Origin of the sequence: Methylomonas fluvii, assembly GCF_014850975.1 — a bacterium.
GTDB classification, from domain to species: Bacteria; Pseudomonadota; Gammaproteobacteria; order Methylococcales; family Methylomonadaceae; genus Methylomonas; species Methylomonas fluvii.
The window spans coordinates 115344-173014 of record NZ_JACXST010000003.1 but is presented as its reverse complement, the minus strand read 5'-3'; the positions used below and the strand labels follow the sequence as shown (position 1 = coordinate 173014).

The following is a 57671-nucleotide window of genomic DNA, read 5'->3' as shown; positions in this document are numbered from 1 at the left end:
CATCGGCACACCTGCTTTGTCAAACCTGACCGCCGCGATGTCGTCGCCGACGAAGGAGCCGCCACTCCTACACAGTGCTGCCGCCAAGGTAGATTTACCGGTCCCGGTCGGGCCGCACAAGCCGATGGCGCGCCCCTTCCAAGCGACTGTGGCGGCGTGCAAGGCCAGAACGCCGCGCTGGTGCAGGATGGCGGCAAAGCCGGTTGACAGGACGAAGGGGACAACATCGGATTCCTTAACGCCCGGCGCCGGCTGCACCGATATTTCGCGTCCATCGGCCACTAACATCCTGGCTATTCCTGGGAGATTCAGTAAAAAACGTTGTCCGGCAACCGTCCAGGTCGGACCGACATAATCGGCTCCGTCAAGAGACTCCGGCACAGTGGCGCGGCATATCTTAACGTCGGGCGAGGAAGTAACGGGAATAAAGCGCAACATTCCGGGCAACGGCAGAGCCGTCCCCACGGATAAGCCGCAGACTAAATAACCCGGTAATTCCTGTGTCATCGGCAGGAAGCTTTGGCGGCAGTTCACACCACTCAGGACCCTGTGCTTGCAGAAGCCTCGGTAGGCCAACTAACAGGCTTTCCTTCCGTCAGACTCCTAATGCTCTGGTCGCGGATTTCCGGCGTAGTCCAGGCTTTGCGGATTTCCGGCGTAGTCCAGGCTTTCTTGGTGGTGACGATTTCGGCAACGTGCTCTAGGCTATTGTTGGTGGTGTCCATGGATTTTTCCCGGTAATTGACAGGCCCAGCACGCACTGGTCCGCGGATTCTAACATCGCCTCCCTGGGCTTACAATAATCAGCCCAAGCGCCCCTCCCGAGCAGTTGCCAATTCAACTTCAAGCCCGCGACTTACGCGAATTACATCGCCCGGTCTTTCATCCCCGCCTACCGCCTTGAAAGCCTGGCTAAAGTGCGTAGTACAATTAATAGTGGCTAAGCTAAGACGGAAAACATCAGCACCTGATCGCCGAAACGATCAGGTGCTGATGTGTTTATGGAGATTGAGTGCTGCCAGTCAGATGCAGGTCACGGAGGTGATACCGAAAGTAGCTCTCAAGGAGAATATATGTGACCGAGATTTTTTAAAAACGGGATGGCAAGAATGTAGCTGCGTTCGCCTTGGCTAACAACAAGAAAGCTCGCTTTGTTTGGGCCTTGCTGGCGAAAGACAGAATTACCCGGCTTGATTACTCCTCAGCAGCCGAGCTTGCCAAAGTATAACAATCCATTGGATAAACCCGGTTAAGGAGTTGTTCTATCGATTGAATGGACAATCATAAAATGATGGCGAAACTGGCCAGTCCGTGATTGAGTAAACCTGACCCGGCTATGCAATTTTGAGTGCGCGGCGTTGCTGAGGACTCGACAGCGGATTCCATCAGGAGCAGAAGCTTTCGCTTCATAGCTAAAGCCCAGAATACGGCTGCAATCTTTACCTTCTCAATGTCATTGATTGAAAGCTTTGCAAAAAGTGGGCATCCATTTGTGGCGGGGGTGATTTAACTCCCAACAAGGATAAGCGAACTTTGGAAATCACCAGCTACATCAACCAGAACCATAATTCAAAACTTAACCGAAAGTATGATTCAACCGCTTTTTGTGTTTTTAGATACTGCTTACGTTAGGGTTGGTTACGTTGTAAAAACGTATCCCGGAATGTATCCAGAAACAGCATTTGTAAGACTAACCTTTAGGGGATAATTTATAACTCATTGATTTATTTGGTCGGGACGGCGGGATTCGAACCCACGACCCCTTGTCCCCCAGTCAAATAGAGCTTTTTATCAACCAATAAAATCAACAACTTGCAGACCTCGCAATTTAATAACCTACTACAGTAGCATCAATATCAGCGTCATTTCTATCTTGCAATACTACAATTTTACTACACCACTACTACACCGAGACATGTGGCGAATCTGGCTCCACGAACAACTGATGATAACGCTCCGGTATTAAAATAAATTATTCCGCATAGTTAACTTAATGCTTTTGTTGCCATACTGAAAACTCCAGAGGACGCAACCCAAAACGAATAGCATTTCCCGCATGTAACGTCTTGAGTTCGCTTCGTACCAAGTTAAGGAATTTCTGTTTGTCTTCTTGAGACACAGAATCCGGAATGCCAGCCAAGATTGATGTGTCATCTGCTGCCTGTCCGTCCCGGACAATGGCTCGTATTGCTTCGGCCAGCTCGTTTCGATATCGTAATCGAAAGATGTCCGGCGGCACGAGTTGCTGTTGTACGGCAACGTATTGCTGGCATGAACGTTCGTAAGCCCAGATGTAGACATCTTTCAAAAATTCAATTCGATTCAGCTCATAGATTCCGAGGACCGCATCCACGTAAGCCTGCTGTGGCACATCGATGAAGGACAATGGACAAAGATTGTGTTGAATCAGCGGAATATTAGCCGCCAAGCGCGAAACTCGTTTGTTGACGTCTTCGAAGGGTTGCAAGTAAGGCAAATGCACCATCAGGAAAAACGATTGTTCAAACGGATCGTTGATTTCCGCCGCCATGCTCATGATAATCCCGAACAACTCATCAATCCGTTGCGGCATCGCAATCGGCAAATAAACGCTGCCGCCGATATCGACCGCACGGTTGCGTAGACGACCACAACTCATCGGGTCTGCCAACAAACCATCCGATAAAAAAGCATGTAAGGCAACAATGGTTTCGGCCGTTACGCCAGTATGCTCGATATCGCGGACCAAATATTCGATCGCCGACTTGTGATTGAGTATCATCTGGGTTTCCATGACATCCTTCCCCTCAGCCACCTGTCCGAATTCGATCAAACGTTCGGTATCCAGTCGGCTATAGGTGTTGCCTTCCAAGCGGGAAGAAGCCCACGAAAGATCAATGAGCAGCCGATTCAGAATGTCACGGGCAAAGGTGCCTGCCGGTCTTTGCTCAGCCGGCGACCTACCCAAGGTATGGAATTGTTCCCGTAAACAGGCAGGTAAGTAATAGGTGTTGTTGGGATAGTACTGCCCCAAGAAATCAGGCTGATAGCTGACGGGGGGACGTTGAGTCCGAGGTTGAGTAATAAAGGACCTGATCTCTTCGCCTTTTGGCGAAATGGGAATATAGACTTCGTCAAGGTTTTGCCGATTTTCATCATCGACCGGACAGATGACTCCCCTACCCTGAATGGTTCGTGCAATTTTGTACTTCAGTGCACGCCCCTCGCCTTCGCTGATAATGCGGCGCTCAGCGATCAATGTGGCCAAACGGCGTTGTAAAGTGCGCCCTTTCATATCGAAATCTAGCCGTTGGGCAATGTCTTTCGCGCCGATACCTTCAGGATATTGGGCAATCAGCTTCACAATTCGATCCAGTTCTTCCGGAGGGACTATTTTTGGCATGATTTATTTTTGTGTCGCTATTAACTTAATTGCGTCACTTAATATGTCATCAAACAATAAATCGCGCCATAAAATATTTTGAGTGACAGAACTCCCCCCTCTGGTTGCTGAGTTCCAATCGGTTATACTCAATCGAAAGACGTGGCCGATTAAATAGGGTTGCTACTGCTTAATGCAAACAACCCAGTGATCAGGCGCTGAACAGCTTCGCCAGCTTGTGCCGGACTTAACATGCCATAGGATATTCGCAGATAACAAACGTCCTGCATACCAAAGGCACAACCAGGAATGGCGGCGACTTTGAATTGTTTGATCAGACGTTCGTCGAGTTCAAGATCACTTAATAAAGTTTTGATTTTTTGGGCTTTGTTGCATAAATTGAGGCAAGGATAAACTGCCCCTTTTCCCCAAATCGCCAGACGGATTTAGGGCATGCCCACGGTGATCGGCGTTCCCAACTGGGTAAACCGATTCAATAGCGCCGCTCGAATTTGTAACTCAGCGACTTGGCTGGTAAAGGTTCGCGCCCTGACCCGTTCGCCCAGCAGCTTGAAGCAACGCATTTTGGTTTCCACCAGGCTACGGCGATGATAACCGCTCCATTTTTTCCAGATGGCTCTGCCTAACCGTTGCATGGCGCGCAGTGTTTCGTTTCGGGCTTGGGCACCTGGCGTATTTTCTTTCCAAGGCTTGCCATTTTTGCGCACGGGAATAATGGCCGCTGCGTCCCGTTCGGCAATCCTTATTCAATCCAGATCAACTCGACCCGGCGATTTTCCGATTTGCCAGCTTCCGTCGCGTTATCGGCGATGGGTTGGGTTTCGCCATAACCTTTTGCGGACAATTTGTTGGAGACGCCTTTCAATTTCAGATATTCAACTACCGAATTTGCCCGGCGTTGCGAGAGCTTCATATTATAGGAGTCACTACCTTCGCTGCTGGCGTGACCTTGCACCTGAATTTCATTTTTCTGCGGGAACGGGATCAAGTCCTTGGCGACGCCATCCAATAGTTCCTTGGCATTTAGACCCAATTCTGCGGAATCGTATCTAAAATGCTCTCCCTTTAGTATTAATCTGACGGCGCAACCTTTAAGATCAACGGTGGCGCCTTTGATGGTACCAGGGCATTTATCCAAGCAATCGTTGACGCCGTCGGCATCCGCATCCAGTGCACTGCAATCAGGTTTGGATGCCGCCACAATCGGCGGTGGTGCGGTGCGTGTATCGGATTTTGCGGCATATTTGGGTTTGTCACCAAATGGAATCACCACACCAATATTGACCGTCATATCGTGGAATTCGTCGGTGCCCGGTTGAACATGAGCATTTAGATTATTGTTGTAGCGATAACGCACATCGCTGCGAATCAATAAGTTGTCATTCACCTCGTAAGTGGCGCCGACGCCGGCTTCGCCGATAAAACCGATACCGCAATTAGCTGACGCGCAGGTGTTCATGCCGCCCAAGCCTACTACTACATATGGCGAGAATTTATCGCGGAATAAATAATATTGCGCATCGGCACTACCGCCGGCCAAATCCCAAGGACCGTTATCGCCGCCAAAACCTTGATAAAAGCCTTTTAACTCGACGTTAAAATGTTGATCGATGATTTTACCCACGCCGACACCGCCGCCCCAACCGTCTCTGGCATGCCTATCACCGCCGCTGTTAATAAAGGTTGCGAACGGAGCAACATACCAACGATTGTCTTGGCTTTGATCGGCGGCCTGGGCCTGGGTCATCATAGCCAGACCGGTTAAGGCGGCTATCGGCAGTATCTTTTTAGTAAACATAGTGATTCCTTTGGCGTGAAAATCGGGATTGGTAATTAACGCCGATTTAACTAAAGCGTCCTAAATCGATCGGCGTTGTTGTAAATAAGCTGTTAAGTAGCTTATTCGCAACAGCAACACCCTGTCGGTGCGGTAGCGCACATATATACTCCCGCTTTCCAGGTATGCCTGAGGTACCTGCCACCACCGACGCTTCAAAAGCTTTATGTTCGCTAACGTACCGACTATGACTGGCTTTGCAATTACAGTGTATTCAAGGTTTCACCAACCCTACTCGCAAATTTATGACAATGCGTTAGTTCAACCGGTTAACTAAGACGTCTTCGCCTTAGGGTGACCGAGCATTTGTTACATAGCGTTATTTTTAGCCCGGGAGAATTAACCATGAAAAACCTCAGTCGATTTTTATCCGCATTTATTGTGGCCTTTACATTACTTAGTGCCGCCGGTTGCGCATCGACACATAAACACGAAGGCACCGGGGAATATGTCGACGACAGCGTCATCACTACTAAGGTGAAGGCAATGTTGTTTGACGAGCCTAACTTGAGATCAGGACAGATCAATGTCGAAACCTTCAAAGGCATCGTGCAATTGAGCGGTTTCGTCGGCACCCAGGCCGATATTAATAAAGCCGTGGAAATTGCGCGCGGCGTCAAAGGCGTTCAATCCGTCAAAAACGATATGCGTCTTAAATAACCCAGGAAACCAATATGGAAACCATCGATAAAGCATCCAATTACGCCCACGAAGCGGTAGATAAAATCGCCAACGCCTCCCATCAAGCTGCGGAAACACTAGACGAAAAAAGCGAGCAACTAAAAACAGCCGAGCAGCGTATCGTGAAAAACTGTCAGGTCTATATCCGCGACAATCCGGTAACGGCATTGGGCATTGCGGTAGCCAGCGGCTTTCTGCTCAGCCGTCTGCTGAGCAGCCGCTAACTCCCAGTTGTCCATTGACCCGAATGCGTCCATAAGGACCAAGGAAAACCGGCAGTCTGCCATGCATGCCGCGCCATCCAACGACGTCGGCATGCTGGAGGACATTCAATTGCTCTGGGAAGATTTACAGGGTTTAAGCCACGATCGCTTTAGGCTTGCCGCTTTGGAAACGCGGCGGGCCGGCCAAAGTCTAATTACAATGGTCGCGGCAGCGGTGATGCTTGGTTTGTTGCTGAGTGCCGCCTGGCTGGGCTTACAGGCCGCCGGGGTACAGTGGCTGATCGAGCATGATCTTCGGACCAGCAGCGCCATACTGTTCGCGGTAGCCTTCAATCTACTGCTGGCATTAAGCCTGCTCGGGCTGATCCGCCGCCGGAGCCGCTATTTACAATTCCCGGCCACACAGCATAGCCTTAAGCCCGTGTCTAAAGACTTTGCCAATAAGGACATCCGATGATGCCAGCTTGGATTCAACATAGAAAGGCCGTCGGTTCTTTAAACGCGCAAATCAGAAATGCGGAAAGACAAGTTTTGAAGCGTCGTCAGTCGCTCGGAAATCGCACCACTTCACTGCTGGAAAATATCCATAAACAAATGACCGCACCTGCCACACTGCTGCTGGCAAGCGGCATAGGATTCATAGCGGGCGAACTCAGTAAATGCCCTCCGCCTAGGCCTGCCCCACTACCGGAACCTACAGAAAATACCAACGTCTCAGCAAGCATGCATTTACGTCATGTGCTAAGTTTTCTGCTGTCGGCTCATACGCTGTACAACGCCTTACCGATAGCTTGGATGACGAAAAGCTTTCAACAGTCACGAACCAAACCAAGCAATGCAAGGCGATACAATCGCGCGACAAGTGCTGCCGCTAAAACTGAAGACAATGGACTGACAACCAGCTGAATTTCGCAAACTAACTTTTTCCTACTTGCCGCAAACAATAACGCGCTCCCCGCCACCAAGGTCTCTACTCCGGCCCAAACAACCGGTACATTGACAGTCTGAGTATCTTTTAACGATAGTTAGAATGGGGGCCTCATGCGGCCTGCTGCGTTTCCTTGGTATAGCTGAAACCGCCGTAGATCAGTTCCAATGCCCCGGCAATAATCAACAGCATGACCATGATTTTGGTCAAACCCGGCATGACCAGCCGCATCCAAATTCCACGACTTGCCATTGCAAAATTAGATCCGGCAAAGCTCCAAACCAAGCTATCGATAGAAGCAAACGCTTGGTTTTGCAATACTTATAAAGCCCTTCGACCTTGAATTACGCGAAGTACAATCGCTATAAGCGCGATTACCAGTAATAGATGAATGAACCCGCCAAGCGTGTACGCAGACACCAAACCCAGCGCCCAAAGGATGATAAATAGTACGGCTACAGTTTCAAGCATGATCTTTCTCCGCTAACTGCCGTCGAGTGACAGCGAAATAAACCCCGAATGACGTTTAGAATTTAGCGGGTTATAGGTCGTCCTTGATGTCTTGTTTCAGATCACCAAAACCGGACTGAACCTTGCCCAGATTCTTCTCGACATTGCCTTTTAACTCCAACTCTTTGTCGTCCAGAATCACGCCAGCAGCTTCTTTGACTTTACCTTTAACTTCTTCAACGCGGCCTTTTACTTGATCTTTATTCATGATGATCTCCAACTGAATTAGCCATGAGCAAAATGCCATGGCCCAGCGCGGAAGTTTCTTCCGCTGCCTGGTTAAAACAATATCAGCAAACCCAAGCAAAGTCGGTGCGGCAACGAACATAGATTAGAAGCTAGACAGACAGCTTTACGGACCTCGAATGCCAGGCATTTTTCCAATGTTGGATAGCGTACCGACACCGACGGCGGTTTTACTTAAACTCCAACTATAAATTCACTCAACCAGAACCCTAAAGCCGGACCGAGTCCAAAACTTACAGAGACCGACAGCTATTCCATTCAACTCGCTACACGAAGAACAAATTCGTCATCGCCCCAGCGTTGCACCATTCCAACCAAACCTATTGTGCAGGTCACTTCGGCCACACGATGCTTATCAAACTTAGCTCCACGACTTTTTAACTACCGCCTGACTAGTCGGCAGATAGCCATTGCCTTGGCAGTTAGTTGGCTACGCAAGCAATACAGACCGTCCGGAAGCAGACTGCTCCGAAGCTAACGGTTGCATTAACTCTGTAAAACCCGGTTTTGCCTGGCAAGACCGGCTTCGGGGTAAGAGCCATTGGATGGCTATTTGTTAACTTAAAATCTATCGAGAAATACCTATGGAAAAGATCCCTTATATAAAGACCTCGCTCGCCGTTTGCCTATTGGCGGTTTCTAGTGCTAGTTCCGCTAGCGTTTGGGCGCCAAACGACGGCGATGTTAATTTTCTGTCGTTTAGCTCTTCATCGTTCCCGTTTCCTTCGCTTTCCGATACCTTCGGCATTTTCGAAGATACGGCCGTTATCGGTGCTGCCGAACCTGTCGTCGCGTTTACCGGTGTCGGCGCGGTGTCGTTTGTTGCTAACGGAGCTAATTACAATATCGGCACCGGTAGCACATCCGGCACTTTGCTGGGCTCCAATAATTTCCAAATTGGTATGCTGTCCGGCGGGGTTTGGAGTGCTGCATTCGGCAATACCGATTTAGGCTCTGACGCTAACTTACTGGCATTCGCAGATTCTTCCGAGTTTAACAATCTGCACTTTTTGTACGCGTTTGACATCAGTCCTTCGCAAGCAAGCAGCGATGCACCTGCCGCAGTGCCTTTACCGGCGTCAATATGGATGATGACCAGCGCTTTATTGGGCGTCTTGTATGCAGGACGCCGTAAATCCACTGTTTATGCCTAAATCCTAAGTAATAGCCGGCGCGTGCGATATGGCAGGCGCCGGCTATTTTTTTGCCTATTCATTGCAAAAATACGGACCAAAAAAACGGCGGGTGAATTCACTCGCCGTTTTTGGTGTTCTGAAAAACTGCTTCGCCCTTACTGCGCCGCGTTCAAATGCAGAACAGCTTCTTCCGAGGATTTTTTCGCTAAATCGGTGTGACCTTGTTTCGCATGCTCGATAGCCGCATTCAGACTTATGACACCTGCTTTTAAATGCTCGTCGATCACCTTGATATGCCCCTTCGCTGCATCCGCATGGTTCGAGATGGTTTTTGTGTCACCAGACTTAGCGGCTGTTTGCGCATGCTCCAGCGCCAACGCGATATGACTTTCTGCTGCATAAACATTGATAGTGCTAACGCTCAACAGCATGCCGGCGCATATTATGGTCAGTTTTTTTTGGTTAATATTCATGGTTGTTTCCTTGGCGAAGTATTTAGAATGCTGCGTTCAATAGCGGTCGCTCTTATCGCCTTTCTTGGCATTGCGGCGGATAACGACAAAACCGACTCGATCTTTACCGGCAGTCATTTGCAGGTCGTCTTCGTATTCCGTAGCGATATCACTGCGACTATTTCCTTGAATGTCTAAAAGCGGCTCATTGTGTGCTTCCACGAGGTTTTTGTTGGGTGGGTTATTGATGCTGATCTCCAAAATTGTTGACCACAACTGAATTAGCCATGACCTAAGCGCAGACTAAGTTCTACAACGCTCATTCCACACCATAACCTTAACGCCAAATGCAGTCGGTACGGCAACGAACAGATACTGCTTACAAAATCCTAACCGCCTAGTACCACCGTCACTTCATGCGGTTTTCCGTCGTCCAGCAAATGAATACCTTCGCCAGGTACTTGCGCTATGCCGTCCAGTTCCAGGCTGACAATTCCTCGGCTCACACCGTTCGGGTTATTAATGCTAACGTGGTACACACTGGCACCATGCCGATAAACTAGGTTGTAACTCTGCCAGGCTCTGGGTATGCACGGTTCGAACAGCAAACGGTCGCCACGCATTTGTAAACCCAGAATGGATTCCAGCCCGGCCCGGTAAAACCAACCGGAGGCGCCGGTGTACCAAGTCCAGCCACCTCGGCGGGCGTGCGGTGCTTCGGAATAAATATCCGCCGCCAATACATAGGGCTCTACCTTGTAGGCATAAACCCCGGTGCGGCTGGTAGTGCGCTTGATCGGATTCAGCATGCGCAGCAATTCGCTAGCCTGATCGCCTTCGCCGAGCATGGCATAGGCAATAACCGACCAGATCGCCGCATGGGTGTACTGCCCGCCGTTCTCGCGGATGCCGGGCGGATAACTTTTGATATAGCCGGGATCGCGTTCGGTTTTGTCGAAGGGCGGCGTGAACAACAACAGCAAATCATCGCCGTAACGCACCAGATACTCGCGCACCGATTCCATCGCCCGCCGCGCCCGTTCCGGTTCGGCAGAGCCAGAAATGACGGCCCAGCTTTGCGCGATGGAATCGATGCGACATTCGGCATTGGTCGCCGAGCCCAGCGGCGAGCCGTCGTCGAAATAGGCGCGCCGATACCAAGCCCCATCCCAGCCTTCTGCTTCGACGGCGCTCCGCAGTTGTCCGGCGTGCTCAAGCCAACGTTTTGCTCGCTCGTTGTCGCCGCGCGTTTCGGCAATGTCGGCAAAATCCGACAGGGTTTTGATCAGAAACCAGGCCAGCCAGATGCTCTCGCCCTGCCCGCGATTCCCGACCCGATTCATACCGTCGTTCCAGTCGCCGCTACCGATCAACGGCAAACCATGCGCACCGGTAGCGAGACTCAAATCCAAGGTCCGCGCGCAATGCTCAAACAGGCTGGCTTCTCGCGAAGTTTCGGTAGGATGAAAATAGGCATCGTCCTGATCAACTGCCAACTCCGGCCCTTCCAGAAACGGTAACAATTCCTCCAGTACCGCGTTATCGCCGCTAACATTCAGGTAATGCGCGACCACAAACGGCAGCCAGACCCGGTCGTCGGAAAACCGGGTACGCACGCCGCGACCGGTGGGCGGATGCCACCAATGTTGCACGTCCCCCGGTTCGAACTGGCGCGCGGCGGCGCGTAGAATATGCGAACGGGTCAAATCGGGCCTGGTCACCGCCAAAGCCATGCTGTCCTGTAATTGATCGCGAAAACCAAAGGCGCCGCCCACCTGATAGAACGCTGCCCTCGCCCACATTCGGCAACTCAAGGTTTGGTACAACAGCCAACTATTTAAAAGCACATCCAGCTCCCGATCCGGGGTTTTGACTTGCACCTTGCCCAGTATCGCTTGCCAAGACTGCGTGACCTCAGCAAATAACGTGGCAACGTCGATCGTGCGATGCTTGCGAATCAATTCGACAGCGTGTGATTTGTCCTGGCCCTGCCCCAGAAAAAATACGATCTCGATTTTTTCGTCCGTGGCCAACTCGATGCTGGTTTGCAAAGCCGCGCAGGGATCCATGCCGGCACCGACACGATTTTTAAGCGGTTTTGGATAAATCAAGCCGGCCGGCGCGTCCAGACTGCCGTTACGACCGAGAAACTCCGTGCGATTAGCCGTCCAGCCTGTCTGCCGCCCGGCCAAATCGGCAAAAGCAACGCGTGTACCAAATTCCTGATCCCACGGGTTATAAGCCAGCATGGCGCCGGTTTCCGCATCCAGTTCCGTGACGATATGCGGAACGGTGACGCTACGCGACGCACCGAGCACCCATTCCAGATAGGCCGTTATGCTCAAACGCCGGCGGCGACCGGATTCATTGGTCAAGGTCAATGAGGAGATTTTGACCGGATCCTCCTTGCTGACGAACTGTAACAATTCGCTATGAATGCCATGCGAATGATGTTCGAAGCGGCTATAGCCCTGGCCGTGCCGAATCAAATAGCTAGCATTGTCTACCCGAATCGGCAGCGCGGTCGGCGTCCAAAGTTCGTTGCTGTCCTCGTCGCGAATATAAAACACCTCGCCCGGCGCATTGCCGACCGGATCGTTCGACCAGGGGGTTAATTGGTTTTCCCGGCTATTGCCGCACCAGGTGCAACCGCTACCCAACTCGGAGACCGTAAAACCAAACTCAGGATTGGCGATGACGTTAATCCACGGCGCCGGCGTGCTCTGGCCTTTATCCAAAACGATTACATATTCGCGGCCATCGTGGGCAAAACCGCCCAGACCGTTAAAAAACTCCAGCGGCGGCACGACCAAAGCCGGCGCTTCGATAGCCGGCAGCAATGGCTGTTTGGCAATGAAAGGCATGGCCGGCCGCGGATGCCGTAATAATTGTTCGGCCAAGGTGCCGCGATTACCGACCAACATTGCCCTTGCCGCTGTTTGCAGCAAACGCCGCTCTTCCAGGGATAACAATCTGCCTTGCAATACAAAAATAGCGCCCTGCTGATTGTGCTCTGAGGAGGTCGAACGGGCCTGGTTTTCGCACACCAGAGTTTCTAATAAATTTTGTAAATCCTCGACGTAAGAGACCTCCTTTTCATTCAAAATCAATAGGTCAACAGCAAGGCCTTTAATGCGCCAGTACTCATGCGCACGCAGCAATTGCTCGACAATCGCGCGATCTTCCGGCTCGCCGACCCGCAACAATAAAATGGGTTTATCGCCGGAAATGCCGAACCGCCACAAACTGGCGACATTCAGGGTATTCGTTTGCAACAATTTACCGGCTGGCCTTAAAGACGGATCGGTATAGAGCAAGCGATTGGCCAGCATCTGAAACAACTGCGCCTCATCGGGTTTGGTATGTAAATGATGCAATTGCACATGGGCATGGGTCCAGGCCAAGGCCGACACCCGTTCCCAGGCCATCAGATTATGATATTTGTCAGACAAATCTGCCGCCGCCTGTCTTGACGCAGCCACTAGCGTGGTGAAGGTCAAGTGCTCAGTCGCCCCCGCTGCGATTTTAATACGGGTGCGCAAACTGAATATCGGATCCAGTACCGAACCTACCGTATTGCTCAAAGGCCGGCCGTCCATCACTGCCAACGGTGCGCGCAAGGTTTGGCCGCGGCCGATAAAACGGGCGCGGTCGGTTTCGTATTGCAATCCGTCGCCGGTTTGCCGGTCGGCCAGCACATGCGCGGCCCACAATTGCGGGTCTTCGGCGGAGCGTTGCCGACGGTGCGCGAGCAAGGCGCGGGTTTGGGGCAGGTATTCGGTCTGTACAAACAAATTGGAAAACGCCGGATGGGCAATATCGGCCTGCAAGGTCGTCAGTACAATTTCCGCATAAGACGTCACTTCGATTTCCCGCTCATGCATGCTGTTATTGGTTAAGCTCAACCGCCTGATTTCGGCATCGTCTTCCGGCGATACCACGATTTCCAGCGTGGTAACTATCGCACCGTCGGTGCGGGTGATGCGGGCCCGATCTTCGACAAACACCACTTCATAGTGCTCGGGGGTGGCAGTGGTCGGTTGGTAGCCTGCCGACCAAACTTGACCACTATCGACATCGCGCAGATACAAATAGCTGCCCCAGGCATCGCGAGTGGTGTCTTCACGCCAGCGGGTCACCGCCAGGTTCCGCCATTGGCTGTAACCGGAGCCGGCAGCGGTGATCATCAGCGAGTAACGGCCGTTGGACAGCAGCAGTGTGGACGGCACCGACGACATCGGCGACGGCACACGGCGCACCGGCGGCTGCACGGTTTCCTTCACATCGGACAGTTCCTGCAACAACGGCAGTACGCTGGTGTCGGCGCCGTGCGGGATGCGTTCCTGCAATAATAAATCCGCCGCCTGAATCAGCGCGGTGCGATGAAAACGATGCCGCATCGCCCCGTCATGAACCACATTCGCAAACGCCACCAGCGACATACCTTGATGATGCGCCATATAGCAACGCACCATGGCTACACGCTGGCCTTCCGCCAGGCGGACCGGCGTGAAATCCAGCGCTTCGTAGAAACCATATCGCCCCAGCGCCCCTTCCCGTTCCAGACGCGCGAAGTTTTCCACGGCGGCATGCGGCAAATACATAGCCGCCAAGGCCGTGGCATAAGGCGCTATCACCAATTCTTCACCCAAGCCGCGCTTCATACCCAGACCGGGCACGCCAAACGCGGAATATTGATAGGTCAAATACAAATCCCGGCCATTGAAAGCCGACTCCGACACCCCCCAGGGCACACCGCGTTCCTTGCCGTAGGCAATCTGCCGCTTCACCACTAAGCGGCAAGTCTGATCGAGCAGACTGTAGCGTGGGGTAAAGGTCACCAGCGACGGCATCAAGTATTCGAACATCGACCCGGACCAGGACAGCAATACCGTGCCATGCGCAACCCGCGTCACCCGCCGACCCAGGTGGAACCAGTGCGTACTAGGGACGTCGCGTTTGGCAATGGCGATAATACTGGACAGCCTGGCCTCGGAAGCCAGCAAGTCGTAATAACTGGGATCGATAGTCCCTTCCGCGACCCGGTAACCGATGGCAAACATGTGTCGATTGGCATCGTACAAAAACCGAAAATCCATGTCCCGGAACAAGCCTTCCAGGTGCTCAGCCATAAATTCAACGCGTTTATGCAAAGCCTTGGCTTGATCGCCGGCCCGGCGTAATAGCACAATTAGGGCTTTCTGAGCCGATGTAGCTGCTTGCGGCTGCGAATATTCTGCGTGATCAGCCCAAATGGCGTAACTGTCGGCCAGCTTGCTTAGCGGCGTTTCCAAACCGAATTGCTGGCTTTGTTCGGCACTTTGCGAACATAGCGACGGGTATTGTTCCGGAAAATGAATCCACGGAATCAACGTAGCCACATCGCGGGCATGCGAACGAATGTCGTCGCATAAAAAACCAGACCAGGCCAGCACTTCGTTATCCTGGCTATCCCCGCGTTCCACGGCATGCGCATTGGCCAGATCGAGTAAGGCGTTGGCGCAAACGGTTAGCTGTTGCCACAGCTCGCTCCATTCAGCTATCTCGGCGGGTCTCCTTGCCAGCAGTTCGCCCAGTATGGCCATTTTTTGCCGAAGCTCCCGCAACGTAACCGTCACGATGCGGCGGTCATCGTTGATATTGGCTAACGCGTCGAGTAATAAACGATGCGTATCGGCGAGTCCTTGCAAGGCGTTGGTTAAATCCAGCGGCTTGCTGGCCATCTCCCGACAGGCTTGCGCCAACGTCAGTAAATGGCCGGCCAGATTGCCGCTATCGACGGTGGATACGTAGCGCGGTTCCAGCATCTGCAAATTGCGGGTGTCGTACCAGTTATAAAAATGCCCGTGCAATTTTGGCAAATCTGTAAGGGTTGCCAGCGTGGCTTCCAGGCGCTCGACGGTATCGCTCAACCCCACCCAGCCGAAATCCCGTGCGGACACCACCGACAACAAATACAGGCCGAAATTGGTCGGCGAACTGCGGTGGGCAATAACCGCTTGCGGATCTTCCTGAAAATTATCCGGTGGCAGATAGTGTTCTTCGGCGGTGACAAAGGTGGTAAAAAACCGCCAGATGCGCCTGCCATACAAACGCAATTGCGCGCTATCGGCCGGCAACAGCGCTTCAGCACTATCGATTTTGGGCGGCAGACTCAAAGCCCGTGCTACCACCGGCGCCAGCCACCACAGTAATAAAAACGGCGCGGCCGCGACAATCGCGTCCGGGTTGAACAGCACCACCAACGCCCCAGCACCAAACACCACCGAAGACGAATGGCTGAGTGGGCGGATCAAATTTTTCAACGCATACCCTGCTCCGGCTTTAGCCTGCAACGCAGTCACCCATTTCAGCAGTTTGCGACGAGTAATGAACAAGCGCACCAGCGTGGTGACTATGGCGTCGGTCATCAACCAGGCTTGTTGTGCCAACAACGTAAGCGCCACCAAACTATTGCACAGCGCCCAGGCTACATTCTCTAGCGCACCACGCAAATGCGTTGCTAAGGAAATGCCGCGCCGCGGCGCGGTAAAACCGGCGGTGAAGGCTAACATGGCCGGAAAAGCCAAGGAAGTCAGCACGAAACCGATCAGTGCCAATAGCGGCGCCTGCGGCATGGCCCAGCTTGCCACCAAGGCGGAAAACGCCGCCGGTGCCGACAGTGAGCGGCGCAGATTATCCAGCATCTTCCAGCGGCCTATCATAGGCATGCCCTTGCCGCGTTTACCGAAAATCCATGGCAGCAACTGCCAATCGCCGCGCGCCCAGCGGTGCCCGCGTGAGTCGGCAACACCGGTATGCGACGGAAATTCCTCGAAAAACTCGATATCGCTGACCAAACCGCAACGTACGTAAACGCTCTCGAATAAATCGTGACTAAGCTGAGTGTTATCCGGTACCCGCCCGGCCAGCGCTGCTTCAAAACTATCTACGTGATACAAGCCCTTGCCGCTGTAGGTGCCAAGGCCGAATAGGTCCTGATATAGCTCGGATACCGAGCTGGAATAAGCATCGGTGCCGGAGGCCCCGGCAAAAATTTGATGGAACATCGAGCGTTCCTGGCGTTGCGGCAAGGTTGGCGTGACTCTGGGCTGCAAGATGCCGTAACCATCGATAATAGTTTGGCTGTCGGCGTCGAATACAGGCTTATTCAGCGGATGCGCCGCCACTCCGACCAATTGCGCCACCACACCCATTGGCAATTTGGTGTCGGCATCCAAGGTAACCACATAGCAAATGCCGGCCGGCGCGGTGGCGGGTTGACCGGCTATTGGCAAGAATGAGGTATCGGTGGCGCCACGCAGCAGGCGATTGAATTCCTGCAATTTTCCACGTTTGCGTTCCCAGCCCATCCATTTGCCTTCGCTGGCATTCCACAAACGTTTACGGTGAAACACAAAAAAGCGTTGCTGACCGTACTTGGCGTTCAATGCGTTGATCGCGCCAATTGCCACACTCAACAGTTTGTCGTCGTTGGGTTGAGTTTCCTGCTCCGCATCCGCCCAGTCCGACAATAGAGCAAAGCGCACCGCGCCGTCCAGATTGGCCAGATAGCGGATTTCCATTTGCTCGACTTGCTGCCTTACCCCCGCTTCACCTACAAACATGGTTGGCACCACTACAAAGGTGCTCAAGGCTTCCGGTACGCCGTCTTTCAGTTCCAGACGAGGTAAATGATTGGGCGGCAGGCCGGCCACAATGAAATGATTCAGCAAACCAACGGCAATATCCGATGCCGGAAATACTAAAACCAAAGCCAGCAAGGCCAACTGAAATCCGTTCAGTCCGGCGGCGCTGGATACGCTTAACGGTAAGGCCAGTAAACACAGCGTCATTAATCCCAGACTGCCGACATAGGCCAGTCCGGCATGACTGACATAGGTACGCAACAGCCTTTGTTTGAAGGGCGAACGGTAATGCACTTTTGCTTCGAATGCATAACGACCGGCACCGATCAGATAATATCCCGGCTCCATTTGCCGTTCGTCGTTGCAATCTTGATCGATGGCGATTTGTACTTCGACAATTGCCAGCCGCGCAATCTCTACTTCAGATACCGGCGAACGTTTGGCCAGTTCTTCTATGGCATGCCGGTAACGGTCGCGCGTCAAAAAATCCATGGCCGCGTATTCGTCATGCGCGCGCAAACAGGCATCCGCCAGGCTGACATCCTCAACAAATTGCGGCCAATCGAACGCCGAGATGGCGCGCATACTGGTGATGATGTTGCGCACCGTCATGTTGTCGGCAATTTGCGCGGCGTGTTCCCGATGCACAATGTCATCTAGGCTTAGGCCTTGCTCACCAAGCCAATCGCTGAGAAATTTCAACGACAGTGCTATCGCCGGATGCGGATCGTGCGAGCGCTGCAAAATCTGCACAGCATAAGCTTGACGCAACGGTTCGGCCGGCAACACGCCAGCCGGAATGACCGGGTCCGGGCTATCGCTGCGGGCGACGATTTGCTCGACATGGTCGACAAACTGGTCGGCCAGGCGCCGGCCGTTTTGCGAACGCATGATGCTGACCGCCAATCGCCGCAGATTTTCTACCAGCAATACCCGCAGCGTAATCGGGATTGCCCACAGTTCGCCCAGGGTCAGCGGTTCGACGCTTTGATAGGCTTTTACGAACAGATTCAGCAAGTCTGGTGCGAAGCGGCTGTCGGTGTGGGCTACCAAGGCCCAGGCGATGCCGTAAACGCGCGGATAGCCGGCCAACACGCCTTCGGCCAGTTTGGGTAGTTCGCGCGAATAACTTTCCGGCAGGTCGACATGAATGTCGCTAACTTGCTCTTCGATGACATGAAAATTATCCAGCAGCCATTCCGCGGCAGGGGTGATGGCATGCTGCTCGCGCACCGCCCGGGAGACCGCTTTGTAAGCTTCCAGTAGCACCAAAGCGTTCTCGCGCACCCGAGGAATCAGTTTATGGCCCTTCTTTAGCGTGGTGATTTTTTGGGCTTTTGCCAGGCTGACCGCATGCTGTTCCAGTCGCTCGGTATTGAATAATTCAAAACGAATCGGCGCTTCCTCGCCACCGGGATGCTCGCTTCTAACATGCCGCCGTTGTTCTCGCCGCTTGGCCATGGATTAATACTCCAATCTGATAAATGTTGTCGCCAATCGCCTGTCGGCAACGTCGATTGCGTCCTCGCTGGGAGGCTGTCGGTAAAAAGAACGGTTGGGCCGACGCTAATCGAACCCAACGTCTTGGAAGGGAAGCTAAATTCTGCCGAGTACCAGTAGAATCAAGATGACGATCAACACCAAACCTAAGCCGCCGCTGGGTCCATAGCCCCAAGAACGGCTGTGCGGCCAAACCGGTATTACGCCCAGCAGCATCAGGATTAGTACGATGAGTATCAGTGTGCTAAGTGACATGGTAGTGCTCCTTGTGGAGTGGGGACGTTAACGTGAAACTGTGCAAACTGGACGGTGCATAACGCCTAGCGGTGTACCAACCCCAACACCCCCACGACAATCAAATAGACCGCCACGAAATAATTCAGAAACCGGGGTACTACTAAAATTAGTATGCCGATCACCAGGGCCAGTAAGGGTTCGATTGCCAGATTCATGATAAACCTCCGCGAATAGTGGAGATTGCAGCTTATCGGCGGGAGGGCTTGTAGTCTGTACGCTATCGCACACACCTATTTGGCTGCAGCGTTTTTAAAAGGCTGTAACGTTTACGCGAAGGTTATCGGGGGAGGACCAAGCGCAGCTTGCTGGTGCAGAATGTCGATAAGGAGTTGCCAGCAAATACCGGCTTAGTGTTTGGTATTTAGAGTTAGGAAACCTTTAAAATTTTGTCGTCGAAGCGATCGTCAAATTTCGACCCTTAGTCGCCTTTCAGTCGCTGGCTGTTAAAGACCGTTTCTGATTCTAAAGCAGCCCCATCAATTTTCCCAATCCAAAACACTGGTCAGGCGTGATAACCGTTGGAATCGCATTAATTCGATCGACCGCACAATAGATTTCAGTATACAAGTAACACCAATGAGCACTTACAAAAAACACCTTTTGAATTAAATCTACGTATGTGCTAGCTTAAAACCATGATGTCAATGTCGATGACGATTTTTAAGCTTTTTTCAAACAAACAGCCCCGCAATGTTGTTGTGATGCTTTTGCTTGTGAGTTGGCTTTTCATGCTGGTTTCGTCAACGTGCGTTATGTCGATGCCCGTTGCTTTGGTAACCAATGATATAGATGTTATGCCGATTGGCTGCACTGATGCCGAGCATCATGCCACCGGCACTAGGCAAGTAGTGCATCATAATCAGGATTGTGCATTAAAGGCCTGCCCAGATTCACAGCCTAACCCCGCGCTTAATCTCAAAATCGATAAGCCTGATCTTCCTGTCTTTATCGTTTGCCTGACTTGGCTAAGTATTTATATTTTTAGCCAATTACCCTGCCTTTATATACGTCATAGACAGCGAAGAACCACTGCCAATCCCATACCGATACGTTATCGGTTCTGCACCTTTCTGAATTAGCCATTTCTCCCCGGTAACCAGCGCCTTATTGGCGTGATAAGGCTCCATGCTTTGGCGTGCGCCTGTGTTTCCATTGATTGGAGAAAAATGATGTTCCCGTTGTTATACCTCTCGCCGGCTGTTCGGGTGTCTTGGCCCTTTTGGGTGTTCGGTAGTTGTCTGATGCTTTTCATCAGCATAGTCCACGCCGACGAAGCCTTATTGTCCATGGAACAGGCCGTTGAACTGGCTCAGGCCGGTAACCCCGGCATCCTCGAAATTAAAGCCCGTGCCGAAGCATTGGCCGCCATTCCCTCGCAAGAAGGCGCACTGCCAGACCCCACACTGAATTTCGATACCTTAAATGTTCCCACTAACAGTTTCAGTCTGCATAAGGAAGATATGACCATGATGGATATCGGCGTCAGTCAGATGATTCCCTTTCCAGGTAAGTTGGCACTAAAGGAACAAGCGGCTGAACAGGAAGCCCTGGCGGCAGCTGACTCGGTGGATGTCGCCCGTTTGCGCTTGGTTCGCGATGTCAAACAGACATGGTGGCGCCTGTTTTATTACGATAGGGCCATTAATGTTATTGCCGAAAGCGAGCAGTTTTTTCAACAATTGATCGATACGGCCCAGTCCCGTTACAAAGTCGGTCAGGGGCAACAGCAAGATGTCATGCTGGCCCAGTTAGAACTCTCAAAGCTCAAGGATGAAAAAATCGAGTTAATCGGCATGCGCCACAGTGCCGGCATTCAGCTCAACACCCTACTTAGCCGCAGTGCCGATACCGCTGTTAATCTGCCCAATCAAGCTGAAATCAAAACTCCGGTCTTGGTCGTTGCCGATATGCAGGCTCTAGCCATGGAGCATAGCCCGTTGTTCGAGCAGCATCGCAAAATGCTCAGCGTAGCCAAGACCCGCATTGAAATCGCCGAAAAAGATTTTTATCCCGATCTTACACTAGGTGCTGGTTATGCGGTCAGGCAAAATACCCCCTCCGGCGAATCCCGTAGCGATTTCGCTAGCGTCAAACTCAGCATCAATTTGCCGATTTATGCCGAGCAAAAACAGGCTAAGGCAGTCGATCAACGCAACAGTGAGTTGCTGCAGGAGCAGTATGCGTTGCAAGACGAGCACAACAAAGTGCATGGCGAAATTGCCGCCAACACCGCTCAATACTTACATGCAAAAGAGCGATTAGCATTATTCGAGCATGAAATCATTCCCCAAGCGCAGCAGGCGGTCAGTTCCTTGATGGCCGGGTATCCGGTTGGCAAGTCAGGCTTCAGTGATGTGCTCCGCACCCAACTGAGCTTGTTTCAGTATCAAAGCCAATATTGGAAATCGCTGGTCGAAACCCAGCAGATACTGGCGGAATTATCGAATTTAATTGGCAAGGAGCTGACCCATGACTAAGTATGCACTTTTGGCTAGCGCACTGGCCTTGCTCCTAGGTATCGGCAGCGGCTACTGGTTGGCGGGTAAACAGCAACCAGTGGAAAAGGTAGCGTTGGTCGCTGAACGAAAGCCTTTGTATTATCGACACCCGATGAATCCCAAGGTCACATCGCCAACGCCCACCAAAGACGAAATGGGTATGGATTATCTCCCCGTCTATGCCGATGAAGTCTCGCAGACAGCCCAACCGAATAAAGGGCGGGTTTTGTACTATCGCCACCCTATGGGGGCTGCTGATACATCGCCAGTACCGAAAAAAGACGAAATGGGCATGGATTATTTGCCTGTTTATGAGGGCGAAGCGACCAGTTCCAAACTCTTGAGCATTAGTCCGGAAAAAATCCAGAAGCTCGGTGTCAAAACCGAGAATGTCCAATATCGGGATTTAACGCGTTCGATCCGTGCGTTGGGCAGTATTCAAGTCGATGAGCGCCTGCTTCATACTGTCAATGCAAAATTCGAGGGCTGGATACAACGCTTGCAAGTTAATAGCACCGGACAACCTGTCAAACGTGGGCAGCCACTCTTGGATATATACAGCCCCGATCTACTGACGGCTCAGCAGGAATATTTGATAGCCAAACAAGGTGAAATTTCATTAGAACAGGCCAGCCCACAGGCGCTTGCCACCGCCCAGCAGCTGACGCGCAATGCCCTCCAACGACTAAAAAATTGGGATATTGGCACGGCCCAATTACAACGTTTGCAAGAGCGTGAACTCGCGATTGAAACCTTGTCGTTACAATCGCCTGTCAATGGCGTGGTCATGGAAAAGCCTGCGGTAGAAGGCATGCGTTTTATGCCTGGCGAGGTACTTTTCCAAATTGCCGATTTAAGTCGCGTGTGGCTGATGGTCGATGTATTCGAGCCCGATTTAGAGTGGGTGAAATTAGGTCAAGACGTCAGCGTCAATATCAATGCTTACCCTGATAAATCCTTTCATGGGCAAGTCAGTTTTATCTTTCCCACGTTGAATACCGATACACGCACCGTCAAGGTTAGAGTGGACATGGACAACGCCCAAGGTTTTCTAAAACCCGGCCTGTACGGTAGCGTTGAATTAATGGCTACTCAACAACGACACCGAGAGCTGAGTGTGCCCGATTCGGCTATTCTCGATAGTGGCACGCGGCAGGTGGCACTGGTACAGGTCGATGATGGCCGATTCGAGCCGCGCACCGTGAAGATAGGCCATCAGGCCAACGGATTTAGCGAAGTACTTGAGGGTTTGCAGGATGGCGACCATGTCGTCACCCGCGCGAATTTCCTGATCGATGCCGAAAGCAATTTGAAATCGGCACTAGACAGTATGAGTGGCGCTGAGGCGATGCCAAAGGCTGAATCGAATCAGGACGATACTTTGGCCATGCCAGAACATGAGCATAATCAACATGTGATGGAGCACTAGCCATGTTGGAACGTGTCATTGCCTTGTCGTTAAAAAATGTGTTTCTGGTGCTGATCACGACCCTACTCTTAGTGTGTAGCGGCATTTATGCCGTGATCAAAATTCCGCTGGATGCCTTGCCTGATCTATCCGATGCCCAAGTCATTGTCTACACCGAATACCCCGGCCAAGCCCCCAGGTGGTCGAAGATCAAGTCACTTATCCACTGACTACCGCGATGCTGAGTGTGCCGCGATCCAAGGTAGTCCGGGGCTTCTCATTTTTCGGTGCATCCTTTGTGTACGTGATCTTTGAGGACGGCACTGATATTTACTGGGCGCGTTCGCGAGTGCTCGAATATCTTAACTTTGCGGCCGGACGCTTGCCACGCGGTGTCACGCCGCAACTTGGGCCCGATGCGACCGGCGTGGGCTGGGTGTATCAATATGTGTTGCTGGGTAAGGAATACTCGCTGGCTGAATTGCGTACCTTGCAAGACTGGTTTGTACGCTACCAATTGACCAAGGCGCAAGGGATTGCCGAAGTAGCCAGCATCGGTGGGTTTGTTCAGCAATATCAAGTCACCGTTGATCCACATAAACTCCAGGCTTATGGCATCCCCCTAAAAACCGTGACCGAGGTGATTGCCAATGGCAACCGCGATGTGGGCGGTCGAGCCATTGAAATGACTGAAACAGAATATATGGTACGCGGTCGTGGCTATTTGCATGGTATTCATGATTTGGAACGGCTGGTATTAAAAGTCGCCAACGGCACCCCCGTGTTAGTGCGGGATGTGGCCAGAGTGGAATTGGTGCCTGATGAGCGTCGCGGCCTAACCGAGTTGAATGGCGAGGGAGAAGTGGTATCGGGCATTGCGATTGCCCGCTACGGTCAAAACGCGCTGGAAGTGATTGATAATCTGAAACTGCGTTTGAAAGAAATCACGGCGGGCCTGCCAACCGGCGTCAGTATTCAAGCGGTTTATGATCGTTCGGATCTGATCCATCGGGCGATAGACAATCTACGGCACACGCTGTTGGAAGAGAGCGTGGTGGTGGCGGTGATTTGTGCGGTGTTCCTGTTGCATCTGCGCAGCGCGTTGGTCGCCATCGTGATGCTGCCGGTTGGCATATTGATGGCGTTCATCGTCATGCACCTGCTCAATATGAACTCCAACATCATGAGTCTTGGCGGCATTGCTATAGCCATTGGTGCGATGGTCGATGCTGCCATCGTCATGATCGAAAACGTGCATAAGCACCTGGAGCATGATGCGGATAAATTGCCCAGACACGCCATTGTTTTGAATGCCTGCCGGGAAGTCGGCCCGCCCTTGTTCTTCAGCTTACTGATTATCACCGTATCCTTCTTGCCGGTGTTCACCCTGGAAGCGCAAGAAGGTCGGCTATTTCAACCCTTGGCATACACCAAGACCTTTGCGATGGCCGGCGCGGCCTTGCTGTCGGTCACCTTGGTGCCGGTTCTGATATTGCTATTCGTGCGCGGTCATATCCGGGCAGAACAAGATAACCCGGTCAATCGGCTGTTGCTGTGGCTGTATCGTCCGTTGATTACTTTGGTCATGCGTTTTAAAAAAACCACTGTCTTGCTGGCGATACTGGTACTGGTTGCCAGTATTTACCCTGCCATGCGCTTGGGCGGCGAGTTTATGCCCACCTTAAACGAAGGCACCCTGCTGTTCATGCCGCAGACCTTGCCCGGCATGTCGGTCACCAAAACCGCCGAGCTGCTTCAAACTCAGGATCGCATCATCAAAACCTTTCCCGAAGTCGAATCGGTATTCGGCAAGGCCGGTCGCGCCGCCACCGCCACCGATCCGGCGCCCTTAGAAATGTCCGAGACAGTGGTCAATCTGAAACCGGAATCACAGTGGCGGCCCGGTATGACCGTTGACAAACTGATTGCAGAAATGGATCAGGCCTTGCAAATCCCTGGCGTCAGCAATGCCTGGACGATGCCGATCAAAAATCGCATCGACATGCTGGCAACCGGTATTAGGACGCCGGTTGGCGTCAAATTGTTCGGTAACGACTTGGCCGAAATGGAACGCCTGGCCCAGCAAATCGAACAAGCCATCAAGAACGTACCCGGCACCACCAGCGCTTACGCTGAGCGGATTACTGGGGGGTATTACTTGAATATCGATCCCGACTATGACGCTTTGGCGCGGTATGGCTTGCTGGTAGGCGACATTCAAAACCTGATTTCAACGGCAATTGGCGGTGAAATGGTCACCACCATGGTTGAAGGCCGGGAACGCTTTGGCGTGATCGTGCGTTATCCCCGCGAACTCAGGAACAGTCCTAGTGCCATAGGCAATCACTTACTGGTGACAACCGCCGACGGCGCCATGATTCCTTTATCGTCGGTTGCACATCTGAGTTTATCCAAAGGTCCACCCGGCATTCGCACCGAAAACTCACTGCTCTCGGCTTATATCTTCGTCGATTTGCGGGATCGCGATATTGCCAGCTATGTTCATGATGCCAAGCTCGCAGTCGAGAAAGCCGTGCAACTGCCTACCGGTTACTACATTACCTGGAGCGGGCAATTCGAGTATATGGAACGCGCCGTTGAACGGTTGAAGATCGTCGTACCATTGACCATGCTGATCATTTTTATTCTGCTGTATTTGAACTTTGGCCGCATGACAGAAACCCTGATTGTCATGTTGTCGGTGCCGTTTGCGCTGGTGGGCGGTGTCTGGCTGCTTTGGGTGTTGAACTATAACGTCAGCGTAGCGGTTGGTGTCGGCTTTATCGCACTGGCCGGGGTGGCTGCCGAAACTGGCGTCATTATGCTGATTTATCTGGATCATGCTTATCAGGCGAAAGTCGAAGAATGTCGGCAACAAAATAAGGAAATGAGGCTGGACGAACTCTATACCTGTGTGATCAGTGGTGCTGCGGAACGGCTACGACCCAAGATGATGACGGTGGCGGCCATTATGGCGGGTCTGCTACCCATCATGTGGAGTAACGGCACGGGATCGGAAGTGATGCGGCGCATTGCCGCCCCCATGGTGGGGGGTATGATTTCTTCAATGCTGCTGACCTTGATTGTGATCCCCGCCATTTATGCGCTGTTGAAAGGCTATTCGTTAAGGCCGCGATGAGTCCAACGCCCTAAGTTTCTGCTGGTGTAGCACTAAATCAGGAAGATAATTAAGATCAAACAACACGGCTTAATGCCCGGTTTCGGATCTTTTGCAGTCTTATTGTGACGATTGGTAATTGACCGCTTCTGCCTTCAATGTCGGATCGTCAGGTTCTAAATGCCAAGCCTTTGGTTTGGCATCCAACCCGTTGGGGTTTGTTCTTGACAATTCTTGCTCCAAGTTCGAGCATTGGAGAAATTGGCTCCGATGCCTGGTGTCAGAGTTGCAACCTTATAGTGAATAACTGGAACGAGGGAAATTAAGACTTAATAGCTTGGCAAATTTCTACACTTTGAAAACGTCAGTGATTCGGCTATTCCTGCAAATTCGTTTTGCTGTCGCAGCACTTCGGCAACATCCGCCGTAAGGTGTTATCGCGGAGGAAATAATGATGATATAGCGCTGCGGCGCTATGCAGACCGATCAGAAAATAACCCAATGTGCCGACTGTTTCGTGAAACTCATCTATCGATTCCGCGATGCTCTTGCTTTCGTCGATCAGCGCCGGCAGTTGTAAACCGAAAAACGGAATCTGTTTGGCTTCTGCACTGAGTAACAGCCAACCCGACAAGGGCATGACTATCATCAGCGCGTACAGGGTTAAATGCATGGTTCTTCCCAACAGTTTTTGCCAATGCGGCGGTTCGGGCTGAATAGTCGGAAACCGCCCCTGAAACATGAACAACAAGCGCGGCCAAATTAAGACAAACACGGATAGACCCAGCATGAAATGCCAGGCTTTCATAGCCTCGCGCGGACCACTACCCTTGGGGAACATTTCGCGCAATTCGATGCTGGCGTAAACCGCGATAAACAACAATACAATTATCCAGTGCATCGCCATTGACATTACACCGTAACGCTCGGTGCTATTTAGCCATTTCATTTGTTCGCTCCTCTTGGGGGGAATAGCTTTATATTGTTCGGTTGAATTGCCATTTGACAGTTTAAAAATAGCACCGATTTATCAATAAACGCTTCCGATGCTGTCCGATCCCGGAAGTGAGCTAACAGAATAGTTAAGTTCAATCACCTGGCCATGTAAACGACAGCGGCGACCTGTGTTTGTTGTCTACCGTTACCGTTTTGCGAATCTCTTGTCCTTCATGCTCGGCGCTAATTCGATATTTACCGGGTTTGAGTTTGGCGAACAGCATAGGGCCATCGGCCACGGTATTCAGCATGGTCTGATTTTTTGCATCGCTAATCCTGACGGCCACATCGCTAAAATACTCGCCTGTGCCTTGCATGGAAAACAGCAGGCTTAAATTGTAATCAGCGCGCACCGCCTGCAACGCATCCCGTTCATCGCCACCGATGCCGCCGCTGACAAAAGTCACATCGCCCTGGGTTTGGGGTTGCAGCGGAGCGGGGTCCGCAATAGCCGAAAAGCTGTATGCAATCCATGGCAACATAAGCGCTAAATGGATTAGTTTCATAGTCTTTGATCCTCAATTAGTAGGAAATATGGCAAACCGCCCGTTCCTTTAATATTCTCATCCTTACTTATACCTAGGCTGTCATCAACCCGGACCTTAAATTCCCTATGGCTTGCTATGTCCGCAAAACGAAAACCCAGTGTTGCAACTGGACTTCCGTCTGCGCGGGAGCGACGATGTTTAAGAGCTGGGTTAATATGTGCCAACTTATCACCATCGGCCCGTGCTTTTTTGGATTCCGCGTTTAACCAGCTAAAACGCAAATCATACTAACGCGTTGCAATGTCGCCCTTCTCGTCGGACAGGATAATTTCCACCCGCCGATTCAATTGCCGACTGGCCGCCGTATCGTTATCGGCAACCGGATATTCCTCGCCGTAACCGCGAGTTCTGACTCGGTCGCTGTTAACGCCGGCATCCACTAAAGCGGTACGCACGGCATAAGCACGGCGGTCGGAGAGTTCCTGGTTAAGCTCATCGCTGCCGCGACTGTCGGTATAGCCTTCAACCAATACTTTATAGGCGGGATATTCCTTCAGAAAATCGCCTATTTTGTCGACATTGCGCAGACCGCCGGATTGCAACTGGGCTTTATTGGTACGGAACAACACATCGCCCAGGGTAATAACCAGACCGCGCGCGGTTTTCTTCGCGTTCAGTTCGTTAATCAATATCTCCTGTTGCGCTATCAAGGCCTCGTCACGTTCGCTATTGATACCGGCGATGACCAATTCAGTCGCTTGCCGGTCTACGGTGAGCTGGCTCGCCGCCGCTTGGCGTTTTGCGGCATCCGCTTCCGCCGTTCTGGCATCGAGACGCACCTGGTTACGTTTGGCTTCGGCATTATTCACTGCCGCTTCCGCAGTTTTACGTTTGGCGGTTACTTGAGCGATGGCGACCTGCTGATTAGCGATATACGCCAAATGGGTAACGCTTTCATCGTCGTCATCCTTGGCATAGGCATCGTCGGCCTTTTTTAGCGTATCCGATGCCTGTTTCATTTCCAGTTCCGCCAGCGTACTGACGTCGGAGTTGATGCGGGCGTTGTTATAACTGTTATGTGCATCGATTAAGGATGCATTGGGTACCGAGCTACAGCCGGCGGCAACTGCCGCGGCAAGCAGGGTTAGGGATAAACAGCGATAGGTTTGCATAATGGACTCCATTGTGAATTATTTGGTTACGCGATTGAGTTCTTCGCGTAACACGCGATTGCCTTCCTGCAGCTCGCTAGCAGCCTTCTGCGCCTTGGCGGCACGTGCGGTGGAAGCCGCAAGTTGAGCATCGACCTGCGCTTGTTCGGCTTGCTGTCTGGCTATTAGGTAATCTTCGCGGGCCATCGCGCGTTCGGCGGCATCCATTTTTTCCATGGCCGCCCTCAAGGCTAACGGTGCATATTCGTTGCCGCCGGCGCTGTTGGCGCTGTTCACCGCAGCCTTGGAAACCGCCATTTGCTCCGTCGGCGCCGGTAGGCTTGCACAACCGGCGACAAACAGCGCAGCAACTAAACCGATGCCTTGGATCGTCCTTGACGATCCGGGGTATGTATTTGTTTTCATGATTTTTATCCTGTGAGTTAAACATCGAATAGCATCGCTAACCGGCTTTCCAGACTAGGCCTGCGGCTGGCTGGCAATTTGCCCTTTGAAATTTTTGCGCCCTAGGCCGGATCGGGTGATAGGATTAGCGGGGTCGCTGGTTGGGAAAGTGTTGCAAGGAATTAGACGCCTTTGTACGATGAAACACAGTTCGTTAGCGTACATAAGCCAAACCGACCTTTTCATCGACAAGCTCGAACCGACAGTTTGCCAAGCAACAGATAGCAGTCATGCCCTGTTGTCATTCATACCAATCGACTAAGCTCGGCGCAAACCGCAGCCATCCTTTTTTGGTAACTACCTACACAATTGGTCGGCCCCTCGACCTGGAGAACCAAGGCATGGACCAAAAATGGGATGGAATCGAGCGGCGTAAGTCGCTGAGAAAGACAGCCGAAGCCATGGTGGCAAATTTATCGCCCGAGCAGCTTAGGGCTAAACCGGTGGAAATGCTGCTGCACGAATTGTTGGTACACAAGATCGAACTAGAAATGCAATTCGACGAGTTGCAGAGAATAGATGTTGCTTTGACCACAGCGCGAGACCGCTACCGGGCTCTGTACGACTTCGCCCCGATTGGCTATCTCGTTATCGATTCCGCAGAACAAATCGATGAAATTAACCTGACGGGCGCCGCATTACTGGGTATTCCGCAGGGATCATCACTCAAACCACACTTCTCGAAATTTGTGGCCGCCGCGCACCGCGAACGTTGGTCAGGGCAATTCCGAAATATGATGGATTTGGTTGCAAGCGAGCAATTGGCACTGGAGTTAGAGATGACGCGTTCGGATGGGTCGCAGTTTATCGCCCATCTCAATTGTCGGCATCGAGAACTGGTCGGTGCTCAGGTTTTGCTGATATCTATAACGGAGATAGGTAAATCTTGATGGGCTTCGACGGCTAAAACGACAAACATTCCTGCTATTGGGCGTCAGGCAAATACAGGCTTTGAATTAGCTTTCTTTCTTCGCTGGTTAACACGACTCGGGAATACTTTTGTGCGGCACGCTGCTGTTCCGACGCCTGTGAATGACGTCTATCAGCCATGCGCCGGTCTTCCGCACGCCGAATATGGTCGCGACGGTCTGTTTTCGGCCAAGCTACATAAGAAGTTTTGATATTTTCCAGCCACTCCGGCGAACCAAACGGATAATCAGTCTGCCGTCTGTCGCGTAAACGTCGCGTTTGCACCGACCGGCGCGCTTGTGCTCGCAATTCATGGGCGCTCATATCCCGCTTCCTCCTCCGGTGATTAAATCAGGCGGCTTCATATTACCCGACAATTGTCCGCCTTCCTTACGGGTAAGTATGTACGGAAGGATACATAGAGTGCGCATTCAGCATAAAGCTAGGTTCGCTAGCGCACAGACTTGATGGTCGATTCAGCGCATGTTTTGCCTATAAAACAGCAGGAGAATGGGCATGGCAACGCATCGTAAAATTTCGGGATTTATAGGCGCATTACTGATAGTTATATGGGCGAGTTCCGGTTGTCGCTCGGATCGCTCCAACGAGCAAGCCCCGCAGCAATCGCCGGATCAAGCCAGCACTCCCAAGAAAACTACGCATAAGGAAATCGGCGAAGCATCCTGGTACGGACCCGGCTTCCACGGTCAGGAGACCGCCAGCGGCGAAACTTTCGATCAGAAAAAACTCACCGCCGCGCACCCGAGTTTGCCCATGGGCACCAAAGCCACCGTGACTAATCTGGATAACGGTAAAAAAGTGGATGTGACTATCAACGATAGAGGCCCGGCTCCATCAGAAGATAGAGCCATAGACCTTTCCAGCGGTGCGGCGAACAAACTGGATATGAAAAAAGATGGCACTGCGCAGGTCAAGATCGAGACTAAATCCACCAAGAAAATCCGCACGAAATCCGGCAAAGCCAAACTCGCGGTAAATCCTTAACCAAGATACTTCAGCTTATCGCTTCTGCAGAAAATACCAGAGCGGTACCAGCATAGCAACGCCCGCCACCACACCAGCAACCCAAACGAGTATTCTGCCGAATACAGTGAACAAAAACTCGACGCCAGCCTGATCGGTGGGGAAATAGACCAGCGGAATCCGGGTTTTCAGTTGTTTAGGCACAAAACTCCGTACATCGAGTACGAACACCGATAAGGTCAGCAGTAAATAGATTACAAAAAATGCAACTACGCGAGGCTGGTCAATACCATAACTAACAAGATTGGCTGTTTTAAGTATCGCCAGCAACGTCAGCGGCGCCGAAAAAGTCAGTCCGGCGATGAATGAAGTGGTTTTGGTAGCGGTCGGAAAAGACATAAACAACGATGAGTTTTATCGGAATTTCAGCGCATTGCTATAACGAGCCAATGCCCACAACGGGAAGAACTTGTCATACCCGTGGTATTTAAGATAAAAAAACTTCGGAAAACCCGGCGCGTTAAAACAGTCGTCGTACCAGAAGCCGTCGGCCTGTTGATTTTTTAACAGATAGTTCACGCCGTCGGCTACTTCCGGGCAGTCGGTTTCCTTAGCGGCCAGCAAAGCCATGACGGCTAAGGCCGTATGAAATGCGGTACTGCAGTCGAATTCGCCGCGAATACTAGAGTCATGGTAGCCAATATTGCCCTCGCCCCAACCGCCGTCGGCGCGTTGCTTGGATTTCAGCCAAGTCACGGCCCGGCGCACGCTGGTGTCGTTTGCAGGAATGCCTGCTGCGGCAAAACCCAGCAATACCGACCAGGTGCCGTAAATATAATTGGTGCCCCAGCGTCCGAACCAAGAACCATCGATGTCCTGTTCGGCACGTAAATAAGCGAGGCAGCGGTCGATAACAGGGCGATACTGCGGCATATCCAGTTTACCCAACAGCATGATGCACCGCGCACTAACATCGGCAGTTGGCGGGTCCAACAACGCACCATGGTCGGCAAACGGAATTTGGTTTAAATAATAGTGATCGTTGTCGGCATCGAAAGCGCCATAGCCGCCATTGCGCGATTGCATACCGGCTATCCAGTTTGCGGCGCGCCGGATATTCTCAGTAAACTCTGGCGTTTGGGCTTGCAACATCGCGTAAGCTACCACGGCAGTATCGTCCACATCCGGGTAATAACTGTTGCCAAATTGAAATGCCCAACCGCCGCCGGCCAAGTCCGGCCGCTGTACACGCCAGTCGCCCGGCTCATCGCTCAATTGTTTGTTAGCCAGCCAGCGCAAGGCCGATTGCGTGGCTTGTAGACTCTGTGGATCGTGCTCTTGGCTATCGGCCTCCTGCAAGGCCAGCACCGCTAAACCGGTATCCCAGATCGGCGACACGCATGGCTGGCAATAAGCCGTATCGTCTTTCACCACCAGCAATTTATCGATGGCCGCTCTGGCGATTTGCCGTTGGGGATTGTCCAGCGGAATGCCCAGATAATCCATCGCCTCATAGGCATTGACCATCGCGGTAAATATTGCCCCCAGTCCGTCGTAACCGTTCAGCCGCGCCATGAACCAGTCCGTAGCCCTGGCGGTGGCCTTGCGGCGGATAAAGCTGGGTAGCATGGGCTCCAGCAGTCGGCCAATTCGATCCAACACTAAAATAGCTTTACCGAGCGGCGTTTTGACATGGGAAAAATAATGCTTTTCCTGGTCCGCCTGGATCAGAAACAACTCGGCAATATCGATCTTGTGCGGATTGCGGGCCTTGACCCGATAGGTACAAAGAATGGACAGCGGCACCATCACAGTCCGCGACCAATACGACACTTTGTCGATATGAAACGGAAACCATTTGGGTAACAGGATGATTTCCACCGGAATAAACGGCACCCCGCACCAGGGGATTTGTTGAAACATAGCCAGCATGATGCGGGTAAACACATTGGCCTTGGCCGCGCCGCCGTGCATCAAAATCCATTCGCGAGCTTTTTGCATATGTGCCGCGTCCATGCCGTCGCCGGCCATTTTTAACGCGTAATAGGCTTTAATGGTGCAGCTAAGGTCGCCAGGTCCGCCTTTGTACAGCGGATAACTGCCGTCCGCACCGGCCTGGCTGCGCAGGAAATTGGCGATCTTGGCTTGCAGGCTCGTGTCGATCTCGGCCATGTAATGCATCATTAGGATGTATTCGGCGGGGATGGTGCAATCGGCTTCCAACTCGAACACCCAATAGCCGGCCGGGTTTTGTAAGCCCAGCAAACCTGTCTTGGCTAATGCAATACCGGTATCCAGATTTACCGGTTTAGCACCAGCAGGCATATTTGCGTGGCTGACATCCGCACCGGATAGTGACGAGTTTTCTATTAGCATGATTTAGTTCTCTGATTTCACTGAGCAGGTAGGCATTTCACGCGGCATCCAATATGGCAAAAAGCCGCTCAAAAAAAACCGCCGCAACTGAAGAACGTTGCTGCGGCGAGTCGCACACATGGTCATGGAGGCCCTGTAAAGTGAATAGCGATGCAGGCTTAGGTTAAATATCGCTTTGGCCTGATTCGTAAATAGACAGGGTAATAGCCTGGTTAATTCAGGTCTGTACGTTACCGCACATAAGCCTGTTTGCGCTCTGCGCACAAAAAGCCCAATTGCTCTGTTCCTTACCGCACAGAGCGGAATTTCATTTCTAAATACAATTAAGGTTTACACTAGCGCCGATTGCAGGAGCCAATCTAATTTGTCCGATAACTACCTAGGCAACAGATGACCGATCTCGATAGCCCGCAATACAACCATTTGCTAAAAGTGTTACCGGAAGCGGAATACGAACGACTGTTACCGCACCTGGAACGCGTCGAGATGCCGCTGGGAGAAGTGATTTACGAATCCGGCGGCGAGCTGCGTTACGTCTACTTCCCCACCACCTGTATCGTCTCTTTGCTGTATGTGATGGAGAACGGTGCATCGGCGGAAATCGCCGTGGTTGGTAACGACGGTATCATCGGCGTGGCCTTGTTCATGGGCGGCGGCAGCATGCCCAACCGCGCCGTGGTGCAAAGTGCCGGCCATGCCTTTCGCTTGCGTGGGCAATTGTTGATGCAGGAATTCAACCGTTACGAAGGCATGCTGCACCTGCTGTTGCGTTATACCCAGGCGCTGATCACACAAATGGCCCAAACCGCCGTGTGCAATCGGCATCATTCAGTGGATCAACAACTCTGTCGATGGTTGTTGTTAAGCCTGGACCGGCTGCCGTCGAACGAATTGACCATGACCCAAGAGTTGATCGCCAACATGCTGGGCGTGCGGCGCGAAGGCGTTACCGAGGCTGCCGGGAAACTGCAACATGCGGGATTGATCCATTACAGCAGAGGGAAAATAACGGTGCTGGACAGACCGGGTTTGGAAGCACGGGTTTGCGAATGCTACCAGGTGGTAAGAGCTGAGTCGGATAGACTTCTCCCCCCCCCCGAAGATGAATTAATTGCCTTGTAACAAGGCGGGCTTGCAGGTGCAAATATATTCGCACTAAGCGCCTTTATAGGTCGAAGGAATTCGACCCTAACACCGGTTCCTTAGAACTGGCTCCGCAACAAGGCGGCAAAGTCTGACGCCGGCAGTGCCGGACTTTTCAGATAGCCCTGATAAAAATCGCAGCCATGTTCTTGCAAAAAATCCAGTTGTTCTTGGGTTTCCACGCCTTCCGCCAACACTTGCAAACGCAAGGTATGGCCCATGCCGATAATCGCCGAAGCGATTTCCTTATCGTCTTCCAGCTGCGGAATGTCGTCGATAAAGGTTTTGTCAATTTTCAGAACATCCAACGGAAAATGCTTTAGATAAGCCAGCGAAGAATAACCGGTGCCGAAATCGTCGATGGCTATCCGCACGCCCAAAGCCCGCAGCTGACAAAGGACTAACACCACCTCTGTTTCTCTCTCCATCAACGCACTCTCGGTTAATTCCAGCTCTAAAAACTCTGGCGGAAAGCCGGTTTGGCTGAGTATCGCATCAATACTGGCGGCTATGTCGCCATGCCGCAGCTGATGCGGCGAGAGATTGACGGCCAGTTTGATCGGCGGTAACCCGGCATCTAGCCAACACCTGCCTTGCCGGCACACTTGCGTTAACACCCATTCGCCGATGTCGGCTATCAGACCAATTTCCTCGGCCACCGGGATGAACTGGCTGGGCGGTATCATGCCCTCCTGCGCATGATGCCAACGCAATAAGGCTTCAGCGCCGATAATGCGGCCCGTGCTTATGTCCACTTGCGGTTGATAATAAACCAGCAATTCCTGATGGCGTAGCGCCCGCCGTAATAACGACTCCAGGTTGAGGCGGCGCAAGGCCGCTTGGGTCAGATCCTCGGAAAAGTATTTAAAATTGCCGCGCCCTTCCGCTTTCGCACGATACAAGGCCACGTCCGCGTGTTGCAAAAGTTCTTCGGAGCTGTTGCCGTGTTCGGGCAGTAAACTGATGCCTATGCTGACGCCGACCCGCACTTCCGAACCGTTGGACAAACGCCACGGTTCGTTGAGCGATTCGATAATCTCCGCCGCCACCAATGCGGCGTCTTGCGGACGCGCTAAATCCTCCAGCAAGATGGCAAATTCGTCGCCGCCCAAACGGGTGACAGTATCGATGCCGCGCAGCCGACAGCTTAATTTTGCCGCCACTTGTTGCAGCAATTCGTCACCGGCCAGATGGCCGAAACTGTCGTTAACGTCTTTGAACCTATCCAGGTCCAGCATTAACAACGCCGCGGATTTCCGTTCGCGGCGCGACAAGCCAATGCAATGCTCCAGGCGCGCAAACAGCAACAAACGATTGGGTAAGTTTGTTAAAGGATCGTGATGAGCCAAAAACTCCAGACGGGCAACTGCATCTTTGAGTTGGGATATATCGGAAAACACGCCAACGTAATGCGTCACCCGATTATTTTCGTCGCGTACCGCACTGATACTGAGCATTTGTGGATAAATCTCGCCGTCCTTGCGCCGATTCCAGATTTCGCCCTGCCAATAACCGCAATTGTTAATCTGGCCCCACATATCCGCGTAAAAAGCCTGGTCTTGCCGCCCGGACTTCAGAGTTTTCGGTGTCTTGCCAATTACTTCCTCCGCCGCGTAACCTGTCAACTCGGTAAAAGCCCGATTGACCACTAAAATCCGCATATTGGCATCAGTGACCATCACCCCTTCGCGAGCGGTTTCGAACATGGCTGCCGCTTGGCGTAAATATTGGTCCTTGGTCTTTTCCCGGCTTATGTCGCTGATTACAATCCGCAGAATCTGCTCGCCATCGGCGGCAATCGCCAGATTCATTTCAAGTCTGACGCAAAAATCGGCACCGTCCGCCTTTACAAAGTTAAGTTCACAGGTCTGCGCTTGCGCACTTTCGATCAGCGCTTTACGGTGCAGATAATAAATATCCTGGTCGGCAAAGGCGATGTAGCGGCTTAGCGCTTGGGAAAGTAAAGCATGGCGCGGCACACCCAGTAATTGGGTGGCGGTAAGATTGGCTTCCAGGATGCTGTCGCGCGAGCTGACGGTCAGATAGCCGACCGGGGCCAGATCGTATAAATCGAAATAACGCGCCTGTGATGCCGCCAACTCGTCTTGCGTGTGACGCAAGTTTTCAATGACTGTTTCCAGTTCGATCTGATGTACCAGCAACTCATGCAGTAAGCGCTGTTCGTCGATTGGCGATTTCTGGTGTTTTGGCGATCGCGCTGCCAGCTTTTGCTCCGCGTGGTAGCGTAAGTCGGCAGCATTCATAACGAGATCGACATTCTATGCATTGCTTTAAGTTCCAAGCTTTGGTGTTTGTGGCTAGCGTTTGAATAGTAGCATCAATCCAAATCTCGCTCTGTTTGTTTCTTTCCCTAAACTGAATCCCGGTAAACCAATAGCCGCAAAAAAGCCGGTGATCACCGGCTTTGCAGTCGTCCTAAAACGTTGGCGGGTAGTGGACTTATTACTGTCCGTTAACCTTGGCCAATTTCATTTCCTCAATGCCTTGTTCAACCTCGGCAATACCTTCTTGCAAGTTGCCGGCTTTAGCGGCTTTTATCGCGGCTTTCAGTTTGGCGTTAGCCCGTTGCAGACGAATGGAGCTACCCTTCTCGTTTTGAACTTTCATCGCCTCCCAAGCGACCGTAGCACTCTCAATAAAGGCTTTGGTATCGCCGGTTTTGCCTACTTCCACGGCTGTGTTGGATAGCGCGAGCAGATTGGTAAAGCTTTCGTTCAATGGGCTGCCGGCGGCATGCGCGGCCAATGATCCGAAAGATAAAAGCAATGCCATTAAAAAATGTCTGATTTTCATAAATTTACCCGGTGTATATATTCTATAAAGGTGCAAAATAACCACTATCGTTTGCTTAAATAAAAGCTGCTCAAGAGCTGGCATCCTGCTCTAAAACCGCGACGCCCAAACTAGTATTAAATGTCTACATCCCGGTTGCTGGGTGATTCCACCTAAGCTGTCATTAGACTACGGCAGCGCCTTGCTAAAGTCTGTACGCTAGGGCACATACGCCAGAACAAATCAAAACTAATCTTATGAACCGGAACCCGCCAAGTCGTAAGTACGTGCGCTAACATACAGACAGGCAATTCCCGAGCCGCTAACCTGCCCTCCTAAGCAGCAGGCGTAAAGCCTCTGACCAGCACCGGCATAGCGATTTTCATCTGTTCGCATCTGTTATCTTCTGTCGGGCTAACCCAACACACCGCAGGAGAACGCTAGTGTCGTCCATACCCGCTGTTCCCGCGGCCAATCGCCTCTTGAATGCCCTACCGGATAGTGACCGCCAGCATTTGCTTGCCCACTGCGAGCGAGTCAATCTGAGCTTCGCGGAAGTGCTCTATCTGGCTGGCACCAAGATTCCGCATGTGTATTTTCCAATCGATAGTTTTATTTCCCTGGTAACGCCGGTCGATGGTGATATAGGTCTGGAAGTGGGCTTAATCGGGGATGAAGGTATTTTGGGCATTACTCTGACATTGGGTGTCGATATCGCGCCATTTCAAGCGCTGGTGCAAGGCGCAGGCTCCGCTCTGCGCATAAGCGTGCCATTGTTTCTACAGGAACTGGAACGCAGCAGGCCGTTGCAGCTGGAATTGAAGCGCTATTTATATGTATCGATGAGCCAACTGGCGCAAACTGCCGCCTGTAATCGTTTTCATCTGGTGGAAGCGCGCCTGGCGCGTTGGCTGCTGATGACGCACGACCGCGCACACGCCGATACCTTCCATGTCACGCATATTTTCCTGGCCTATATCTTAGGTGTAAGGCGGGTCGGCATTACCAAAGCCGCGCTTTCCTTGCAGGAACAAAAGTTGATCAGCTATCGGCGCGGCGATATTACGGTTCTGGATCGTGGCGGCCTGGAAGGCGCTGCTTGCGAATGCTATCGAACCGAGAGAGACACTTACGAGCGTATTTTAGGGACTTAATGAAGCGGGGCTTAGCCAGCGCCGAATTTGACGACGCCGGCCAAGCGCGTCTGTGATGGATTAACTCAGATCTTGCAAAGACTTCTCGGCAGTCAAATTGGTCCAGCCGATGACGATTCTGTAAATCAGCAACAGCAAGGTCGGGAGCAACACAATCAAGCTAAGTTGTATGTCCAGCATCAACACCAGACCGGACAAGGCAAAGCCTGCCAGCGTCACCCAGACGGTTTTGATCTGCCAATTAAAATGCGATTCCAGCCAAGTGCCTTTGACATTGCTGCGGTAGAAAAAATTAATCGCCACCCCAACCAGTAAAGGCAGTCCCGCAAAGGCAAAGGTCAATACTTGGCATAGATAGACTGTTGCGGTCAGCTTTTTCAGCGCGGCGAAATCTTCGGTGGTTTTTTCGTTTGTAATTATCGTGTTCATGACTACTTACCTCTTAGTGAAAATACATTCAGGCTTTGGGAAATCGATCATCCTAGGGAGCGTTGTAAGACGGTGCCAAACTCTATCCCAGACTCTAGGCTTAAAAAAACGAATAATCTGTACGCTATCGAACATTGCCGCCACACATAGGTTCAATAAAAAAATGGCTCAAGTTAAGTACGCTAACGCACAGACCTGAAATGCCTCAGCCATTACGCTGCTCGGGTAAGATTCATACAGGACCGTGCCATGGAACGTACTAAATCTGAGTTATTCAGGCAGCAGCCAGCTTATTGGTTTCAAGAGTCTAATGCGGCGTAAGCCCGCATGGCTAATCATCCTGATTGCTGCTGGCGGTTGTATCGTCGGTCCGGATTACCACGAACCAATAGACGATGTTCCGGCTAGTTGGCAGGCTGAAATCAGCAATCCGGCCATAACAACATCAGACCCGACGCCCTTAAAAAACTGGTGGCTGCGTTTTAACGATGTGGCCTTGAATGTCTTGATGGACAAAGCCTTGGCGGGCAATCTTGATCTAAAAATTGCGTTGACTCGCATAGACCAGGCCCGCGCCGAGCGGCGCGGCACACAAGCCGAGTTATTCCCCACAGTGAATATTAAAGCCGGTGCGCAACGCCAGGAAAACCCATTGCCGGCGTTGGCACCCGGCCTGCGTTACAACATGTTCGAGCTGGGTTTCGACGCCTTGTGGGAAATAGATTTGTTCGGTCGCCAACAACGGCGCTTGGAAACGGCTTTGGCCGATCTTGATGTTGCAAACGCCAGTTATCGGCAAGCGCTGGTCTCACTGAGTGCTGAGCTGGCCCGCAGTTATGTCGAATACCGCAGCACGCAAAATCAACTGCGCATCACCAGTTCTAATCTGCAAACCCAGCAAGCCACCCTGTCACTCACCGAAAAATTGTTCAACGAAGGCGTGGTGGCCCGCCACGAAGTGGTACGAGCCCGCGCGCTGACCGAAACCACGATGGCGCAAATTCCGGCCTTGCAAGCCAAGCTCACCGGCTTGCTGCGGCAACTGGAACTACTGATTGGTGCGCATCCCGGCACGCTGGCGCTTGAGTTAAGCCAGCTGGGAGCGGTACCGCAGGCAGCTGGCCTAGGCTTATTGACCTCGCCGGCAGCGACCCTGCGCAATCGGCCGGATTTGGAAATCGCCGAACGCAAGCTAGCCGCCGCTACCGCGCTGCAAGGCGCGGCCGTCGCCGAAATGTTTCCGAAAATTTCCTTGTCCGCCTTTCTGGGCCTACGCAACACCGACCTGGAATCCTTATTCAAATCCGCAGCTTTCTCTTACGGCACCGCCGCCAATCTGTTGCAACCTTTGCTCAATTTCGGCCGGGTTCGCGCCGGTATCGATCTGGCCGACGCTCGGCAACAGGAAGCCTATCTGAACTATGAAAAAACCGTGCTGGATGCGCTACGCGAAACCGAAACGGTGTTGAGTAGATATTTGAATGAAGAGCAGCGCCGACAGTTGCTAGCCAGTTCCACGCTGGACCTGCGCGAATCGTTGAGGTTGTCGCAATTGCGTTACCAGGAAGGCGTCATCTCGTTTTTGGACGTGCTGGATTCGCAACGCAGCCTTTATGCTGCCGAAATCGAGCTGGCCCGCTCAGAAGCAGACACTTCCACCCATCTGATTGCTGTTTATAAAACACTGGGTGGTGGCCCGGAAAATAGCAGTATGCAATCACAGAATTCTCAGGAGCCATAATGGCCAGCGCAAAGGAACCGGCCAAACCGGAAACTGCAACAACACAACAACCGGTTCCTGCAAAACCGGCACTATCCATACGAAAGTTCTTCCTGCCAGGCCTGGTGTTACTGGCCATAGCATTACTGATTTGGTGGTGGTTGCGCCCTGCCCCGCTGCCAGAGGCCATCGCTACCGGCAACGGCCGCATCGAAGCAACGGAGATCGATATAGCCACCAAGACCGCCGGCCGTATTATCGAGATATTGCCGCATGAAGGCGATTTCGTGCAGTCCGGAACGGTGCTGGCGCAAATGGACACCCAAGTATTGCAGGCGCAAAACACCGAAGCCGAAGCTCAGGTCCGCCACGCCGAAAGCGCCCGCATTACTGCCAAAGCAGTGATCGTGCAGCGCCAAAGCGAACATAACGCTGCACTGGCGGTGGTTGCGCAGCGCCAAGCCGAATTCGATGCCGCCAATAAACGCTTAAAACGTTCACAACGCTTGGTCGGCGAAGGCGCCACCCCGCAACAGGAAGTCGATGACGACCGGGCGCGGGTGCTGGGCATGCAGGCGGCAATCAATGCCGCGAAGGCTCAGGTCGCTGCGGCAGGTGCCGGTATCGAAGCGGCGAAATCGCAGGCGGTGGCGTCGCAAACCCTAATCGAGGCCGCCCAGGCGACCGTTAGCCGTTTACAAGCCGATATTGAAGACAGCGTATTGAAAGCCCCGCGCGACGGTCGCATCCAATACCGTGTCGCCGAGTCCGGCGAAGTATTGGCGGCTGGTGGCCGGGTGTTGAACATGGTCGATCTCGCCGACGTGTATATGACCTTTTTTCTGCCTACCGAAGCGGCCGGCAAAGTCGCCTTAGGGAGTGAGATCCGGCTGGTGCTGGATGCGGTGCCGGACTTGGTGATTCCGGCCACAGCGAGTTTTGTCGCCAGCGTCGCCCAGTTCACCCCCAAAACGGTGGAGACCGAAACCGAACGCCTGAAACTGATGTTTCGAGTGCGCGCCAGACTCGATCCGGAATTGCTGAAACGCCATCTCAATCAAGTCAAAACCGGTGTGCCCGGCATGGCCTATGTGAAGATAGACCCAAAAGCCGAGTGGCCGGCCAATCTGGCTATCAAACTGCCGCAATGAATACCTCAACCGCTGCCACGCCGGTGGTGAGCATACAAAATCTGAGTTTGCGCTACGGCGAACAGTTGGCTTTGGATGATCTGAATCTGGATTTGCCGGCCAATCAAATGCTGGGCTTGATCGGCCCGGACGGCGTCGGCAAGTCCAGCCTGATGTCCTTGCTGACCGGCGCGCGGAGAATACAACAAGGCAAGATCGAGGTGTTAGGCGGCGACATGGCCGATGCCGCACATCGACGCGCGGTATGTCCGCGCATAGCCTATATGCCGCAAGGGCTGGGCAAAAATCTTTATCTGACCTTGTCGGTGTTCGAAAACGTCGATTTCTTCGGCAGGTTGTTCGGCCAACAGCCAGCCGAGCGCGAACAACGCATAGCCGAATTACTGAAAAGCACCAACCTCGAGTCCTTCCGCGATCGCCCTGCCGGGCAATTGTCCGGCGGCATGAAACAAAAACTGGGTTTGTGCTGCGCCTTGATCCACGACCCCGATCTGTTGGTGCTAGACGAACCCACGACCGGCGTTGATCCTTTATCCCGAGCCCAATTTTGGGAGCTGATCGCCCGCCTGCGTAAGCGCCGCACCGGAATGAGCGTACTGGTTTCTACGGCTTACATGGACGAAGCCGAGCGCTTTGATTGGCTGGTGGCGATGGATGCCGGCAAGATTCTGGCGACCGGCACCGCCGCCGAACTGCGCGCGCAAGCGAACGCCGATAGTCTGGAAGAAGCCTTTATTCTATTGCTACCGGAAGCCAAACGCCGCGGCCACCATGCCATCGTGATTCCGCCTAGGCAGAGCAATGACGACGATATCGCAATCGAAGCCCATGATTTAAGCATGCGCTTTGGCGAATTTCTGGCGGTGGACAATGTCAGGCTGCGCATAGCCCGCGGTGAGATTTTCGGGTTTCTGGGTTCCAACGGCTGCGGCAAATCCACCACTATGAAAATGCTCACCGGCTTATTGCAACCAAGCTCAGGAACGGCATTATTGTTCGGACAGGTGGTAGACGCCGGCAATCTGGCCACCCGCAAACGGGTCGGTTATATGTCGCAAGCTTTCTCGCTGTATTCCGAGCTGACGGTCCGGCAAAACCTGGAATTGCACGCCAAGTTGTTTCACTTGCCGGCGGCGGAAATTCTAGGACGAGTTGCCGAAATGGCCCAGCGCTTCCAGCTCGATGCGGTTTTGGATACCTTACCTGACGCGCTGCCGCTAGGCATCAGGCAACGCCTGTCGCTGGCGGTAGCCATGATCCATCGACCTGATCTGTTAATTCTCGATGAGCCGACTTCCGGTGTCGATCCTATCGAGCGCGACCGCTTCTGGGAGCTGATGATAGAACTGTCGCGCCACGACCAGGTCACCATTTTTATTTCCACCCACTTCATGAACGAAGCCGCGCGTTGCGACCGCATCTCACTGATGCACGCCGGCAAGGTGCTGGCCAGCGATACGCCAGCGGCCTTGGTGAAAGATAGCGGCCACGCCACGCTTGAGGAAGCCTTTATTGGCTATTTGCAAAAAGCTAGCGGCAGTGAGGACGACGCCGAGGAATCTAGCGACACAGCGGTGGTGGTGTCGCCGCAAACTCAAGCTGCACAAGCCGCTGCCGGCTTTAGTTTGACCCGTCTATACAGTTATACGTTGCGTGAAGCCTTGGAGTTACGCCGCGACCCGATTCGCGCCTCGATTGCCTTGGTCGGTACTTTGTTTTTGATGTTTACTTTCGGTTACGGCATTACCATGGATGTGGAGGACTTGCGCTTTGCGGTACTGGACCGCGACCAAACCACGCTGAGTAACAATTACGCGCTGGATTTGGGCGGCTCACGTTATTTTCTGCCCAGGCCGCCGCTAGCCGATTATGCCGAACTGGATCAGCGCATGCGCAGCGGCGAACTTAGCCTGGCTTTGGAAATACCGCCCAACTTCGCCCGCGATTTGGAACGCGGCGATCAGGTCAAGATCGGTGCCTGGATAGATGGCGCCATGCCGACCCGGGCAGAAAACGTCATCGGCTATGTGCAAGCCATGCATCAGGGTTGGCTGCTGGAAATGGCCCGTAGCCGCAGCACCACCCAGCAACCCGCCGGCTTGATGAAAATAGAAACCCGTTTTCGTTACAACGCCGACGTCAAAAGCTTGCCGGCCATGGTGCCGGCGGTAATCCCGATTTTATTGATGCTGATCCCGGCCATGCTCAGCGCCCTCAGCGTGGTGAGAGAGAAAGAACTGGGGTCGATACTAAATTTATACGTCACCCCAGTGACCAAATTTGAGTTTCTGGTCGGCAAGCAGTTGCCCTACATAGCGGTCGGTATGCTGAATTTTCTGTTGCTGTCTATCTTGGCCATCTTTGTATTTGGCGTGCCGTTCAAAGGCAATTTTCTGACTTTGACGGTCGCCGCCCTGCTCTATGTCACGGCTTCAACCGGCATTGGTCTTTTGATATCCACCTTCACCAACAGCCAAATCGCCGCCATCTTCGCCACCTTTTTGACCACCTTTATCCCCTCCACCCGCTTCTCTGGAATGATAGATCCGGTGTCCTCACTGGAAGGCGGCGCCCGAATAATGGGCGAAACCTTCCCCGGCGCCTACTTCCTGACCATATGCCGCGGCACATTTTCCAAAGCACTGGGTTTCGCCGAACTGGGCCCATCGCTATGGCCTTTGGCGTTGGCAATACCGGTGATTGTTGGACTGAGTGTGGTGCTGTTGAAGAAGCAGGAACGATGATGAGTTTTACTCAATTCTCACAACCGAAGGTGTGGGGCGTGGTTTATCTCCCGTTATTCCGCCCCGAGCATCACAGCTTTTGGCGAGAATGGCCCGCCAGGGGTGCGGCAAGGATGCCGCACGTTTTCGGAGGGCCAAGGATGGCCCTTCCGAAAACCCTCGCCAAAAGCGAGAAGCGCAGGATTAAGGCGGAAATCCGGGTGGCCTTTTCTTTGGATACTTTCTTTTGGCCAAACAAAAGAAAGTATCTCGGCTGTCGGGCCGAGACCCGACATATAAATAGCCGTCGCGACAGCGACACAAAATCCACGCTTATTGTTCAAGCCCCATTTATTACCGGCACTCCATTCGGGCTGAGCCTGTGGAAACCTTACTGGGAGCGCCCTTCGACAAGCTCAGGGCGAACGGTAATTCATGCGGACTTCGCTAAAAGTCAGAAGATCTAGTAACAAATGGAAACCCTACTCAACATCTACTACCTAGGCATCAAAGAACTCCGCAGCCTCAGCCGCGACACCATGATGCTAGTGATGATCCTATTCTCCTTCACCGGACAGGTTTATCTGATCGCCACAGGCGTGCCCCAATCCTTGCACAAAGCGCCAATCGCCATTGTTGATGAAAACCGCTCGCCACTCTCCACCCGCATCATCAACGCCTTTTACGAACCGTATTTTTTAACGCCGGTGATTATCGATCAATACGAAACAGATCACGGCATGGATGTTGGTTTGTATAGTTTTGTACTGGATATTCCCTCGCATTTCCAGCGCGATATGTTGGCCGGCCGGCAGCCGGCGCTGCAATTAAATATCGATGCCACCCGCATCTCCCAGGCCTTTATTGGCAATACCTACATCCAGACGATTTTGAACGGTGAAGTCAATGCCTTTGCTCAAGGTCACCGGGCATCAGTGACCCTACCGGTGGAATTGGAGATAAGAACCCGCTTCAATCCCAATTTGAGCTCGGTGTGGTTCGGCTCGCTAATGGAAGTGGTCAACAGCATCACCACCCTGTCCATCATTCTGACCGGCGCGGCACTGATCCGCGAACGCGAGCACGGCACAATCGAGCACTTGCTGGTAATGCCGCTGACGCCTTTTGAAATCATGTCTGCCAAGGTTTGGTCGATGGGGTTGGTAGTGGTGGTGGTGGCGACCGCGTCCATTATTTTTGTGGTGCATGGCTTACTAGAGGTACCGATTCAAGGCTCGCTGAGTTTGTTTATTTTGGGCATGTTGCTGCATCTATTTGCCACCACTTCGTTAGGCATATATTTGGGAACCTTGGCGCGTTCAATGCCTCAACTAGGATTATTGATGCTGATAATCTTGCTACCTTTGCAAATGCTATCCGGCGGCATGACGCCGCGCGAAAGCATGCCGGTGCTGGTACAAAACATCATGCTCGCAGCACCGACGACGCATTTCGTGTCACTTGCGCAGGCTATTTTGTATCGAGGGGCTGGGTTAAGTATTGTTTGGGCTGATTTCTTGGCCTTGATTGGGATTGGTGGAGTGTTTTTTGCGCTGGCGCTAAATCGATTCAGGAATACGATTAGTTCAATGGTTTAAGAGTCTTGATGTCGCTGGCGCGAAGGCTAGTTTTAAAGTCGGGTCTCGGCCCGACAGCCGAGATACTTTCTTTTGCTTGGCCAAAAGAAAGTATCTAAAGAAAAGGCCACCCGACATTCCACCTTAATCCTGCGCTTCTCGCTTTTGGCGAAGGTTTTCGGAAGGGGCTTCCCAGCCCCTCCGAAAACGAGCGGCATCCCTGCCGCTCCCCTGCGGGCCATTATCGCCAAAAGCTGCGATGCTCGGGGCGGAATAACGGGAATAAAACCCCGCGACTTATTATTGGTTGGTTTATTTAATTTTTATTGGAGTTTGCTCATGACTGTGCCAGAAACATCCACAACTGCCATTCCTTCGCCACTTGGCAAAGAAGAGATCCACCACCTCAATGCATATTGGCGAGCCTGCAATTATTTGGCCGCCGGAATGATTTACCTCCGCGATAACCCTTTACTAAAAGAACCACTCAAACCAGAGCACATTAAAAACCGCCTGCTCGGCCACTGGGGTTCCAGCCCTGGCTTGAGTTTTATCTACATCCATTTGAACCGTCTGATCAAACAGTACGACCTCAATGCAATTTTCCTGGCCGGCCCCGGCCACGGTGCGCCGGGGGTGTTGGCCCCGGTGTATCTGGAAGGCACTTATGCGGAGATTTATCCGAATAAAGGCGAAGATGAAGAAGGCCTGTTGCAGTTTTTTAAAGAATTTTCCTTCCCCGGTGGCATCGGTAGCCATTGCACGCCGGAGACACCGGGGTCGATCCACGAAGGCGGCGAGTTGGGTTACAGCGTTTCCCATGCTTACGGTGCCGCTTACGACAATCCGGATTTGCTGGTGGCGGTGGTGGTCGGCGACGGCGAAGCCGAGACCGGGCCGCTAGCGACGTCCTGGCATTCGAATAAATTCCTGAATCCGATCCGCGATGGAGCGGTGCTGCCTATCCTGCATCTAAACGGTTACAAGATTAACAACCCGACGTTGCTGGCGCGGATTTCCCATGAAGAGCTGGAACAGTTGTTTCGCGGCTATGGTTATACGCCCTACTTCGTGGAAGGCAGCGATCCGGAAACCATGCATCAACTAATGGCCGGAGTGATGGAAACGTGTGTACTGGAGATTCGGAGAATCCAACAGGAAGCCCGTAAGAGCGGTATTCCTAGCCGCCCGCACTGGCCGATGATTGTCCTGCGCAGCCCAAAAGGCTGGACCGGACCGAAAGAAGTGGATGGTCATAAAGTAGAAGCGTTCTGGCGTTCCCATCAAGTGCCACTAGCCGGGGTAAAAGATAATCCTGCGCATATGAAGCTGTTGTCAGACTGGCTGCATAGCTACAAACCGGAAGAACTGTTCGATAGTAACGGCAAATTGATTCCTGCGCTTAAAGCCCTGGCGCCCACCGGTAACCGGCGGATGAGCGCCAATCCGCACGCCAACGGTGGCCTGTTGCGCAAGGCGTTGCGGATGCCTGATTTTCAAGAGTATGCCTTGGCCTTGGACGGCCCCGGTAAGGTATCAGCGGAAAACACCCGGCCGTTGGGTAAATTTCTGCGCGACATTATGAGCGCCAACATGCATAACTTTCGGGTATTCGGTCCCGACGAAAACAGCTCGAACAAGTTGGACGATGTTTACAAAGCCAGCAAGAAAACCTGGTTGGCCGATTACCTGCCGGAAGATGCCGACGGCGGCGAACTGGCGACGGATGGCCGGGTGATGGAAATGCTCTCTGAGCACACTCTGGAAGGCTGGCTGGAAGGCTATTTATTGACTGGCCGGCATGGTTTCTTTTCGTCCTACGAAGCCTTCGTACACGTGATCGATTCTATGTTCAACCAGCATGCCAAATGGCTGGCCATGTCTAAGGCCGTGTCCTGGCGGGCGCCGGTATCTTCGCTGAATTTACTGATTACCTCCACGGTTTGGCGCCAGGATCACAACGGTTTCACCCATCAAGACCCCGGTTTCCTGGATTTAGTGGTCAATAAAAGTCCGTCGGTGACGCGGATCTATTTGCCGCCCGACGTAAACTGCCTGCTGTCGGTCGCCAATCACTGCCTGCAAAGCACCGACTACATCAACGTCATCGTCTGTGACAAACAAAAGCATCTGCAATACCTGGACATGGATGCGGCGATCAAACACTGCACCAAAGGCATAGGCATCTGGGAATGGGCCAGTAACGACGATGGCGCCGAACCGGATCTGGTGATGGCCAGCGCCGGCGACATTCCCACCAAGGAAGCCTTGGCGGCGGTGGTGTTACTACGCGAGAACTTTCCGCAACTGAAAATCCGCTTTATCAACGTGGTGGATTTGTACAAACTGGTCCCGGCCGGCGAGCATCCGCATGGGCTGTCGGATCGGGATTTCGATAGCCTGTTTACCGTCAATAAGCCAGTGATTTTCAACTTCCACGGCTATCCATGGCTGATTCACCGACTGGCCTATCGACGCCACAACCACGCCAATTTGCACGTGCGCGGCTACAAGGAAAAAGGCAGTATCAACACCCCGCTGGAACTGGCAATTCAAAACGAAACCGACCGCTTTAGTCTGGCCATTGATGCGATAGACCGCATACCGGCCTTGCAAGTGTCCGGCGCGCACGTCAAAGAAAAGCTGCGCGACCGGCAAATCGACTGCCGCAATTATGCTTACGAAAACGGCATCGACCGGCCGGAAGACGATCAATGGCACTGGCCGTATTGAGGCGACTATGAGCTTGAAAATCTATTTGCTGCGCCACGGCGAGACCGCATACAGCCAACGCGGCGCGTTTTGCGGATCCCTGGATCCGGATTTGACGGCTGAGGGCCAGGCAATGGCGCAAGCCTTTGCCGCTGCCTACCGCTCGCTTACCTGGAGCGATGTCTACGTCAGCCCGATGCAAAGAGCTATCGCTACCGCCCAACCCTTGTGCGATGCGGTGGGCATGACCATGCAGTTTCGCGATGGCTTAAGGGAAATCAGCTACGGCGCATGGGAGGACCAGGAGCAGGACAATGTGAATCAGCACCATGCTCAGGACTACATCCGCTGGCAAACCGATCCGGCCTGGAACCCGCCAACCGGTGGCGAAACAGCCATCCAGATCGCCGCCCGCGCTCTGCCGGTCATTACGGAAATTCAAACCCAATACAAAACCGGCAATGTATTGCTGGTATCGCACAAGGCGACTATTCGTATTTTGCTGTGCAGTTTGCTAGGCATCGACTTGGGCCGCTATCGGGATCGCATCAACGCGCTCGCAGCCTCGGTAAGCATTATCAAGTTCACTGAATACGGGCCTATGCTGGAAGTGCTGGGTGACCGGAATCATTTGCCTGAGCAGTTGCGGCAACGGGCAGGGACTTGAGTTGTCATCACATTCAAATACTTAATCCGGCTAACCGCCACCTCAACTATCGAGCAGCATATGAAAAAATCTAATGACAAAGCCAAGGCCGATACCGAAAGTTGGTGGCTACAATCACCTTCGCAACTGCGCACCGCCCGCGCTAACGATGTTGGAGGATTATCCAGTGCCGAAGCCAGCGCCAAGCTGGCGGAATTTGGCCCCAATATGTTCCGCGATCATCAGCAGCAAGCCTTGTTACTGCAATTTCTGGCGAGGTTCAAAAACCCCTTGGTGCTGTTATTACTGGTCGCCAGCGCAATTTCCGCGTTCACCGGCGAAATCACCAACTTTGTGATCATTAGTATCATGGTGCTGTTCAGCGTTACCTTGGATTTTGTCCAGGAACATCGAGCCGGCAAGGCTGCGGAAAGTTTGCGGCATTCGGTTACGGTCAAGGCCAGGGTGATGCGGGATGGCAAACCTATCGATGTTCCGGTGACAGAGGTGGTGCCCGGCGATGTTGCGCTGCTCTCCGCTGGCGATATGGTGCCGGCGGACGGCTTATTAATGGAAGCCTGCGACCTATTCGTCAAACAGGCATTGCTGACAGGCGAAGCCTATCCTATCGAAAAACATCCAGGCGAATTGCCGGCGGATGCCACAGACTTGCAGGATGCCAGCAACGCCGTATTCATGGGCACCACCGTCATCAGTGGCAGCGGCAAAATGCGCGTGATTAAAACCGGCACGGCCACCGCTATCGGCGCTATCGCCGATAGCCTGACCAGCAAGCCGCCGGCGACGGCGTTTGAAGTGGGTACCCATCGCTTTGGTTTACTGATCATGCGTCTGACCGTGTTGCTGGTATTGTTTGTGTTATTGGTCAACGCCTATTTGGGCAAACCTTGGCTGGAGTCCTTCCTGTTTGCCGTGGCGCTGGCGGTAGGTTTGACACCAGAGCTACTGCCCATGGTGGTATCGGTCACATTGTCGCGAGGCGCGATGCACATGGCCGAAAAGCGGGTGATCGTCAAACGTCTGGCAGCGATTCAGAATCTGGGCTCGATGGACGTACTATGTACCGATAAAACCGGTACCCTAACCGAAGCCAAGATCAGACTGGAACAGCATGTCGATCCACAAGGCCAACCCAGTGCGCGAGTGCTGGAGCTGGCATATCTGAACAGCTTCTTCGAAACCGGTCTGAAAAGCCCGCTGGACGAAGCCATCCTCGCGCATGAATCCATCGACGTTTCCGCCTGGAAAAAGATCGATGAAGTGCCATTCGATTTCGAGCGGCGGCGGGTATCGGTGTTACTGGATAAAGGCAATGGCCGCTTGCTGGTGGTGAAAGGTGCGTCCGAGGAAATCATTACCCTGTGTACCCACTACGAGCAGCAAGGCAGCGACGTGCAAGTGCCGCTCGATCCGGCCAGTCGAGCTCGCATCCACGAACAGCATAATGCACTGGAGCGAGAAGGCTTCAGGGTGTTGGGCATTGCCTGGCGGGAAGTGCCGCAAGATCATCCACACGCGGTGGTGGGCGATGAAAGCGAGCTGATTTTCGCCGGCTTTGCCGGCTTTCTCGATCCGCCCAAACAAAGCGCCGGTGCGGCATTGGCGGCATTGAAAGATAGCGGCGTAACGGTGAAAATCGTCACCGGCGACAGCGACTTGGTGACCCAGCACGTCTGCGCCCAATTGAACATACCGGTCATCGGCGTACTGACCGGTAAAGACATCGAGTCTATGGATGACCATGCCCTGCGCATCCGCGTCGAAAAAGCCAATCTGTTCTGCCGGGTTAATCCGTCGCAAAAAAACCGGGTGATCTTGGCGCTCAAAGCTCGCGGCCATGTAGTCGGTTATCTGGGCGACGGCATCAACGATGCGCCGTCGTTGCATTCGGCGGATATCGGTTTATCGGTGGACTCAGCAGTGGACGTGGCGAAAGAGGCGGCCGATATGATTTTGCTGGATCAGGATTTACAAGTGCTACACGACGGCGTTCTCGAAGGCCGGCGCACTTTCGGCAATATTTTGAAATACATCATGATGGGCACCAGCTCCAATTTCGGGAATATGTTCAGCATGGCTGGTGCTGCGCTGTTTCTACCCTTCTTGCCGATGCTGCCGACGCAGATTCTGCTGAACAACATCCTGTATGACATATCTGAAGTGCCTATTCCTTTGGATCAGGTCGATGCGGAAGAACTGCGTACTCCACGGGTATTGGACATGAACTTCATCCGCAATTTCATGCTGGTGATCGGCCCGATTAGTTCGGCATTCGATTTTTTGACGTTTTACATTCTATTGACGGTATTGAAAGCCGACGAAGCCTTGTTCCAAACCGGCTGGTTTGTGGAATCCCTGTGTACCCAAGTGTTGGTAATTTTCATCATCCGCACCCGTGGCAACCCCTTCAAAAGCCGGGCGCATCCAGTGCTGGTCGCGACCTCGCTGTCTATCGCGTTGATCGGCGCCATCCTGCCGTTTACCCCACTAGGCCATTATTTCGGCTTCGTGCCGCCGCCCTCCCAGTTTTATTTAATTCTGGCGGCGATGGCAGTTTCTTATCTATTCGTGGTGGAACTGGCCAAACGAGGTTTTTACAGCTGGCATAACAAACACGGCAAACCACAACGCATTGGTCATCGCTCGGTTTGAACCACGTTGCAATACGAAAAAACTGGTGGCACGACTACCGGCCCATTGGTCAATATGTTCGACAGCGTACCGACTGCACCAGCGGTGTCGAATAGAGTAGGGAAAGTTTGCGGTGCCTTACAGAGCTCCAGCCAAACTAGCAACCCACTACTCTAAATAAAAAGCCGGAGAAACCTATGAAAATATTATCCATGGTAGCCTTAACTTTTCTAAGCGCGGCATTGCTAAGCCCTATCTACGCCGATGACCTCAAAGAGAAACAAAAAGACGTTCTCGAAAAACAAGAAGAAGTCAAAGAAAAGCAAGTCGAACTCAATAAAGCCAACAAAGAAGTATCCATAGAACGGGCCCAGGAAGCCAACAAATCAATGCAGCAGGTCAGTCGAGCCAGCAAGATCACCGGCGCCAAGGTGAAAAACACTACGGGTGACGGTCTCGGCGACATCAAGGATTTGGTGATCGATCCGGCGAATGGTCAAGTGGTTTACGCAGTCGTATCCTTCGGCGGGATCATGGGCATGGGCGACAAACTGTTTGCCATTCCCTGGCGAGCACTGCATTGGACCAGCCCCAAGAATTATTATGTCCTTGATCTGGATAAAGACACTTTAAAAAAGGCCCCTGGTTTTGACAAAAAGCATTGGCCGGAAAATTCTGAAAAATGGGAAGAACAACGCGAGGCGCTCGGCCAGTTTTATCGAGTAAAACCATAGTTTTGATAGCCACGACTAGCAACTATCGAAAAAATCACCCTATTACTAAATCGATGGAATTTTGATTTTTTTAACGATTTACTGAGACCGCATTTCTTCCGTGTATAGCGCCTCCAAAATGCCCCCCGCCAAGTCGGACCGGGCATTCTTTTTTTGTGATTTTTGATTTCGGACGATGCGCTCTGAGCCGTATTGCTAAGCTCACTCAAGTTCAATTGAAGGCTTGGCGCAAGCGCTTTGCTGCTGTTCTAAATCATTCAAGGCCTCGACCAAGCCCAACACCCGATCAACCGAAGCATGCCATTGGGCAATCACCGGCATATTATTCACGGGCCAGGACAAAGCCGCGGCCATTTGTTGAAAGGCCTGCACCGACTGCATCAACGCCCCCAGCGTAATACTCCCCAGAATAAAGCGCGGCGCGGTGATCAAAATGGGCAACGCCATCGATAACACCGCATAGCCGGAGCTAAACAGAATAATGTGCTCCCAGGCCCGGGTTTGCAGATCGTAGATCCCGTTAATGTCTTGAAACAGACTGAGAAAGCGCTTTTTTTCGTGAGCTTCCCGGTTATGGACCGAAATTGCCTGAGCATTTTCCCGGGCCTTGACCAAACCGAAGCGAAAATTAGCTTCAACCGTTTGCATAGCGTTGGTGGTTAAGGTCAGCGGTCGCCCTGCCAACCAACCTAACACAGAGGCCAGTGCGGCATACAGCAAAGCCAACCAAACCAAATGTCCGGCTATCGGGAGTTGCATACCGCCAAAATCCAGCATCACGGTGCCGGACAGCGTCCAGAGAATCTGGGTAAAGCTGGCCAACAATAACAAGCTGTAAAACAGCGTGTAACACAGATTAACGGCTTCGTCGGTGGCGATGCGAATATCTTCGGCGATGCGGCCATCCGGATTATCGTGGCCCACTGTCAGTATCTGGGCGATTTGGTAATGATGGCCTTTGTTCATCCAGCGACCTATCACGTGTGCCGTTAGCCAGGCGCGCCAACTGATTTGCAAATCCCGTTTGATTTTCAGATGTAAAACGGTCACCAGCATGCTGGCCACAAAGATTAATCCCAGATCCCGCACTTGGTTCATCAGCCCGGGCATATTGCGCTGTTCCAATGCGTCGAAAAGCGCGGCGCTCCATTGCGTATTCATCACAGCAATGATGATCTGTAACACGGTCAAAATCAGTAAATTAAAGGTCCGCCTGCAGATGCGCATTTGGTGTTCTGACCGCCAAAAAGGCCCGGCCAGTTTCAAAAACTTAAAGAAAAACCCAGTTTGACCTGGCACGGTAGGTGCTCCACGGTGAAATAATTTGCGTTGGCTATATAGAAATTTCAGGCCGTCATACATCTTCACGATTAACCTGGAAACCGCCAGTTACAGGATGGGCTGCATAGGGTTGTAAGTCTGTACGCTAGCGTACCAACATCCGAGCCATAACAACTTGCCGTCATCACCGTCCGCTGCATCAATGTGCGTTGACGCACCGACTCCGTTCAAGGTCACGAGTATGGTTGGTCCCGAGCCCTAAAAAAACGCTCATTCGCTTCAATAAAATTAAAACACCACCAGGAGTCATCATGAACAGAGATCAAGTAAAAGGCCGTGTCGAAGAGACCAAAGGCAAAATCAAAGAAGTCGCCGGTAAACTAACGAACGACGACGAGTTGGAATTGGAAGGAAAGGTGCAGAAGCACGTCGGTAAAGTTCAGTCAGGCTTTGGCGATGTCAAGGACGATATCAAAAATGCTGTGGACGACGAATAACACCCGTTACCTGCACACCCAACTGACCAAAGGCAAGCTCATGAAATTTACCCAAACCGAACGCTATATATTATCGGCCGGCGTCCTCACTGCTTTGTGCTCGTTTGGCGCCTTCGCCGCAGACCATGAAGCCCCGATTAACAAAGATCAGGTAGAAGGCCGAGTCGAAGAAACCAAAGGCAAGGTCAAGGAAGCGACCGGCAAGATCATCGACGACAAAGGCATGCAAGTAGAAGGTAATGTCCAAAAAAATCTCGGCAAAGCCCAGAAAGGCTATGGCGATATCAAGCAGGATATTAAGGAAGGCAAATAAGACAAAGCAGCTAGTCGGTCGACATATCGCCTCCCCCTTTGGAGTTAACGTTGGCCGGCTAGCCGCTCTTACTTGAAAGATCGTTACGCATTTGAACAGAACAGTCTGACTGCTAGGCGCAAAACTAGTACTTTCCGCGTCAGCATTTGATTCTAGGACGAATTGACTCCCCCACTTAACGGAGAATTCCATGCATCAAACATCCCAATCAGAACATGCCACGCAAGCTTGCATAGCGGCATGCAGCCTTTGCCACCAGATTTGTTTACAAACCGCAATGAACCATTGCCTGGAAACCGGCGGCAAGCACATCAAAGCCAAACATTTACGCCTGATGCTGAACTGCGCCGAGATTTGCCAGACGTCGGCCAATTTTCAACTGACCGGCTCGCATTTTTTGCATCACCTCCACGCACTTTGTGCGGAAATATGCGAAGCCTGCGCGGCGGAATGCGATGAAATCGGCGGTATGAAGGATTGTGTTGTGGCCTGCCAACAATGCGCCGACAGTTGCCGGCAAATGCTTAGCACTCAACATTAAACGGCTCCTCCGCCGTGATACGACCTAGATTTGTATTATCGGCGGTGGTGATTGCGACGGTACTGTCAGCCTGTGCGCCGTGCATTAAGGACACTCCCCATACTCCTGCCGCTTGGTCAGACAACCACGCCGCCAATAGAGCCTTACTCGGCAAAATCAACTGCCGCGCCAGCCTGCATCCAGTCTTCTGCGGAGCTAAGCACAAGCTTTTCTATTGCCTAAAACCACAGATAGCCAACCCACATAAAGACCAACTTAATAACGACCTGCTTGCTTTTTTAAAATCCTAAATTGTCAATAATTGATACCGGTAAAAATACTCCCAATAATGAGTTATGGCGTTTTACTAGTTCTCTATTTTTATTTACCGCGAGTGTGTGACAGCGTACCGACTCAAATATAATTTAACTGTATCTTCAAGTCCCAATAAAAGATATTGACTAATAAATATTCAATATCTTAGTGATCGATAAATAAATCATTAATAGCTATAAGATTCCTGAGAGAAGTCCAATATTGTTAATGAAATCGCCGTAAATATTCATCCAGATAGCAGCTACAAATTAGCTGTTATTCAGATCGAAGAGACTATTATGTATAAACCTGTTTTTTGCATCTGCCAAGACATCGGTCAGACAGCCGCTATCGTTAACAATCTTAAAACGGCGGGGTTTTCTAACAATGAAATATCGTTGGTATTTCCAGAGAATTCCTCCCTCCCCGATCTTCAACAAACTTCCTACGAAAATACCGATAGTACCGAGGAACACAACCGTGATCTGGAATGGCTCAGCGGCATCGATAGCCTGGACATTCCGGGCGTCGGTCGTTTCATTGCCGCGGGACCGATTATGGTGGAATTAAGTCGCATACCTCAAACAGACCAAGTTAACGATTTAATTGCGGCCTTAGTCGGTGTAGGCATCCCAATACATCACGCCGAGCACTACCAAGAAAAAATCAAAGCCGGAAGCACGCTGATCGCCGTCAATACGGCAACCGTGGAGAACCGGGATACCGCTAACACCATTTTCCAACAGGCTGAGGCAGAGGATATTTCTTCATCGGAAGAAGTATCGGTCATCGTTTGATGCTCTTCGCCATAGCCCCCCACAACCAATACACAGGATTTTTTATTATGCAGAGCATCGAAATGATAGACAGTTTACTGATTGACGAACTCTCAGCCACTGAGACCTACAGTCAGGTATTAAAAAAACTTCGGGAAGAGGTTTCACTCGGTGAATCGGAGTTACTGCTGCCGATTTACGAAGCGCATAAAGCAGCCGTTTCCAGTTTGCAGACTCAAATTCGCGAGTTTGGCGGTACGCCGGCCAAGGACTCCGGTGTATGGGGTTCTTGGGCCAACTTGATTCAAGGCGGCGCCAATGTCTTCGGTAAACAAGCCGCGCTAAAAGTATTACAGGAAGGCGAAAAGAGCGGTCTGGGCGACTATGAAAAAGCTCTCTTGGATAAGAAACTCGGTTCCAATATCCGTAGCTTGATCCTACTCAAGCTGCTCCCCGCGCAACACGCCCATATCGACATCTTAAATCAAATGATGGGCTCGATAACCGCTTAGTAAGCTTCACCAGCCCAAACGATACGTTTATTTCAGCACACATTGGCATCGTTTATCTCGATGCCAATGTTAAAGTTCCAAGGAGTCCCACACCATGCTTACCACTATTCCAGATGTAATCTTTAAAACCCGTGTTCGCGATGAAAGTGTCCCCGGAGAAAATCCATTTCGTTGGCAGGATGTCAGCACCGATGAGATTTTCAAAGGTAAATCCATAGTGATACTGGCGCTACCCGGGGCATACACGCCCACTTGCTCGAACAAGCATCTGCCCGGCTTTGACGCAAAATACCAGGAACTGATCGCTCATGGCATTGATGAGGTCTACTGCCTGAGCGTCAACGATGCCTTTGTGATGTACCAATGGGGCCAGCATCTAAAAATCGCCAACGTCAAAATGCTACCCGACGGTAACGGCGAATTTACCGAAGCAATGGGTATGCTGGTGAAAAAACACAATGTAGGTTTCGGCAGCCGCTCCTGGCGTTACTCGATGTTGGTCGAGGACAAAAAGATTCTAAAAATTTTTGGCGAACCTGGTCAAACCGACAATTGTCCAGATGATCCCTTTACGGTGAGCGATGTGGACACCATGCTGGCTTATCTGCAGCAACAGAAATGAGCCTATTCCTATGACTACGTATGACTACGATCTATTCGTGGTGGGCGCCGGCTCCGGCGGCGTGCGCGCCGCCAATGCCGCAGCCAATCAGGGTGCCAGGGTTGCGATAGCGGAAGTCCGCCATTTCGGCGGCACCTGCGTCAACCTGGGCTGCGTACCGAAAAAACTGTTGGTCTACGCCTCGCAA

Annotated in this window: 49 protein-coding genes and 3 pseudogenes (2 of these 52 cut by a window edge); 29 read left to right on the top strand and 23 right to left on the bottom strand. The window is 52.2% G+C overall.

Annotated features, from left to right (window positions below; translation table 11 throughout):
* Both EBB_RS18295 and EBB_RS18290 read right to left on the bottom strand, forming a co-directional pair.
* A protein-coding gene (locus EBB_RS18295) for an ATP-binding protein (protein WP_192395199.1) crosses the window boundary here: on the bottom strand, window positions 1-507 show its 5' portion. 435 nt of this gene lie to the left of the window's left edge; 507 of the gene's 942 nt are visible here — the first part of the coding sequence; it begins with the start codon at window positions 505-507; its stop codon lies beyond the left edge, outside the window.
* 32 nt (window positions 508-539) lie between these two features.
* Window positions 540-725: a hypothetical protein gene (locus EBB_RS18290; protein WP_192395198.1), complete on the bottom strand. Its 186-nt coding sequence runs from the start codon at window positions 723-725 to the stop codon at window positions 540-542.
* A 368-nt stretch (window positions 726-1093) separates the two neighbouring features.
* Here EBB_RS18290 and EBB_RS26755 point away from each other — a divergent pair.
* Window positions 1094-1228: pseudogene (locus EBB_RS26755) on the top strand (IS110 family transposase); the annotation flags it as partial.
* 762 nt (window positions 1229-1990) lie between these two features.
* Here the strand turns inward: EBB_RS26755 and EBB_RS18285 are convergent.
* The 3 genes and pseudogenes from EBB_RS18285 to EBB_RS18275 all read right to left on the bottom strand — a co-directional run bounded on the left by EBB_RS18285 (window position 1991) and on the right by EBB_RS18275 (window position 5180).
* Window positions 1991-3343: a Fic family protein gene (locus tag EBB_RS18285; protein ID WP_229427605.1), complete on the bottom strand. Its 1353-nt coding sequence runs from the start codon at window positions 3341-3343 to the stop codon at window positions 1991-1993.
* Window positions 3344-3807: 464 nt separating this feature from the next.
* Window positions 3808-4122 (bottom strand): annotated as a pseudogene (locus EBB_RS18280) (transposase); the annotation flags it as partial.
* A gap of 2 nt (window positions 4123-4124) precedes the next feature.
* Window positions 4125-5180, bottom strand: a complete 1056-nt coding sequence (locus tag EBB_RS18275) for an OmpA family protein (protein ID WP_192395196.1) — start codon at window positions 5178-5180, stop codon at window positions 4125-4127.
* A gap of 384 nt (window positions 5181-5564) precedes the next feature.
* Between EBB_RS18275 and EBB_RS18270 the strand changes: the two genes are divergently transcribed.
* The 4 genes from EBB_RS18270 (at window position 5565) to EBB_RS18255 (ending at window position 7030) form a co-directional block, all read left to right on the top strand.
* The gene (locus EBB_RS18270; protein WP_192395195.1) at window positions 5565-5879 is read left to right on the top strand and encodes a BON domain-containing protein; all 315 of its coding nucleotides are present in this window, start codon (window positions 5565-5567) and stop codon (window positions 5877-5879) included.
* A 14-nt stretch (window positions 5880-5893) separates the two neighbouring features.
* Entirely contained in the window at window positions 5894-6124 is a 231-nt protein-coding gene (locus EBB_RS18265; protein ID WP_192395194.1) for an ElaB/YgaM/YqjD family protein, read from the top strand.
* Between the two features lie 61 nt (window positions 6125-6185).
* Complete coding sequence (locus EBB_RS18260) at window positions 6186-6581, top strand: phage holin family protein (protein ID WP_192395193.1); 396 nt, start codon at window positions 6186-6188, stop codon at window positions 6579-6581.
* Window positions 6578-7030, top strand: a complete 453-nt coding sequence (locus tag EBB_RS18255; RefSeq protein WP_192396469.1) for a hypothetical protein — start codon at window positions 6578-6580, stop codon at window positions 7028-7030. Before EBB_RS18260 ends, EBB_RS18255 begins: the two co-directional genes overlap by 4 nt.
* A gap of 343 nt (window positions 7031-7373) precedes the next feature.
* On the opposite strand, the gene EBB_RS18245 is transcribed toward EBB_RS18255, so the two are convergent.
* Together EBB_RS18245 and EBB_RS18240 are read right to left on the bottom strand one after the other, a co-directional pair.
* Window positions 7374-7523, bottom strand: coding sequence for a lmo0937 family membrane protein (locus EBB_RS18245; RefSeq protein WP_132325349.1), 150 nt, complete (start codon window positions 7521-7523; stop codon window positions 7374-7376).
* A 70-nt stretch (window positions 7524-7593) separates the two neighbouring features.
* Window positions 7594-7770 (bottom strand): CsbD family protein, encoded by a 177-nt coding sequence (locus EBB_RS18240; RefSeq protein ID WP_192395192.1) that lies wholly within the window; start codon window positions 7768-7770, stop codon window positions 7594-7596.
* 622 nt (window positions 7771-8392) lie between these two features.
* Between EBB_RS18240 and EBB_RS18235 the strand changes: the two genes are divergently transcribed.
* On the top strand, window positions 8393-8962 hold the full coding sequence (locus EBB_RS18235) for a hypothetical protein (protein WP_192395191.1): 570 nt from the start codon (window positions 8393-8395) through the stop codon (window positions 8960-8962).
* Window positions 8963-9099: 137 nt separating this feature from the next.
* Here the strand turns inward: EBB_RS18235 and smbP are convergent, their stop codons facing one another.
* The 5 genes from smbP to EBB_RS18210 form a co-directional block, all read right to left on the bottom strand.
* Window positions 9100-9417, bottom strand: coding sequence for a small metal-binding protein SmbP (gene smbP / locus EBB_RS18230; RefSeq protein WP_192395190.1), 318 nt, complete (start codon window positions 9415-9417; stop codon window positions 9100-9102).
* 36 nt (window positions 9418-9453) lie between these two features.
* On the bottom strand, window positions 9454-9657 hold the full coding sequence (locus tag EBB_RS26035; protein ID WP_225587593.1) for a hypothetical protein: 204 nt from the start codon (window positions 9655-9657) through the stop codon (window positions 9454-9456).
* A 128-nt stretch (window positions 9658-9785) separates the two neighbouring features.
* A complete protein-coding gene (locus tag EBB_RS18220; RefSeq protein WP_192395188.1) occupies window positions 9786-18485 on the bottom strand; it encodes a glycoside hydrolase family 94 protein in 8700 nt (2899 codons plus the stop codon).
* Window positions 18486-18620: 135 nt separating this feature from the next.
* The gene (locus EBB_RS18215; RefSeq protein WP_192395187.1) at window positions 18621-18779 is read right to left on the bottom strand and encodes a DUF3309 family protein; all 159 of its coding nucleotides are present in this window, start codon (window positions 18777-18779) and stop codon (window positions 18621-18623) included.
* A gap of 65 nt (window positions 18780-18844) precedes the next feature.
* On the bottom strand, window positions 18845-18976 hold the full coding sequence (locus tag EBB_RS18210; protein ID WP_192395186.1) for a DUF3096 domain-containing protein: 132 nt from the start codon (window positions 18974-18976) through the stop codon (window positions 18845-18847).
* Window positions 18977-19990: 1014 nt separating this feature from the next.
* Here EBB_RS18210 and EBB_RS18205 point away from each other — a divergent pair.
* From EBB_RS18205 to EBB_RS18195, 3 genes and pseudogenes are all read left to right on the top strand, one after another.
* Window positions 19991-21298 carry a TolC family protein gene (locus EBB_RS18205; RefSeq protein WP_192395185.1) on the top strand — a complete coding sequence of 436 codons (1308 nt, stop codon included), beginning with the start codon at window positions 19991-19993 and terminating at the stop codon, window positions 21296-21298.
* On the top strand, window positions 21291-22748 hold the full coding sequence (locus tag EBB_RS18200) for an efflux RND transporter periplasmic adaptor subunit (RefSeq protein WP_192395184.1): 1458 nt from the start codon (window positions 21291-21293) through the stop codon (window positions 22746-22748). Before EBB_RS18205 ends, EBB_RS18200 begins: the two co-directional genes overlap by 8 nt.
* A 2-nt stretch (window positions 22749-22750) precedes the next feature.
* A pseudogene (locus EBB_RS18195) lies at window positions 22751-25866 on the top strand (efflux RND transporter permease subunit).
* A gap of 355 nt (window positions 25867-26221) precedes the next feature.
* Here EBB_RS18195 and EBB_RS18190 read toward each other — a convergent pair.
* The 4 genes from EBB_RS18190 to EBB_RS18175 form a co-directional block, all read right to left on the bottom strand.
* Window positions 26222-26794, bottom strand: coding sequence for a cytochrome b (locus tag EBB_RS18190; RefSeq protein WP_192395183.1), 573 nt, complete (start codon window positions 26792-26794; stop codon window positions 26222-26224).
* Between the two features lie 139 nt (window positions 26795-26933).
* A complete protein-coding gene (locus EBB_RS18185; protein ID WP_192395182.1) occupies window positions 26934-27347 on the bottom strand; it encodes a peptidase associated/transthyretin-like domain-containing protein in 414 nt (137 codons plus the stop codon).
* A 269-nt stretch (window positions 27348-27616) separates the two neighbouring features.
* The gene (locus tag EBB_RS18180) at window positions 27617-28501 is read right to left on the bottom strand and encodes an OmpA family protein (RefSeq protein WP_192395181.1); all 885 of its coding nucleotides are present in this window, start codon (window positions 28499-28501) and stop codon (window positions 27617-27619) included.
* 18 nt (window positions 28502-28519) lie between these two features.
* A complete protein-coding gene (locus EBB_RS18175) occupies window positions 28520-28906 on the bottom strand; it encodes a DUF4398 domain-containing protein (RefSeq protein ID WP_192395180.1) in 387 nt (128 codons plus the stop codon).
* A gap of 380 nt (window positions 28907-29286) precedes the next feature.
* Between EBB_RS18175 and EBB_RS18170 the strand changes: the two genes are divergently transcribed.
* Window positions 29287-29835: a PAS domain-containing protein gene (locus EBB_RS18170; RefSeq protein ID WP_192395179.1), complete on the top strand. Its 549-nt coding sequence runs from the start codon at window positions 29287-29289 to the stop codon at window positions 29833-29835.
* A 34-nt stretch (window positions 29836-29869) separates the two neighbouring features.
* Here EBB_RS18170 and EBB_RS18165 read toward each other — a convergent pair whose 3' ends face one another.
* On the bottom strand, window positions 29870-30178 hold the full coding sequence (locus tag EBB_RS18165) for a hypothetical protein (RefSeq protein WP_192395178.1): 309 nt from the start codon (window positions 30176-30178) through the stop codon (window positions 29870-29872).
* Between the two features lie 192 nt (window positions 30179-30370).
* On the opposite strand from EBB_RS18165, the gene EBB_RS18160 reads away from it, so the two are divergent.
* Entirely contained in the window at window positions 30371-30859 is a 489-nt protein-coding gene (locus EBB_RS18160) for a septal ring lytic transglycosylase RlpA family protein (RefSeq protein WP_223146869.1), read from the top strand.
* 15 nt (window positions 30860-30874) lie between these two features.
* Here the strand turns inward: EBB_RS18160 and EBB_RS18155 are convergent, their stop codons facing one another.
* On the bottom strand, window positions 30875-31237 hold the full coding sequence (locus EBB_RS18155) for a hypothetical protein (protein ID WP_192395176.1): 363 nt from the start codon (window positions 31235-31237) through the stop codon (window positions 30875-30877).
* 15 nt (window positions 31238-31252) lie between these two features.
* Window positions 31253-33214 carry a squalene--hopene cyclase gene (gene shc, locus EBB_RS18150; protein ID WP_192395175.1) on the bottom strand — a complete coding sequence of 654 codons (1962 nt, stop codon included), beginning with the start codon at window positions 33212-33214 and terminating at the stop codon, window positions 31253-31255.
* Window positions 33215-33604: 390 nt separating this feature from the next.
* Between shc and EBB_RS18145 the strand changes: the two genes are divergently transcribed.
* On the top strand, window positions 33605-34336 hold the full coding sequence (locus tag EBB_RS18145) for a Crp/Fnr family transcriptional regulator (RefSeq protein ID WP_192395174.1): 732 nt from the start codon (window positions 33605-33607) through the stop codon (window positions 34334-34336).
* An 80-nt stretch (window positions 34337-34416) separates the two neighbouring features.
* Here EBB_RS18145 and EBB_RS18140 read toward each other — a convergent pair whose 3' ends face one another.
* Complete coding sequence (locus tag EBB_RS18140; protein ID WP_192395173.1) at window positions 34417-36621, bottom strand: putative bifunctional diguanylate cyclase/phosphodiesterase; 2205 nt, start codon at window positions 36619-36621, stop codon at window positions 34417-34419.
* 199 nt (window positions 36622-36820) lie between these two features.
* Window positions 36821-37171: a hypothetical protein gene (locus EBB_RS18135; RefSeq protein WP_192395172.1), complete on the bottom strand. Its 351-nt coding sequence runs from the start codon at window positions 37169-37171 to the stop codon at window positions 36821-36823.
* Window positions 37172-37593: 422 nt separating this feature from the next.
* Between EBB_RS18135 and EBB_RS18130 the strand changes: the two genes are divergently transcribed.
* On the top strand, window positions 37594-38304 hold the full coding sequence (locus tag EBB_RS18130) for a Crp/Fnr family transcriptional regulator (protein WP_192395171.1): 711 nt from the start codon (window positions 37594-37596) through the stop codon (window positions 38302-38304).
* A 60-nt stretch (window positions 38305-38364) separates the two neighbouring features.
* Here EBB_RS18130 and EBB_RS18125 read toward each other — a convergent pair whose 3' ends face one another.
* Window positions 38365-38733 carry a DUF4870 family protein gene (locus EBB_RS18125; RefSeq protein WP_192395170.1) on the bottom strand — a complete coding sequence of 123 codons (369 nt, stop codon included), beginning with the start codon at window positions 38731-38733 and terminating at the stop codon, window positions 38365-38367.
* Between the two features lie 310 nt (window positions 38734-39043).
* Between EBB_RS18125 and EBB_RS18120 the strand changes: the two genes are divergently transcribed.
* From EBB_RS18120 to EBB_RS18080, 9 genes are all read left to right on the top strand, one after another.
* A complete protein-coding gene (locus EBB_RS18120) occupies window positions 39044-40474 on the top strand; it encodes an efflux transporter outer membrane subunit (RefSeq protein WP_192395169.1) in 1431 nt (476 codons plus the stop codon).
* Window positions 40474-41604 carry an HlyD family secretion protein gene (locus tag EBB_RS18115; protein WP_223146868.1) on the top strand — a complete coding sequence of 377 codons (1131 nt, stop codon included), beginning with the start codon at window positions 40474-40476 and terminating at the stop codon, window positions 41602-41604. Before EBB_RS18120 ends, EBB_RS18115 begins: the two co-directional genes overlap by 1 nt.
* A complete protein-coding gene (rbbA, locus tag EBB_RS18110) occupies window positions 41601-44348 on the top strand; it encodes a ribosome-associated ATPase/putative transporter RbbA (RefSeq protein WP_192395168.1) in 2748 nt (915 codons plus the stop codon). The genes EBB_RS18115 and rbbA overlap by 4 nt, the downstream gene beginning before the upstream one ends.
* Window positions 44348-44794, top strand: coding sequence for a hypothetical protein (locus tag EBB_RS18105; protein WP_192396468.1), 447 nt, complete (start codon window positions 44348-44350; stop codon window positions 44792-44794). Before rbbA ends, EBB_RS18105 begins: the two co-directional genes overlap by 1 nt.
* A 6-nt stretch (window positions 44795-44800) precedes the next feature.
* A complete protein-coding gene (locus EBB_RS18100; RefSeq protein WP_192395167.1) occupies window positions 44801-45925 on the top strand; it encodes an ABC transporter permease in 1125 nt (374 codons plus the stop codon).
* A 318-nt stretch (window positions 45926-46243) separates the two neighbouring features.
* On the top strand, window positions 46244-48637 hold the full coding sequence (locus EBB_RS18095; RefSeq protein WP_192395166.1) for a phosphoketolase family protein: 2394 nt from the start codon (window positions 46244-46246) through the stop codon (window positions 48635-48637).
* A gap of 7 nt (window positions 48638-48644) precedes the next feature.
* Entirely contained in the window at window positions 48645-49283 is a 639-nt protein-coding gene (locus EBB_RS18090) for a histidine phosphatase family protein (RefSeq protein ID WP_192395165.1), read from the top strand.
* 60 nt (window positions 49284-49343) lie between these two features.
* Window positions 49344-51935 carry a magnesium-translocating P-type ATPase gene (mgtA, locus tag EBB_RS18085; protein ID WP_192395164.1) on the top strand — a complete coding sequence of 864 codons (2592 nt, stop codon included), beginning with the start codon at window positions 49344-49346 and terminating at the stop codon, window positions 51933-51935.
* A gap of 176 nt (window positions 51936-52111) precedes the next feature.
* Window positions 52112-52648, top strand: coding sequence for a PRC-barrel domain-containing protein (locus tag EBB_RS18080; protein ID WP_192395163.1), 537 nt, complete (start codon window positions 52112-52114; stop codon window positions 52646-52648).
* Window positions 52649-52849: 201 nt separating this feature from the next.
* On the opposite strand, the gene EBB_RS18075 is transcribed toward EBB_RS18080, so the two are convergent.
* Entirely contained in the window at window positions 52850-53875 is a 1026-nt protein-coding gene (locus EBB_RS18075) for an SbmA/BacA-like family transporter (protein ID WP_225587591.1), read from the bottom strand.
* 365 nt (window positions 53876-54240) lie between these two features.
* Between EBB_RS18075 and EBB_RS18070 the strand changes: the two genes are divergently transcribed.
* The 7 genes from EBB_RS18070 to gorA form a co-directional block, all read left to right on the top strand.
* Window positions 54241-54426: a CsbD family protein gene (locus EBB_RS18070; RefSeq protein WP_192395161.1), complete on the top strand. Its 186-nt coding sequence runs from the start codon at window positions 54241-54243 to the stop codon at window positions 54424-54426.
* Window positions 54407-54739 carry a CsbD family protein gene (locus EBB_RS26030; RefSeq protein WP_225587589.1) on the top strand — a complete coding sequence of 111 codons (333 nt, stop codon included), beginning with the start codon at window positions 54407-54409 and terminating at the stop codon, window positions 54737-54739. Before EBB_RS18070 ends, EBB_RS26030 begins: the two co-directional genes overlap by 20 nt.
* 190 nt (window positions 54740-54929) lie before the next feature.
* Window positions 54930-55280, top strand: a complete 351-nt coding sequence (locus EBB_RS18060) for a four-helix bundle copper-binding protein (protein ID WP_192395160.1) — start codon at window positions 54930-54932, stop codon at window positions 55278-55280.
* 593 nt (window positions 55281-55873) lie between these two features.
* Window positions 55874-56371, top strand: coding sequence for a hypothetical protein (locus EBB_RS18055; RefSeq protein ID WP_192395159.1), 498 nt, complete (start codon window positions 55874-55876; stop codon window positions 56369-56371).
* A gap of 47 nt (window positions 56372-56418) precedes the next feature.
* Window positions 56419-56862, top strand: a complete 444-nt coding sequence (locus EBB_RS18050; RefSeq protein WP_192395158.1) for a ferritin family protein — start codon at window positions 56419-56421, stop codon at window positions 56860-56862.
* A gap of 94 nt (window positions 56863-56956) precedes the next feature.
* Complete coding sequence (locus EBB_RS18045; RefSeq protein ID WP_192395157.1) at window positions 56957-57484, top strand: peroxiredoxin; 528 nt, start codon at window positions 56957-56959, stop codon at window positions 57482-57484.
* A 10-nt stretch (window positions 57485-57494) separates the two neighbouring features.
* On the top strand, window positions 57495-57671 hold the 5' end (the start) of the coding sequence (gene gorA / locus EBB_RS18040) for a glutathione-disulfide reductase (RefSeq protein ID WP_192395156.1). The gene runs 1176 nt beyond the window's last position; the window shows 177 of its 1353 coding nt (coding positions 1-177); its start codon is at window positions 57495-57497; the stop codon falls past the right edge of the window.

What these genes read in the sequence shown, in the direction of transcription:
- EBB_RS18290 (WP_192395198.1), bottom strand. Translation starts at nt 725, where the DNA reads ATGGACACCACCAACAATAGCCTAGAGCACGTTGCCGAAATCGTCACC.
- EBB_RS18275 (WP_192395196.1), bottom strand. Translation starts at nt 5,180, where the DNA reads ATGTTTACTAAAAAGATACTGCCGATAGCCGCCTTAACCGGTCTGGCT.
- EBB_RS18270 (WP_192395195.1), top strand. Translation starts at nt 5,565, where the DNA reads ATGAAAAACCTCAGTCGATTTTTATCCGCATTTATTGTGGCCTTTACA.
- EBB_RS18265 (WP_192395194.1), top strand. Translation starts at nt 5,894, where the DNA reads ATGGAAACCATCGATAAAGCATCCAATTACGCCCACGAAGCGGTAGAT.
- EBB_RS18260 (WP_192395193.1), top strand. Translation starts at nt 6,186, where the DNA reads ATGCATGCCGCGCCATCCAACGACGTCGGCATGCTGGAGGACATTCAA.
- EBB_RS18255 (WP_192396469.1), top strand. Translation starts at nt 6,578, where the DNA reads ATGATGCCAGCTTGGATTCAACATAGAAAGGCCGTCGGTTCTTTAAAC.
- EBB_RS18245 (WP_132325349.1), bottom strand. Translation starts at nt 7,523, where the DNA reads ATGCTTGAAACTGTAGCCGTACTATTTATCATCCTTTGGGCGCTGGGT.
- EBB_RS18240 (WP_192395192.1), bottom strand. Translation starts at nt 7,770, where the DNA reads ATGAATAAAGATCAAGTAAAAGGCCGCGTTGAAGAAGTTAAAGGTAAA.
- EBB_RS18235 (WP_192395191.1), top strand. Translation starts at nt 8,393, where the DNA reads ATGGAAAAGATCCCTTATATAAAGACCTCGCTCGCCGTTTGCCTATTG.
- smbP (WP_192395190.1), bottom strand. Translation starts at nt 9,417, where the DNA reads ATGAATATTAACCAAAAAAAACTGACCATAATATGCGCCGGCATGCTG.
- EBB_RS18220 (WP_192395188.1), bottom strand. Translation starts at nt 18,485, where the DNA reads ATGGCCAAGCGGCGAGAACAACGGCGGCATGTTAGAAGCGAGCATCCC.
- EBB_RS18215 (WP_192395187.1), bottom strand. Translation starts at nt 18,779, where the DNA reads ATGTCACTTAGCACACTGATACTCATCGTACTAATCCTGATGCTGCTG.
- EBB_RS18210 (WP_192395186.1), bottom strand. Translation starts at nt 18,976, where the DNA reads ATGAATCTGGCAATCGAACCCTTACTGGCCCTGGTGATCGGCATACTA.
- EBB_RS18205 (WP_192395185.1), top strand. Translation starts at nt 19,991, where the DNA reads ATGTTCCCGTTGTTATACCTCTCGCCGGCTGTTCGGGTGTCTTGGCCC.
- EBB_RS18200 (WP_192395184.1), top strand. Translation starts at nt 21,291, where the DNA reads ATGACTAAGTATGCACTTTTGGCTAGCGCACTGGCCTTGCTCCTAGGT.
- EBB_RS18190 (WP_192395183.1), bottom strand. Translation starts at nt 26,794, where the DNA reads ATGAAATGGCTAAATAGCACCGAGCGTTACGGTGTAATGTCAATGGCG.
- EBB_RS18185 (WP_192395182.1), bottom strand. Translation starts at nt 27,347, where the DNA reads ATGAAACTAATCCATTTAGCGCTTATGTTGCCATGGATTGCATACAGC.
- EBB_RS18180 (WP_192395181.1), bottom strand. Translation starts at nt 28,501, where the DNA reads ATGCAAACCTATCGCTGTTTATCCCTAACCCTGCTTGCCGCGGCAGTT.
- EBB_RS18175 (WP_192395180.1), bottom strand. Translation starts at nt 28,906, where the DNA reads ATGAAAACAAATACATACCCCGGATCGTCAAGGACGATCCAAGGCATC.
- EBB_RS18170 (WP_192395179.1), top strand. Translation starts at nt 29,287, where the DNA reads ATGGACCAAAAATGGGATGGAATCGAGCGGCGTAAGTCGCTGAGAAAG.
- EBB_RS18165 (WP_192395178.1), bottom strand. Translation starts at nt 30,178, where the DNA reads ATGAGCGCCCATGAATTGCGAGCACAAGCGCGCCGGTCGGTGCAAACG.
- EBB_RS18160 (WP_223146869.1), top strand. Translation starts at nt 30,371, where the DNA reads ATGGCAACGCATCGTAAAATTTCGGGATTTATAGGCGCATTACTGATA.
- EBB_RS18155 (WP_192395176.1), bottom strand. Translation starts at nt 31,237, where the DNA reads ATGTCTTTTCCGACCGCTACCAAAACCACTTCATTCATCGCCGGACTG.
- shc (WP_192395175.1), bottom strand. Translation starts at nt 33,214, where the DNA reads ATGCTAATAGAAAACTCGTCACTATCCGGTGCGGATGTCAGCCACGCA.
- EBB_RS18145 (WP_192395174.1), top strand. Translation starts at nt 33,605, where the DNA reads ATGACCGATCTCGATAGCCCGCAATACAACCATTTGCTAAAAGTGTTA.
- EBB_RS18140 (WP_192395173.1), bottom strand. Translation starts at nt 36,621, where the DNA reads ATGAATGCTGCCGACTTACGCTACCACGCGGAGCAAAAGCTGGCAGCG.
- EBB_RS18135 (WP_192395172.1), bottom strand. Translation starts at nt 37,171, where the DNA reads ATGAAAATCAGACATTTTTTAATGGCATTGCTTTTATCTTTCGGATCA.
- EBB_RS18125 (WP_192395170.1), bottom strand. Translation starts at nt 38,733, where the DNA reads ATGAACACGATAATTACAAACGAAAAAACCACCGAAGATTTCGCCGCG.
- EBB_RS18120 (WP_192395169.1), top strand. Translation starts at nt 39,044, where the DNA reads ATGCGGCGTAAGCCCGCATGGCTAATCATCCTGATTGCTGCTGGCGGT.
- EBB_RS18115 (WP_223146868.1), top strand. Translation starts at nt 40,474, where the DNA reads ATGGCCAGCGCAAAGGAACCGGCCAAACCGGAAACTGCAACAACACAA.
- rbbA (WP_192395168.1), top strand. Translation starts at nt 41,601, where the DNA reads ATGAATACCTCAACCGCTGCCACGCCGGTGGTGAGCATACAAAATCTG.
- EBB_RS18105 (WP_192396468.1), top strand. Translation starts at nt 44,348, where the DNA reads ATGAGTTTTACTCAATTCTCACAACCGAAGGTGTGGGGCGTGGTTTAT.
- EBB_RS18100 (WP_192395167.1), top strand. Translation starts at nt 44,801, where the DNA reads ATGGAAACCCTACTCAACATCTACTACCTAGGCATCAAAGAACTCCGC.
- EBB_RS18095 (WP_192395166.1), top strand. Translation starts at nt 46,244, where the DNA reads ATGACTGTGCCAGAAACATCCACAACTGCCATTCCTTCGCCACTTGGC.
- EBB_RS18090 (WP_192395165.1), top strand. Translation starts at nt 48,645, where the DNA reads ATGAGCTTGAAAATCTATTTGCTGCGCCACGGCGAGACCGCATACAGC.
- mgtA (WP_192395164.1), top strand. Translation starts at nt 49,344, where the DNA reads ATGAAAAAATCTAATGACAAAGCCAAGGCCGATACCGAAAGTTGGTGG.
- EBB_RS18080 (WP_192395163.1), top strand. Translation starts at nt 52,112, where the DNA reads ATGAAAATATTATCCATGGTAGCCTTAACTTTTCTAAGCGCGGCATTG.
- EBB_RS18075 (WP_225587591.1), bottom strand. Translation starts at nt 53,875, where the DNA reads ATGCGCATCTGCAGGCGGACCTTTAATTTACTGATTTTGACCGTGTTA.
- EBB_RS18070 (WP_192395161.1), top strand. Translation starts at nt 54,241, where the DNA reads ATGAACAGAGATCAAGTAAAAGGCCGTGTCGAAGAGACCAAAGGCAAA.
- EBB_RS26030 (WP_225587589.1), top strand. Translation starts at nt 54,407, where the DNA reads ATGCTGTGGACGACGAATAACACCCGTTACCTGCACACCCAACTGACC.
- EBB_RS18060 (WP_192395160.1), top strand. Translation starts at nt 54,930, where the DNA reads ATGCATCAAACATCCCAATCAGAACATGCCACGCAAGCTTGCATAGCG.
- EBB_RS18055 (WP_192395159.1), top strand. Translation starts at nt 55,874, where the DNA reads ATGTATAAACCTGTTTTTTGCATCTGCCAAGACATCGGTCAGACAGCC.
- EBB_RS18050 (WP_192395158.1), top strand. Translation starts at nt 56,419, where the DNA reads ATGCAGAGCATCGAAATGATAGACAGTTTACTGATTGACGAACTCTCA.
- EBB_RS18045 (WP_192395157.1), top strand. Translation starts at nt 56,957, where the DNA reads ATGCTTACCACTATTCCAGATGTAATCTTTAAAACCCGTGTTCGCGAT.